This window comes from Nonomuraea sp. KM88, assembly GCF_052245635.1.
Classification (GTDB): domain Bacteria; phylum Actinomycetota; class Actinomycetes; order Streptosporangiales; family Streptosporangiaceae; genus Nonomuraea.
The window spans coordinates 566,025-621,530 of the sequence record NZ_JBQQCC010000003.1; the positions used below are offsets into that span (position 1 = coordinate 566,025).

The 55,506-nt window shown below is 71.1% G+C and carries 55 protein-coding genes and 1 riboswitch (2 of these 56 running past the window's edge); of the genes, 22 read left to right on the plus strand and 33 right to left on the minus strand.

Translation table 11 applies throughout. The features are described 5' to 3' along the window. On the plus strand, positions 1–750 hold the 3' portion of the coding sequence (locus ACTWPV_RS12195; RefSeq protein ID WP_443151819.1) for a bifunctional helix-turn-helix transcriptional regulator/GNAT family N-acetyltransferase. Its footprint begins 111 nt before the window's first position; only the last 750 of its 861 coding nucleotides appear in the window; its start codon lies off the left edge, out of view; the stop codon is at positions 748–750. On the opposite strand, the gene ACTWPV_RS12200 is transcribed toward ACTWPV_RS12195, so the two are convergent. Further along, positions 707–2,881, minus strand: coding sequence for an MMPL family transporter (locus ACTWPV_RS12200; RefSeq protein WP_443151820.1), 2,175 nt, complete (start codon positions 2,879–2,881; stop codon positions 707–709). The genes ACTWPV_RS12195 and ACTWPV_RS12200 overlap by 44 nt on opposite strands. 149 nt (positions 2,882–3,030) lie before the next feature. On the opposite strand from ACTWPV_RS12200, the gene ACTWPV_RS12205 reads away from it, so the two are divergent. Then, positions 3,031–3,624 carry a TetR/AcrR family transcriptional regulator gene (locus ACTWPV_RS12205; protein WP_443151821.1) on the plus strand — a complete coding sequence of 198 codons (594 nt, stop codon included), beginning with the start codon at positions 3,031–3,033 and terminating at the stop codon, positions 3,622–3,624. Between the two features lie 108 nt (positions 3,625–3,732). Here ACTWPV_RS12205 and ACTWPV_RS12210 read toward each other — a convergent pair whose 3' ends face one another. Both ACTWPV_RS12210 and ACTWPV_RS12215 read right to left on the minus strand, forming a co-directional pair. Beyond that, the gene (locus ACTWPV_RS12210; protein WP_347642651.1) at positions 3,733–4,755 is read right to left on the minus strand and encodes an alkaline phosphatase PhoX; all 1,023 of its coding nucleotides are present in this window, start codon (positions 4,753–4,755) and stop codon (positions 3,733–3,735) included. Positions 4,756–5,093: 338 nt separating this feature from the next. Further along, positions 5,094–5,561: a Dps family protein gene (locus tag ACTWPV_RS12215; protein WP_347642650.1), complete on the minus strand. Its 468-nt coding sequence runs from the start codon at positions 5,559–5,561 to the stop codon at positions 5,094–5,096. Positions 5,562–5,677: 116 nt separating this feature from the next. Between ACTWPV_RS12215 and ACTWPV_RS12220 the strand changes: the two genes are divergently transcribed. Then, positions 5,678–6,358 carry a helix-turn-helix domain-containing protein gene (locus tag ACTWPV_RS12220; protein WP_443151822.1) on the plus strand — a complete coding sequence of 227 codons (681 nt, stop codon included), beginning with the start codon at positions 5,678–5,680 and terminating at the stop codon, positions 6,356–6,358. Then, on the plus strand, positions 6,355–8,685 hold the full coding sequence (locus ACTWPV_RS12225; protein ID WP_443151823.1) for a VIT domain-containing protein: 2,331 nt from the start codon (positions 6,355–6,357) through the stop codon (positions 8,683–8,685). The genes ACTWPV_RS12220 and ACTWPV_RS12225 overlap by 4 nt, the downstream gene beginning before the upstream one ends. 21 nt (positions 8,686–8,706) lie before the next feature. Here the strand turns inward: ACTWPV_RS12225 and ACTWPV_RS12230 are convergent, their stop codons facing one another. Next, a complete protein-coding gene (locus ACTWPV_RS12230; RefSeq protein ID WP_347642647.1) occupies positions 8,707–8,970 on the minus strand; it encodes a YciI family protein in 264 nt (87 codons plus the stop codon). Positions 8,971–9,043: 73 nt separating this feature from the next. Here ACTWPV_RS12230 and ACTWPV_RS12235 point away from each other — a divergent pair, with 73 nt between their 5' ends. Together ACTWPV_RS12235 and mmuM are read left to right on the plus strand one after the other, a co-directional pair. Continuing rightward, a complete protein-coding gene (locus ACTWPV_RS12235; protein ID WP_443151824.1) occupies positions 9,044–9,706 on the plus strand; it encodes a Crp/Fnr family transcriptional regulator in 663 nt (220 codons plus the stop codon). Between the two features lie 58 nt (positions 9,707–9,764). Then, entirely contained in the window at positions 9,765–10,631 is an 867-nt protein-coding gene (mmuM, locus tag ACTWPV_RS12240; protein WP_443151825.1) for a homocysteine S-methyltransferase, read from the plus strand. Positions 10,632–10,646: 15 nt separating this feature from the next. On the opposite strand, the gene ACTWPV_RS12245 is transcribed toward mmuM, so the two are convergent. Further along, complete coding sequence (locus ACTWPV_RS12245) at positions 10,647–11,075, minus strand: DoxX family protein (RefSeq protein WP_443151826.1); 429 nt, start codon at positions 11,073–11,075, stop codon at positions 10,647–10,649. Positions 11,076–11,210: 135 nt separating this feature from the next. Between ACTWPV_RS12245 and ACTWPV_RS12250 the strand changes: the two genes are divergently transcribed. Further along, positions 11,211–11,669, plus strand: coding sequence for a MarR family winged helix-turn-helix transcriptional regulator (locus ACTWPV_RS12250; RefSeq protein WP_347643132.1), 459 nt, complete (start codon positions 11,211–11,213; stop codon positions 11,667–11,669). A 131-nt stretch (positions 11,670–11,800) separates the two neighbouring features. Here the strand turns inward: ACTWPV_RS12250 and ACTWPV_RS12255 are convergent, their stop codons facing one another. After that, positions 11,801–12,508, minus strand: coding sequence for a lysophospholipid acyltransferase family protein (locus ACTWPV_RS12255; protein WP_347620874.1), 708 nt, complete (start codon positions 12,506–12,508; stop codon positions 11,801–11,803). 161 nt (positions 12,509–12,669) lie between these two features. Between ACTWPV_RS12255 and ACTWPV_RS12260 the strand changes: the two genes are divergently transcribed. From ACTWPV_RS12260 to ACTWPV_RS12270, 3 genes are read left to right on the plus strand one after another with little or no spacing between them, the layout of a single operon-like run. After that, positions 12,670–13,428, plus strand: a complete 759-nt coding sequence (locus ACTWPV_RS12260; protein ID WP_443151827.1) for an alpha/beta hydrolase — start codon at positions 12,670–12,672, stop codon at positions 13,426–13,428. A gap of 46 nt (positions 13,429–13,474) precedes the next feature. After that, positions 13,475–13,684 carry a hypothetical protein gene (locus tag ACTWPV_RS12265; protein ID WP_443151828.1) on the plus strand — a complete coding sequence of 70 codons (210 nt, stop codon included), beginning with the start codon at positions 13,475–13,477 and terminating at the stop codon, positions 13,682–13,684. A gap of 31 nt (positions 13,685–13,715) precedes the next feature. Next, entirely contained in the window at positions 13,716–13,955 is a 240-nt protein-coding gene (locus tag ACTWPV_RS12270; protein WP_443151829.1) for a hypothetical protein, read from the plus strand. Between the two features lie 10 nt (positions 13,956–13,965). On the opposite strand, the gene ACTWPV_RS12275 is transcribed toward ACTWPV_RS12270, so the two are convergent. The 7 genes from ACTWPV_RS12275 to ACTWPV_RS12305 form a co-directional block, all read right to left on the minus strand. Then, complete coding sequence (locus ACTWPV_RS12275) at positions 13,966–15,024, minus strand: hypothetical protein (RefSeq protein ID WP_443151830.1); 1,059 nt, start codon at positions 15,022–15,024, stop codon at positions 13,966–13,968. A gap of 88 nt (positions 15,025–15,112) precedes the next feature. Further along, positions 15,113–15,808, minus strand: a complete 696-nt coding sequence (locus ACTWPV_RS12280; protein WP_443151831.1) for an endonuclease/exonuclease/phosphatase family protein — start codon at positions 15,806–15,808, stop codon at positions 15,113–15,115. Between the two features lie 10 nt (positions 15,809–15,818). Continuing rightward, complete coding sequence (locus ACTWPV_RS12285; protein ID WP_443151832.1) at positions 15,819–16,751, minus strand: ROK family glucokinase; 933 nt, start codon at positions 16,749–16,751, stop codon at positions 15,819–15,821. Positions 16,752–16,765: 14 nt separating this feature from the next. Continuing rightward, entirely contained in the window at positions 16,766–17,158 is a 393-nt protein-coding gene (locus tag ACTWPV_RS12290) for a hypothetical protein (RefSeq protein WP_443151833.1), read from the minus strand. Positions 17,159–17,251: 93 nt separating this feature from the next. After that, positions 17,252–18,400, minus strand: coding sequence for an ArsA family ATPase (locus ACTWPV_RS12295; protein ID WP_443151834.1), 1,149 nt, complete (start codon positions 18,398–18,400; stop codon positions 17,252–17,254). A 1-nt stretch (position 18,401) separates the two neighbouring features. Then, positions 18,402–18,839, minus strand: a complete 438-nt coding sequence (locus ACTWPV_RS12300; RefSeq protein ID WP_347642636.1) for an SRPBCC family protein — start codon at positions 18,837–18,839, stop codon at positions 18,402–18,404. Positions 18,840–18,897: 58 nt separating this feature from the next. Then, positions 18,898–19,665, minus strand: coding sequence for a metallophosphoesterase family protein (locus ACTWPV_RS12305; protein WP_443151835.1), 768 nt, complete (start codon positions 19,663–19,665; stop codon positions 18,898–18,900). A gap of 118 nt (positions 19,666–19,783) precedes the next feature. Here ACTWPV_RS12305 and ACTWPV_RS12310 point away from each other — a divergent pair, with 118 nt between their 5' ends. Next, positions 19,784–21,532, plus strand: coding sequence for an AMP-dependent synthetase/ligase (locus ACTWPV_RS12310; RefSeq protein ID WP_443151836.1), 1,749 nt, complete (start codon positions 19,784–19,786; stop codon positions 21,530–21,532). 76 nt (positions 21,533–21,608) lie between these two features. Here ACTWPV_RS12310 and ACTWPV_RS12315 read toward each other — a convergent pair whose 3' ends face one another. After that, the gene (locus tag ACTWPV_RS12315; RefSeq protein WP_443151837.1) at positions 21,609–22,739 is read right to left on the minus strand and encodes an FG-GAP repeat protein; all 1,131 of its coding nucleotides are present in this window, start codon (positions 22,737–22,739) and stop codon (positions 21,609–21,611) included. A 287-nt stretch (positions 22,740–23,026) separates the two neighbouring features. On the opposite strand from ACTWPV_RS12315, the gene ACTWPV_RS12320 reads away from it, so the two are divergent. Further along, on the plus strand, positions 23,027–23,368 hold the full coding sequence (locus ACTWPV_RS12320; RefSeq protein WP_443151838.1) for a hypothetical protein: 342 nt from the start codon (positions 23,027–23,029) through the stop codon (positions 23,366–23,368). Positions 23,369–23,374: 6 nt separating this feature from the next. Here the strand turns inward: ACTWPV_RS12320 and ACTWPV_RS12325 are convergent, their stop codons facing one another. Then, a complete protein-coding gene (locus ACTWPV_RS12325) occupies positions 23,375–24,289 on the minus strand; it encodes a DeoR/GlpR family DNA-binding transcription regulator (RefSeq protein ID WP_443151839.1) in 915 nt (304 codons plus the stop codon). A 185-nt stretch (positions 24,290–24,474) separates the two neighbouring features. On the opposite strand from ACTWPV_RS12325, the gene ACTWPV_RS12330 reads away from it, so the two are divergent. From ACTWPV_RS12330 to ACTWPV_RS12340, 3 genes are read left to right on the plus strand one after another with little or no spacing between them, the layout of a single operon-like run. Beyond that, a complete protein-coding gene (locus tag ACTWPV_RS12330; RefSeq protein WP_443151840.1) occupies positions 24,475–25,755 on the plus strand; it encodes an ABC transporter substrate-binding protein in 1,281 nt (426 codons plus the stop codon). Continuing rightward, on the plus strand, positions 25,755–26,627 hold the full coding sequence (locus ACTWPV_RS12335; protein WP_443151841.1) for a carbohydrate ABC transporter permease: 873 nt from the start codon (positions 25,755–25,757) through the stop codon (positions 26,625–26,627). The genes ACTWPV_RS12330 and ACTWPV_RS12335 overlap by 1 nt, the downstream gene beginning before the upstream one ends. Next, positions 26,624–27,541: a carbohydrate ABC transporter permease gene (locus tag ACTWPV_RS12340; protein WP_443151842.1), complete on the plus strand. Its 918-nt coding sequence runs from the start codon at positions 26,624–26,626 to the stop codon at positions 27,539–27,541. Before ACTWPV_RS12335 ends, ACTWPV_RS12340 begins: the two co-directional genes overlap by 4 nt. Before the next feature lie 9 nt (positions 27,542–27,550). Here ACTWPV_RS12340 and ACTWPV_RS12345 read toward each other — a convergent pair whose 3' ends face one another. From ACTWPV_RS12345 to ACTWPV_RS12380, 8 genes are all read right to left on the minus strand, one after another. Further along, positions 27,551–28,684 carry a glycosyltransferase family 4 protein gene (locus tag ACTWPV_RS12345; RefSeq protein WP_443151843.1) on the minus strand — a complete coding sequence of 378 codons (1,134 nt, stop codon included), beginning with the start codon at positions 28,682–28,684 and terminating at the stop codon, positions 27,551–27,553. Continuing rightward, entirely contained in the window at positions 28,651–30,147 is a 1,497-nt protein-coding gene (locus tag ACTWPV_RS12350) for a M48 family metallopeptidase (protein ID WP_443151844.1), read from the minus strand. Before ACTWPV_RS12350 ends, ACTWPV_RS12345 begins: the two co-directional genes overlap by 34 nt. A gap of 12 nt (positions 30,148–30,159) precedes the next feature. Then, positions 30,160–30,975 carry a hypothetical protein gene (locus tag ACTWPV_RS12355; protein ID WP_443151845.1) on the minus strand — a complete coding sequence of 272 codons (816 nt, stop codon included), beginning with the start codon at positions 30,973–30,975 and terminating at the stop codon, positions 30,160–30,162. Between the two features lie 155 nt (positions 30,976–31,130). Next, on the minus strand, positions 31,131–31,652 hold the full coding sequence (locus ACTWPV_RS12360) for a C40 family peptidase (protein ID WP_443151979.1): 522 nt from the start codon (positions 31,650–31,652) through the stop codon (positions 31,131–31,133). Positions 31,653–31,725: 73 nt separating this feature from the next. Beyond that, positions 31,726–31,888, minus strand: a riboswitch (cyclic di-AMP (ydaO/yuaA leader). Positions 31,889–32,283: 395 nt separating this feature from the next. After that, on the minus strand, positions 32,284–33,243 hold the full coding sequence (locus ACTWPV_RS12365; protein WP_443151846.1) for an NlpC/P60 family protein: 960 nt from the start codon (positions 33,241–33,243) through the stop codon (positions 32,284–32,286). Between the two features lie 101 nt (positions 33,244–33,344). Then, a complete protein-coding gene (locus tag ACTWPV_RS12370; RefSeq protein WP_347642624.1) occupies positions 33,345–34,598 on the minus strand; it encodes an NYN domain-containing protein in 1,254 nt (417 codons plus the stop codon). A 441-nt stretch (positions 34,599–35,039) separates the two neighbouring features. Beyond that, complete coding sequence (locus ACTWPV_RS12375) at positions 35,040–35,708, minus strand: response regulator transcription factor (RefSeq protein WP_347642623.1); 669 nt, start codon at positions 35,706–35,708, stop codon at positions 35,040–35,042. Continuing rightward, positions 35,705–36,943, minus strand: a complete 1,239-nt coding sequence (locus tag ACTWPV_RS12380) for a sensor histidine kinase (protein WP_443151847.1) — start codon at positions 36,941–36,943, stop codon at positions 35,705–35,707. The genes ACTWPV_RS12375 and ACTWPV_RS12380 overlap by 4 nt, the downstream gene beginning before the upstream one ends. Before the next feature lie 110 nt (positions 36,944–37,053). Here ACTWPV_RS12380 and ACTWPV_RS12385 point away from each other — a divergent pair, with 110 nt between their 5' ends. The 3 genes from ACTWPV_RS12385 to ACTWPV_RS12395 are packed head-to-tail and all read left to right on the plus strand — an operon-like array spanning position 37,054 to position 39,430. After that, positions 37,054–37,284: a hypothetical protein gene (locus ACTWPV_RS12385; RefSeq protein ID WP_443151848.1), complete on the plus strand. Its 231-nt coding sequence runs from the start codon at positions 37,054–37,056 to the stop codon at positions 37,282–37,284. Next, entirely contained in the window at positions 37,281–37,772 is a 492-nt protein-coding gene (locus ACTWPV_RS12390) for a PH domain-containing protein (RefSeq protein WP_443151849.1), read from the plus strand. Before ACTWPV_RS12385 ends, ACTWPV_RS12390 begins: the two co-directional genes overlap by 4 nt. Continuing rightward, positions 37,769–39,430, plus strand: coding sequence for a PH domain-containing protein (locus ACTWPV_RS12395; RefSeq protein WP_443151850.1), 1,662 nt, complete (start codon positions 37,769–37,771; stop codon positions 39,428–39,430). The genes ACTWPV_RS12390 and ACTWPV_RS12395 overlap by 4 nt, the downstream gene beginning before the upstream one ends. A gap of 208 nt (positions 39,431–39,638) precedes the next feature. On the opposite strand, the gene ACTWPV_RS12400 is transcribed toward ACTWPV_RS12395, so the two are convergent. The 3 genes from ACTWPV_RS12400 to ACTWPV_RS12410 all read right to left on the minus strand — a co-directional run bounded on the left by ACTWPV_RS12400 (position 39,639) and on the right by ACTWPV_RS12410 (position 44,296). After that, a complete protein-coding gene (locus ACTWPV_RS12400) occupies positions 39,639–41,267 on the minus strand; it encodes a hypothetical protein (protein WP_443151851.1) in 1,629 nt (542 codons plus the stop codon). A gap of 73 nt (positions 41,268–41,340) precedes the next feature. Continuing rightward, positions 41,341–42,798 (minus strand): serine/threonine-protein kinase, encoded by a 1,458-nt coding sequence (locus ACTWPV_RS12405; protein ID WP_443151852.1) that lies wholly within the window; start codon positions 42,796–42,798, stop codon positions 41,341–41,343. Then, complete coding sequence (locus ACTWPV_RS12410) at positions 42,788–44,296, minus strand: serine/threonine-protein kinase (RefSeq protein ID WP_443151853.1); 1,509 nt, start codon at positions 44,294–44,296, stop codon at positions 42,788–42,790. The genes ACTWPV_RS12405 and ACTWPV_RS12410 overlap by 11 nt, the downstream gene beginning before the upstream one ends. A gap of 157 nt (positions 44,297–44,453) precedes the next feature. Between ACTWPV_RS12410 and ACTWPV_RS12415 the strand changes: the two genes are divergently transcribed. Together ACTWPV_RS12415 and ACTWPV_RS12420 are read left to right on the plus strand one after the other, a co-directional pair. Beyond that, positions 44,454–46,178: a DEDD exonuclease domain-containing protein gene (locus ACTWPV_RS12415; RefSeq protein WP_443151854.1), complete on the plus strand. Its 1,725-nt coding sequence runs from the start codon at positions 44,454–44,456 to the stop codon at positions 46,176–46,178. Positions 46,179–46,195: 17 nt separating this feature from the next. Then, the gene (locus ACTWPV_RS12420) at positions 46,196–46,483 is read left to right on the plus strand and encodes an Lrp/AsnC family transcriptional regulator (protein WP_132603442.1); all 288 of its coding nucleotides are present in this window, start codon (positions 46,196–46,198) and stop codon (positions 46,481–46,483) included. A 405-nt stretch (positions 46,484–46,888) separates the two neighbouring features. Here the strand turns inward: ACTWPV_RS12420 and qcrB are convergent, their stop codons facing one another. From qcrB to ctaE, 4 genes are read right to left on the minus strand one after another with little or no spacing between them, the layout of a single operon-like run. Beyond that, the gene (gene qcrB, locus ACTWPV_RS12425; RefSeq protein WP_443151855.1) at positions 46,889–48,550 is read right to left on the minus strand and encodes a cytochrome bc1 complex cytochrome b subunit; all 1,662 of its coding nucleotides are present in this window, start codon (positions 48,548–48,550) and stop codon (positions 46,889–46,891) included. After that, positions 48,547–49,659, minus strand: a complete 1,113-nt coding sequence (gene qcrA / locus ACTWPV_RS12430; RefSeq protein WP_347642613.1) for a cytochrome bc1 complex Rieske iron-sulfur subunit — start codon at positions 49,657–49,659, stop codon at positions 48,547–48,549. Before qcrA ends, qcrB begins: the two co-directional genes overlap by 4 nt. Continuing rightward, entirely contained in the window at positions 49,656–50,465 is an 810-nt protein-coding gene (gene qcrC / locus ACTWPV_RS12435) for a cytochrome bc1 complex diheme cytochrome c subunit (RefSeq protein ID WP_347642612.1), read from the minus strand. Before qcrC ends, qcrA begins: the two co-directional genes overlap by 4 nt. A 14-nt stretch (positions 50,466–50,479) precedes the next feature. Next, complete coding sequence (gene ctaE, locus ACTWPV_RS12440; RefSeq protein WP_347620840.1) at positions 50,480–51,118, minus strand: aa3-type cytochrome oxidase subunit III; 639 nt, start codon at positions 51,116–51,118, stop codon at positions 50,480–50,482. Between the two features lie 205 nt (positions 51,119–51,323). Here ctaE and ACTWPV_RS12445 point away from each other — a divergent pair, with 205 nt between their 5' ends. Continuing rightward, positions 51,324–51,749: a hypothetical protein gene (locus ACTWPV_RS12445; protein WP_347642611.1), complete on the plus strand. Its 426-nt coding sequence runs from the start codon at positions 51,324–51,326 to the stop codon at positions 51,747–51,749. Between the two features lie 6 nt (positions 51,750–51,755). After that, on the plus strand, positions 51,756–52,802 hold the full coding sequence (trpD, locus tag ACTWPV_RS12450) for an anthranilate phosphoribosyltransferase (RefSeq protein WP_347642610.1): 1,047 nt from the start codon (positions 51,756–51,758) through the stop codon (positions 52,800–52,802). A gap of 152 nt (positions 52,803–52,954) precedes the next feature. On the opposite strand, the gene ACTWPV_RS12455 is transcribed toward trpD, so the two are convergent. The 3 genes from ACTWPV_RS12455 to ctaD form a co-directional block, all read right to left on the minus strand. Beyond that, the gene (locus ACTWPV_RS12455; RefSeq protein ID WP_443151856.1) at positions 52,955–54,178 is read right to left on the minus strand and encodes a L,D-transpeptidase; all 1,224 of its coding nucleotides are present in this window, start codon (positions 54,176–54,178) and stop codon (positions 52,955–52,957) included. A gap of 210 nt (positions 54,179–54,388) precedes the next feature. After that, entirely contained in the window at positions 54,389–54,802 is a 414-nt protein-coding gene (locus tag ACTWPV_RS12460; RefSeq protein ID WP_347642608.1) for a cytochrome c oxidase subunit 4, read from the minus strand. After that, positions 54,802–55,506, minus strand: the end of a protein-coding gene (ctaD, locus tag ACTWPV_RS12465) for an aa3-type cytochrome oxidase subunit I (protein ID WP_347620835.1). It continues 957 nt past the right edge of the window; only the last 705 of its 1,662 coding nucleotides appear in the window; the start codon falls outside the window, past its right edge; its stop codon occupies positions 54,802–54,804. The genes ACTWPV_RS12460 and ctaD overlap by 1 nt, the downstream gene beginning before the upstream one ends.

Sequence of the window (55,506 nt, forward strand, 5' to 3'; positions counted from 1 at the left end):
GGGCTGCTCGACCTGGACGCGGGCTACCTCAGCAGGATGCTGGCCCGCTTCGAGGGCGACGGGCTGATCGCGCGCGAACGCTCCGCCTCCGACGCGCGCAAGCAGCTCGTACGCCTCACGCCCGCGGGCTCGGAGGTCTTCGCCAAGCTCGACAGGCGCTCGGCCGAGGAGGTCGAGCGCCTGCTGTCCACGCTGCCCGAGCCCGACCAGGAGCGGCTGGTCACCGGCATGGCGACGATCAGGAGGCTGCTGGGCCCGCCCGGGGAGCGGCAGCCGTACGTGATCAGGCCCCCGCGCACCGGTGACCTGGGCTGGGTCGTCCACCGCCACGGCGCCCTCTACAGCGCCGAATACGGCTGGGGCACCGGCTTCGAGCAGCTGGTCGCCAGGATCGTCGGCGAGCTCGACTTCTCCCGCGACGCCGGGTGGATCGCCGAGGTGGGCGGTGAGCGGGCCGGGTGCGTGTTCTTCGTCCGGCAGGACGCTGCCACGGCCAAGCTGCGGATGTTGCTGGTCGAGCCGTCCGCCCGCGGCATGGGCATCGGGCGGCGGCTCGTGGAGGAGTGCCTGCGGCACGCGCGGGCGGAGGGCTGCCGGCGCGTCACGCTGTGGACGCGCGACTGCCTGGTGAGCGCGCGGCACATCTACCGGGCGGCCGGGTTCGAGCTGGAGTCGGAGGAGAAGGGCACGGAGAACGGCGTCGAGGTCACCGACCAGATGTGGTCGTGCGACCTGCGGGCCACCAGTTGAGCGGCCCCGCCAGGCGCATCAGGCTCGGCACCAGCACCGCCCTGATCACCGTCGCGTCCACCAGCACGGCCACCGCCATGCCGACGCCCAGCATCTGCACGAACGACACCTGAGCGGTGGCGTAGGCGGCGAACGTCAGCGCCAGGATCCCGCCGGCCGCCGTGATCAAGGGGGCGCTCCGCTGCAGGCCCGCGGCCACGGCGTGCTCGGTGTCTCCCGTCCTGTCGTACTCCTCCTTGATACGCGACAAGAGGAACACCTCGTAGTCCATGGACAGCCCGTAGGCGACGCAGAGCATGAGGATGGGGATGCTCACCTCGAGCGTGCCGGTGGGGGTGAAGCCGAGCAGGCTCGACAGGTTGCCCTCCTGGAAGATCCAGACCAGGGCTCCGAACATGACGCCGAGGCTGAGCACGTTCATGAGGGTCGCCTTGATGGGAATGATCACACTCCTGGTCATGAGGAACAACACGACGAAGGTCATGCCCAGCATGAGGGCGAGGACGAGCGGCAGCCGGTCCACCACGGAGGACCGGTAGTCGGCCAGCTCGGCGGGATAGCCGCCGAGCAGCACCTCGAACGGCGGCTCGACGGAACGTACGGCCTCGACGACGCGGACGGGGTCGCCGGCCAGCGCCTCCGCCGACGGGACCACGGACAGCCACGTCCCCTGCCCCGCGAACCTGGCGGGGTCGCCGTCGCCCACCCGGCCGCCCGCGGTGTAGGAGCCCGCCGCCGAGTCGACCTGGGCGACGCCGGGGACCCGGGACAAACGCGCGGCATACGCCGAAATGTCGCCCGACGCCGTACCTTTCGAGATGACCTGGATGGCGTCCGTCTCCTCCGCCGGGAAGGACCGGCGGATGACGTCCTGGGTCTGCCGCGATGATGCCTCGGGCGGCAGGATGCGGTCGTCGGCCACGCCGAAGCGCAGCCCGAGGAACGGCGAGGCCAGCACCAGCAGCACCACCATGGCCAGCCCGCCGGCCAGCAGTGGCCGGCGCATCACCCGCAGCGCCGTCGTGTGCCAGAACCCCGCCGCGCGCTCGGGCCCCTCCCGCTCGGGGAGCATCGTGCCGCCGGCCGTGGCGAGCACGGCGGGCAGCACCAGCACCGCCGCGACCAGGCCGCCGATCACGACGGCGACGCCCGCGTACGCGAAGGAGCGCAGGAAGTCGAACGGCAGCGCGAGCAGCACCGCCAGGGACGTGGCCACGGTGAGGCCGCTGAACAGCACCGTCCTGCCGGCGTGCTCCACGGCGCCAGCGACCGCGCTCGCCCGGTCGGCGCCGCGCCGCGCCTCCTCGCGGAACCGCTGCATCACGAACAGGCAGTAGTCGATGCCGAGGCCGAGCCCCATGGCCAGGGTCAGGTTCAGGGCGAACGTCGAGATCTCGGCGAACAGCAGGGCGCCGCCGAGGAGCGCCAGCCCCACCACCATGGCGAACACCCCGGCCAGGATCGGCACCACGGCCGCCACCACGCGCCGCTGGTGGAACCAGAGCAGCACGAACGCCAGCGGGAAGATCACCAGCTCGGCGCGGACGAAGTCCTGCCTGGCCAGGGGCACCGTCTCCCTGAACACCTCCTCCCCTCCCCCGGCCCGCACCTGGAGCAGGCCGCTGCCCTCGGTGATCTCGGGCACGAGCCCGGGCAGGACCCCGGCCCGCACATGGTCGGCGTCACCCGGGATGCGCACCAGGATCAGCGCGTGCCTGCCGTCGCCGCTGCGCAGGGCGGCGGGCCGGTCGCGGGTCCAGTAGGAGGCGGCCTCGGCGACGCCCTCCTCGCGCCCGATCCGGGCGGTCAGCTCCCTGCCCGCCGCGACGACGGCGGGATCGTCCACGGTGCCGCTCCTGGCGGTCACCAGGAAGATCATGTCCGGGCTGCCCGTGCCGAACCGCGCGACCAGCTCGCTCTGGGCGCGGTCGGACTCCGATCCCGGCGCCTCGAACCTGGACAGGGACAGCTGCGACACCGTGCCCGCCGCGAGCACCGCGGCGACGACGGACACGGCCAGGGCGAGCGCGAGCACGAGCCGGCGGCGCCGGACGAGGAGGAACCCGAGCCTGCGCAGCGCCGGGTCCGCGACGCTCGCTCCGGCGGCCCGGGGCCGCGCGTTCACCGCCATGCCGGCACCTCGGCGGGCGTCCTCAGGGGGCCGGGCTCGATGACGAGCACGGTAATCATGGCGTCTCCTCAAAACTCGGTAAACTACTCGTGTTTACGGTTCGCACCAGAAATACAAGCAAAAGCTCGTGTTTGTCAATGAGGAGACGCATGGCTGAACGCACGGTCCGCCGGCAGGCGCGCGGCCTGAAGCGCATGGCGGAGATCCTCGACGCGGCCGAACAGGTCATCGCCGAGGTGGGCTATCCCGAGCTGACCACGAACCAGGTCGCCGCGCGGGCGGGGATGTCACCCGGGTCGCTGTACCAGTTCTTCCGCAACAAGGAGGAGATCCTGGACGGGCTGGTGACCCGCTACACCGACGACCGGCAGGAGTTCTGGGCCGGACGGCTGGCCGCCGTCACGCCCGACGTTCCCCTGGACGTGCTGGTCGGGCAGTTGGTGGACGAGAGCGTGCGGTTCAAGAGCCGCTCGCCGGCGTACTGGTCGTTGTTGTACGGGACGGCGACGGGCGATCGCCTGGCCGAGGCGGCCGGACGGCTGCACGACGACATCGCCCGGCACATCGCCTCCATGCTCCGCCGCCGCTCACCCGGGCTTTCTGAGGAACGCTCCCTGCTCGTGGGCAGCATGGCGCTGGCCATGGTGAAGGCGGTGATGCCGATGATCACTTCGGCGTCGCCCGAGCGCGGCGCCGAGCTGGTGGACGAGCTGAAGTTCGCGCTCGTGCGCTATCTGAGCTGACCGGCAGGGTCATCGGGCAGGCTCGCAGGGAAGCACGGGCCCGGGATGATCGGGCCCGGGACGATCGGCGAGGGAGATCGGGGAGCGCGAAGCTCAGGCCGGAGAAGCTCAGGCGCGGAAGCGGCCCGTCACCTCGAACGTGTGCCCCTCGGCGCGGCCCCGCCGCGCCGAGAAGTAGAGCCGTTCGCCGTCCGGGGAGAACGCCAGCCCTGTCAGCTCGGCGCCGTCGTGCCCCTCCAGCCGCAGGAACGGCGTGACCGCCCGGTCGGGGGCGATGACGTCGATCTGCGTGGTCTCCCTGGCCACGTAGAGGTCGCCCGAGGGCGCCGCCGTGATGGCGCGCACGCCCGAGCACAACCGGTCGAGCGTCGAGGTCTGCGCATCGTAGGCCCACAGGCCCGAGTCGCCCTTGGTGGTGAAGTAGCACACCCCGCCCGCGTAGTGGCAGCCGTCACCGCCGTCGAAGTGGCGGGCGTCCTCCACCTGGTGGCGGGCCTCCTGGAAGAGCGCCGCCGGCGAGGGCACCGCCTGCCAGCGGCCCGAGGCGCAGAGGACCTCCAGCGCGCCCTCCGTCAGGTCACCCCAGTCGCCGGGTATGAACCGGTAGAAGCAGCCGTCCGGCTCGTCCTCGGTCATGTAGACCACGCGCCGCTGCGGGTCGCAGGCGGCGGCCTCATGCTTGAACCGGCCCATGGCCAGGCGGGGACGGGCGGCGCGCGAGCCGTACGGATCGCATTCGAAGACGCGGCCGCGGTGGCCGAGCTCGCACGACAACCAGGTGTGCCACGGTGTGGCACCGCCCGCGCAGTTGAGATCGGTGCCCGACAGGATGCGGTAGGCGTCGGCCACGCTGCCGTCGGCGCGGAAGCGCAGCGCCGACGCGCCGCCGAGCAGCGGCAACTCGGAGTTGGACACGTAGATCCAGCCCGCGCCGTCAGGGAAGCAGGCGCCACCGTCGGGCGCCGCGTGCCAGGTCAGCCCGGCCACCTTGTGCCCGGAGCGGGCCACCTCCCTGCCATGGAACCCAGAGGGCAGGGCGAGGCCGTGCTCGCCCGGCAGGCGGAGCGGGCCGTACGGGCTGGGGCCGCCCGGCACGAGCGGGCCCGTGCGGAGGAGAGTCTTGTGGGACATCGTGGGGCCTCCCTCTAGGTGCCACGCTAGTCGACCGCACGGACATGAATGGCAGAGACTCGGCAGACCAAACTCTGCGCAAACCTCACGGCCCCAGAACTTGATCATGCGGGAGACCCTGAGCGGCCGGCAACCCGCGATGCCCGGCCGCCTTCAGGCTCGAAACGCGCGCCGGCACCCGGCCTCCGCGCGGCGGCCCATCCCGGCGGCCGTCTCGCGGCCGTCTCGCGGCCGTCTCGCGGCCGTCTCGCGGCCGTCTCGCGGGCCGTGTGCGCCGCTCAGGGCAGACGAAGAGCCCGGGTGCTCCGCCCTGCGGATCCCGGACTCCTCGGGGTCGGTCAGCGCTGGGCCTGGAACATCCAGTGTTGCTTGTCGATGTCCTGCGCCACGGCGATGAGCAGGTCCTGGGTGACGGGATCGGGCTCGTCGGTGACCCGGATGCGCTCGTACATCCGCTTGCTGATGCCGTCGAGCGTCTCGGTGATCCTCGCCACGACCTTGCCGTCCTCCAGCCAGCCGCCATCCGGCTGAGGGAGCTTCGTGTTCCTGGCGACCGTGGCGGAACGGCCGTCCGGGTTGACCCCCAGGGCGACGCTGCGCTCGGCGATGAGGTCCATGTGCTTCCTGGCCAGGTCGGTGACCTTGTCGAGCTGCCGGTGGATCGGGCGGAAGTGTGCGCCGACGAGGTTCCAGTGGGCCTGTTTGGCGACCAGCGAAAGGTCGATCAGGTCGACCAGAGCGCCCTGCAGGGCTTCCGCGACGGTGTTCCTGGCATCACCCGAGAGTGGACCGGTGATCGTGGCCATGTCGTCATTCCTCCCTATTCGGTCGGACTGTCCCTTTTATTAACGACTCTCAGGCCCGCGTTCTTCCGGTGCGCCATGGGTTGACAGTGTAATAGTGACAGTGTCACTGTGAAGGTATGAGCGACACCTGGACCATCGGCGAGCTGGCCGACCGCGCGGCGCGAGCGCTGCGCGACGGCGCGGCGCCTTCCGGGAACGGCAGGGTCAACGGCCGGGTCCGCGACGTGCCCGGCGAGCGGCTGATCAGGTGGTATACGACCATCGGCCTCGTGGACCCGCCCCTCACCAGGCGCGGCAGGATCGCCCGGTACGGACGGCGCCACCTGCTCCAGATCGTGGCCGTCAAACGGCTGCAGGCGGCGGGCCGCTCGATCGCCGAGATCCAGGCCGCCCTCGCGGGCGCGACGGACCGGATGCTGGAGACGACCGCCGCGCTCGACACCAGCACCGCGCTCGGGGACACCGCCGCGCTCGGGGACACCCCCGGGCTCGGCGACACCGCCGGGTCCGGAGACGCGCCGGACGACCGGGCGCGCGGACGGTTCTGGGCCGAGCACCCGGGTACGGGAGCCGCACGGGACACGGGGCCGCCGGCGGTCGGCCCCCGGCCCGGTCCTGAGGCGCGTGCGGGGAGGACCGGGCGCCGAGCGGGTGCCCTGGTGGCAGGGGTCGTGCTGGGCGACGGGGTGCGGCTGGTGCTGGACGCCGGCCGGGCGCCGTCCGATGAGGACGTTCAGGCGGTGCTGGCGGCGGCCGGGCCGCTGCTCGCGGTGCTCGAAGAGAGGCAACTGATATGAGGATCACTTCGCTGGAGCCCGCACGGTGCCTGCCGGTGCCGGACGCCGGGTTCGGCGCCCTGCGGACCGAACGCGGCAACCTGCCGCTCGAAAGCGTGGACGTGGCCGCCGGCATCTCGGGGCTCATCGCCGGGGTGGAGGTCACCCAGGGGTTCAGGAACCCGTTCGACGTCACCCTGGAGGCGACGTACGTCTTCCCGCTGCCCGACCGGGCCGCCGTGACGGGGTTCAGGATGGAGGCCGACGACCGGGTCATCGAGGGCGTGCTGAAGGAGCGCGGCCAGGCCAGGGCCGACTACGACCAGGCGCTGCGCGAGGGCAGGCGGGCGGCGATCGCCGAAGAGGACCGGCCGGACGTCTTCACGATCAGGGTGGGCAACATCCTGCCCGGCGAGCGCGTCTCGGTCCGGCTGACCATGAGCCAGCCCCTGCCGTACGAGGACGGCGCGGCCACGTTCAGGTTCCCGCTGGTCGTCGCGCCGCGCTACATCCCGGGCACGCCCATCGACGGGCGGCCCGCCGGCGACGGCGCCGCGCCCGACACCGACGCCGTCCCGGACGCGTCCAGGATCAGCCCTCCCGTCCTGCTGCCCGGCTTCCCCGACCCGGTACGGCTCTCGCTCAGCGCGCGCGTGGACGCCGCGGGCCTGGAGCTGCGCGAGCTGGCCTCCAGCCTGCACGTGGTCGAGGAGGAGGGCCACACGGTTCGCCTGCGCCCTGGAGAGCGGCTCGACCGCGACTTCGTCCTGCGCATGTCGTTCGACGCGTCCACGTCGTTGCAGCTCGACGGCGAGGGCACGTTCGCGCTGACTGTCGTGCCGCCGCCGCTGCAGGCCACGCGCGCGCCCCGCGACGTGGTGCTGCTGCTCGATCGCTCCGGCAGCATGGGCGGCTGGAAGATGGTGTGCGCCCGCCGGGCCGCCGCGCGCATCGTGGACACGCTGACGCCCCAGGACAGGTTCGCGGTGCTGACCTTCGACTCCGTGGTTGAGCAGGCGTTCGAGGGTCTGGTGGAGGCGTCCGACCGCAACCGTTACCGCGCCGTCGAGCATCTCGCGCGGGTCGACGCCCGAGGCGGCACCGAGCTGCTGGAGCCGCTGCTCCGAGCCGTCGCCCTCCTGGGCGCCACGTCCGGGCGCGAACGCGTCGTCGTGCTGGTCACCGACGGCCAGGTGGGCAACGAGGACCAGATTCTGGAGCGGGCCGGCGGGGCGCTGTCGGCCATGCGCGTGCACACCGTCGGCATCGACAGGGCCGTGAACGCCGGGTTCCTCGGCCGGCTGGCCGGGCTGGGCGCGGGGAGGTGCGAGCTGGTCGAGTCGGAGGACCGGCTCGACGCCGCCATGGAGCAGATCCACCGCAGGATCGGCGCCCCCCTGGTCACCGACCTGTCGGTCAAGGGCCTCGACCTGGAGCCGGACACGGTCACCCATCTCGGCTCGATCTTCCCCGGCGTGCCCCTGCGGGTGTTCGGGCGTTATCGCGAGGGCTCCGCGCTGACCGTGCACGGCATGGCGGCCGACGGGCCGTGGGAGCAGCAGGTCCCGGGCGTGACGGTGGACCATCCGGCCATCCGCGCCGTCTGGGCCCGCACGCACCTGCGGGAGCTGGAGGACCGGTACGCCATGGGCGAGCACGACCTTGAGTCCAGGATCGTGCGCACGTCCCTCGACAACGGTGTGCTCTGCCGCTTCACCGCGTACGTGGCGATCGACACCAGGCAGGTCGCCGACGGCGGCCCCGAGCACCGCGTCATCCAGCCGGTCGAGCCGCCCAGCGGATGGGAGATGCCGCGGAGCGCGGCGCCGATGGGCGCCTTCGGGCACACGATGATGGCCGCCGCGCCGGCAGCCGCCGTACACATGCGGCAGCCTCTGGGCTTCGCCCCGGGAGCGGAGCAGGGGCTGCTTGGCGATGCCGGCGCCGCCGGCCCGCTTCCGGCGCCGGGAGCGCCCGCGCGGCCGGGCTCGCCTCGCGGCATTGCCCGCTCCCGGAGGTCCGGCCCTCGGCACGCGGACCCGGTGGCATCGGTACGGCCTCAGCTGGTGGCCGAACTCGGCAGGCTGACGGCGCTTCCCGCCCCCGACCTGCTCTACCTGGCCGACCTGGGCTCGCGGCTGGCCGCGCTCGCCGCCTACCTCGGGGGAAACGAGGAACTGGCGGCGCTGGCCCGCGAGCTGGAGGCGGCCGAGCGGCCGGGCGCGGACGCGCAGGCGCTGCACGACCGCGCCGTCGCCGTCCTCACCGCGCTCGTCGGCCACTCCTCGGGGCCGGGGGCCACGGGTGAGCCTCGCGAGGGTCGCGGCCCGTTCTGGAAGCGCACCTAGTTTCCGGGATCACCGGGGCGGTCACATGATCGGCGTCCACTCCTTCAGCAGGACGACCTCGTAGCCGCCGGCCGCCGTGTACGGGTCCCGGAGGAGGATCTCCCGCAGGTCCTCCTCCCCGGGCACCTCGTAGACGTGCAGCGCCCCGGTGTCGTCCGCCCACGGCCCGGCGGTCACCAGCCGGCCCTCCTCCTTGAGCCCGCGCAGGTGCTCCCGGTGCGCGGGCCGGGCGGCGAGCCGCCGCGGGTCGCCGTCGAAAGCCAGGTTCAGTACGTATCTCGCCATGCCCCGCACGCTAGGCCCGCACTGTCCTTCGGCTCAGCATCGTGGGGCACGGCGATGGTGTATATCGGGATACATGACGTACACGCTGGCCGACCTGCCGATGTTCGCCCGGCTGGGAGAGGAACGGCTGCGCGGTCTGGCGGCGCGGCGCAGGCGCTATCCGGCGGGGCAGGTGCTGTGCTCCGAGGGCGATCCCGCAGACCATCTGATCGTGCTGCTCGACGGGCGGGTCAAGGCCGGGCGGGTGAGCGCGGAGGGCCGGGAGGTGGTTCTCGCCGTGGAGGCGGCGCCGGTCGCGTTCGACAAGACGGCCCTGCTCGTGGACGGGCCGCACCGGGCGACGCGCACGGCCCTGACGGCGGTGGAGGTCGCGTACGTCCCGCGCTCCGCCGTGCTGGAGCTGGTCGCCGGCGAACCGGAGGTCGCGGCGCGGCTGCTGCGCACGCTGGCCGCGACCGTGCGCGATCTCGACGAGCGGCTCACCGACGCGGCGGTGCGCGACGTGCCGGCGCGCGTGGCGGCCTGGCTGGTACGCCGCTGCGCCGACGGCCGGGTGCCGCTCCACGGCGGCCAGGCGGGCTTGGGGGCCGAGATCGGCGCGACCCGGGTGAGCGTCAACCGTGCGCTGCGCGGGTTCGAGCGCCGGGGATGGGTCGAGATCTCCGCCGGCGAGGTGGTCGTGCTGGATCGTCTGGCCCTCTCCCGCCTGGCCGCCGTCCCGATCCCGGCGTCCTGAGTCCCGGCGGAGCGTCCGCGTCGTCCGGAGGCCGTCCGGCTGCTCATACCCTGAAGAGGTGACGACACTTGTCCTGGACGGCGGCCTGTCCACCCAGCTCGAACGGCTCGGCGCGGATCTGCGCGACGCGTTGTGGTCGGCGCGGCTGCTGCTGGAGGAGCCGGAGCTGATCCGGCAGGCGCACGCCGGCTATTTCGCAGCGGGCGCCGACGTGGCCACGACCGCCAGCTACCAGGCCACGATCCCGGGCTTCGCCCGGCGCGGGCTCGACGTGGCGCAGGCCGAGCGGCTGCTCAGGCTGTCGGTCGAGCTGGCGGGACAGGCCCGCGACGAGGCCGGCGGCGGGCTGGTGGCGGCGTCGATCGGCCCCTACGGCGCCTACCTGGCCAACGGGGCGGAATACACCGGCGATTACGACCTCGACGAGGACGGCCTGTTCGCCTGGCACCTGCCGCGCTGGGAGATCCTCGCCGGGGCGGGAGCCGACCTGCTGGCCTGCGAGACGATCCCGTCCCGTCCTGAGGCGCTGGCGCTGGCCCGGCTGCTGAGCCACACGCCGGAGGTCAAGGCGTGGGTGAGCTTCTCCTGCAGCGACAGCGAGCATCTCCACGACGGAACACCGATCAAGGAGGCCGCCGCGCTGTTCGCCGGGCGTTCGCAGGTGGTGGCCGTCGGCGCCAACTGCACCGCGCCGCGCCACATCCCCGGGCTGATCTCGTGCCTGTCGGGCGCGCTGCCCGTGGTGGTCTATCCCAACTCGGGCGAGTCGTGGGACCCGGCCGGTCGCCGCTGGGTGGGCCTGGCCGACCCGATCGAGTACGGCCAGGCCGCCAAGGAGTGGCAGCGGGCGGGTGCGTCGCTGATCGGAGGTTGCTGCCGGACGACTCCCGAGCACGTCCGGCAGATCCGCGCGCACCTGTCCTGAGCGCCCGCCGTGGCGCTAGACGGCGACCGTGGCCGCACCCCCGCGGCGGCCCAGCACGCGGTCGAGCGCGAACGCGCCGCCGCCGCTGAAGCCGATGGCCAGGCTGGCCGCCGCGAGGGCCAGCACGAACTCGTAGCCGCCCTCGCCGGCGGCGAAGCCGTTCGCGCCGTGCACGAAGACGATCGCGCCCACCATGGTGAGCGCCAGCAGCGAGCCCACGATCGGCAGCGCGGCGCCGGCGACGAGCGCGAGCCCGCCCACGACCTCCAGCGTGGCCACCGCGGGGGCGGCCACCCCGGCCAGCGGGATGCCGACGGACTCGAAGAACTGGGTGGTGCCCGCGATGCCCATCGTCGCGAACTTCTGGTAACCGTGGACGATGAAGATCACGCCGACGGCGATCCTCGCGAGCAGCAGGACGATGGGGCGCGCCTGTTCGATCATGCGACCTCCTTGATTGTCGTTCAGTTTTGAACGACAACTCTAACCGTGATGTTCAAAGCCGAACAAGAAGTCAGGCCGCCGAGTCAAGGACCTCTTCGCAGGGGCGGCACGGCCTGCGCCTACACTGAGGCGGTGATGGACCCCCGATGGCTGGACGCGACGGAGATGGCGGCGTGGCATGCCTTCGTGTCCACCTTTCACCTGCTGGAGCGCCGCATCGAGGAGCAGCTCAAGGCCGCGGCGGGGCTGACGCACCCGCAGTATGAGATCCTCGTGCACCTCTCCGCCGCCCCCGACCGCCAGATGCGCATGACGGAGCTGGCCAGAGACGTCGTGGCGTCGAAGAGCGCGCTGACGTATCAGATCACCCAGCTGGAGAAGGCCGGCCTGGTGGAGCGGGCGCACTGCCCCTCGGACGAGCGCGGGGTGCTGGCGGTGCTCACCGACGCGGGCATGCACTGCCTGGAACGGGTGGCGCCCGGCCACGTGGAGGTGGTGCGCGCCTATCTGATCGACCGGCTCAGCCGTGAAGAGCTGCATACGATGACGACCGCCATGCGGAAGACGGAACGGGCCTTACGGTCGTCCCGCTGAGAGGTGACGTGGCTTCGGCGTGCCCGGAGGCACGCGCAGGCCCATGACCGGAGGACGGTCATGCGTGAGCATCACCATCCGACGTCACTCTAAGCTAGCACGCCATCACGCCGAGCGACCATTCTGCCGCCCTAGCTCTTCCCCGCGGCGGCGCGCGCGGCCCGCTCCATCTCGACGCGGGCGCTGGCGGCGTACTTGTCGACGTATTCCTGCTCCGACAGCTCCATCAGCGCGTACATGATCTCGTCGGTCACCGCGCGCAACACCAGCCGATCATCCTCCATCCCGTAATAGCGGGAGAAGTCGAGCGGCTTGCCGAACCTGACGCCCGGCCGGATGCCGAGCTTGGGCAGCGGCCGCCCGGGCGGCATCATCTCGTACGTGTTGATCATGGCCCAGGGGATGACCGGCACCCGGGACTCCAGCGCGAGCCGGGCCACGCCGGTCTTGCCTTTGTAGAGGCGGCCGTCGGGCGAGCGGGTGCCCTCGGGATAGATGCCCAGGATGTGGCCTTCGCGCAGGATGCGCAGCCCGGTGCGCAGCGCGGCCTCGCTGGCCTTGCCGCCGGAGCGGTCGATCGGCACGGTGCCGACGCCGCTGAAGAACAGGCGGGTGAAAAAGCCCTTCACGCCACGCCCGGTGAAGTAGTCGGCCTTGCCCAGGGAGATGACCTTGCGGCGGATCTGCAGCGGCCCGAAGAAGTGGTCGGCGAACGACAGGTGGTTGCCGGCCAGGATCGCCGGCCCCTGCCTGGGCACGTTGTCCGCGCCCTCGGTCCATGGCCTGAAGACAAGGTGGAGGATCGGCCCCAAGATGGCCTTGACCACCCAGTAGAACACCCCGGCACCTCTTCCTCAGCGCGTTGTCGGCGATCAGAGTCATCTTCCCATCCCGCGGGGGATGCTCCTACACCACCTCTCGCACAAACACCCTAGAACGTGCGACGATCGGGCCGTTCCGGGATGAAATTGCTGGAATGAAACAGCACAGAGGAGCTGTTATGCCGCTCATGCCAGGCGCGGAGCCCTACCACCACGAAGCAGGACAGGTCGGGGTGCTGCTGTGCCATGGGTTCACCAGCACGCCCCAGTCGTTGCGACCGTGGGGCGAGTTCCTGGCCGGGCACGGGGTGAGCGTCTCGCTGCCCCGCCAGCCCGGGCACGGCACCCGGTGGCAGGAGATGAACCGTACGCGCTGGGAGGACTGGTACGCCGAGGTGGAGAAGGCGTTCGAGATCCTTCAGGGCCGCTGCACGGAGGTGTTCGTGGCAGGGCTGTCGCTCGGGGGCTGCCTGGCGCTGCGGCTGGCCGAGGTGCACGGCCCGGCGATCAGGGGCGTGATCGTGGTCAACCCGTCGATCGCGAACGACGTGCCCCTGATGAGGCTGGCCCCGCTGCTGAAATGGTTCGTGCCGTCGGTGCCCGGCGTCGCGGGCGACGTCAAGAAGCCCGGCGTGACCGAGCTGGCCTACGCCCGCACCCCGGTGAAGGCGGCCGCCTCGCTGCCGGAACTGTGGTCGCTGGTGCAGGCCGACCTGGCGAAGGTGACACAACCGCTTTTGGTCTTCCGCAGTGCCGATGACCACGTGGTGAAGCCGGCGAGTGTGGCGATCATCCGTGAGAAGGTGCCGCAGGCCACGATCGAGGAGCTTACCGATAGCTACCATGTTGCGACGCTGGACCACGATGCCGACAGGATCTTTGCCGGGAGCCTCGGCTTCATCCGGACACATGCCTCGGTACCCTTGCAGAGGGACTGATCGCACCCAGGGGGAAGTCGCGATCGCTGTGGAGAGGCCCATCTAGGTGACGCCCCAGAGTGACGAGGACGAGGTCTGGCGGCAGATCGTCGCGTCCTTCAACGACACCGCCGAGCGCGACTCGGCCGACCAGCCATGGCCGGACAGCGAGAACGTCCCCGCCGAACCCACCCGCCGGGTGGTCAAGCCCCCCCGAGGAGCCCCCGGCCGAGCCCGGCGGGCCGGACGAGCCCGAAGGCGACCCGGAACCGCGTGACGACGGCGACGAGGAGGACGAGGGTCACTTCGTGCCGCCCCCGCCGCCTCCCCTGCCCAAACTCGACCTGCCGACCAAGCTGGCGTGGGTGGCGCTGTTCGGCGGCCCCGCCTACCTCCTGGTCGCCGCGATGGCCAACTGGCACATGGAGGGGTGGGCGCTGTTCACGGCGGTGGCGGCGTTCATCGGCGGGTTCGTGGCGCTGGTGGTGCGCATGGGCGACGGCCCGCCGTCCAACGACTCGGGCTGGGACGACGGCGCCGTGTTGTGAGGCCCCCGCCCTACGACTTCGACGTGGTGGTCTTCGGCGCGAACGCCTCCACCACGTCGGTGTAGCGGTCGGCGGTGTCGACCGCGTGGCCGACCGCCCAGACCGCGCCCTTGCCCGCGAGATAGGCCACCGCCTGCAGGCGCACGCTGCTCCTGCCGTGCTTGGCGCGGCCACGGATGATCTCGCAGTCGCCCTTCTCGCAGCGCATCATGAACGGCTCCCCCGCCCGCGACGGGTCGTAGCCGGCCATCCAGTGGCGGCCCTTGCCGTCGCCCGTCACGCCGTAGAGACGGGCCTCGGAGCGGGGCAGCCGCTGCTCGCGCCAGCGCTTGCCGTTCCAGGTCAGCACGAGCGGGCTGATGTCGCCGGGACCGTGGTAGACGCCGCCGACGGCCACCGCCCGCTTGGAGCTGTCGACGTGCACGTCACGCAGGTAGCCGCCGCGGATCGAGGGCACCGGCATGGACTTCCACGAGTTGCCTGACCGGTGCACGATCAGCGGCTCGGTGCCGGTGTCGCCGACGGCGAACCCGTCCGCCACCGCGTAGAGCGCGCCCTTCTCCTTGGTCTCGTGGACGGTCCAGGAAGCTCCGTGGCCGGTGAGGATGAGCCCGTTCTTCTCGCGGCTGCCGACCGCGACGATCCGCCCCGACCTGGCGTCGATGCCGCCCAGCCAGTCGCCCGCCCGCAGGCCCTGCGGCCTGACCCGGTCGAACCCCGTCGCGTCGCCGTGCGCCAGATAGGGCAGCCCGTCGTGGCCGTCGCCGACCGTCCACACGTCGGACGCGGACACGGCGGCCAGGCCGCGCAGGTTTCCCGCGGCCGTGGCGTCGCGCACGGGCACCTCCGCCCAGCTCTTGCCGTTCCAGTGGCGGATGGCCCCGCGGTTCTTCCAGACGTCCCAGATCTCCTGCTGGCCCACGGCCCACACGTCGTCGGCCGAGATCGCGAGCACGTCGGAGAGCGAGCCGTCGGCCTGGAGGCGCACGCTGGTCGAGTGCTGCCACGCCTCGATCGTGGCAGGACGGGGATCGGCATGCGCGGCGGGCGAGGCCTGTGTCAAGGCCACGGACGTCGCCAAGATCAAAGAGAGCGCACGCCGCTGAGAGCGACGGGTCATGATTGAATGCTACGGGCTCGCGAGCCCCTCTTGCCCGTTACAGCCCAACTCGCAACTCTGCGATGACCGGCAGATGGTCGGAGGCAGCGCCCAGATCGGCCGGCGGGGCGTCCACTCCCCCGCAGGAGACGACACGCGCGGCGCGCGCGGCGAACACCCCGTCGATGCGCGCGGACGGCCGCCGCGCGGGGAAGGTCAGGCCGTCGCCCTTGGGCGCCACCGCGTAACAGTCGGCCAGCCGCCCGGCGAGATAACGCCAGGCGGGCTGGCGGTCCTGCTCGTTGATGTCGCCGCCGAGCACCACCGTCGCGTCCAGCCGGGTGGCCGCGCGTTCCACCAGCGCCACGGCCTCCGCCGCGTGGTGCACCCTGGCCGGGTCGTTGAGGTCGAGGTGGAGCGAGCCGACGGCCAGCCGGGTCCCCTCCGCCTCCACCACGGCGACCGCCAGCCCGCGCCGCTCCAGCCCGAAGAAGGCGCGCAGCGCGTGGCTCTCGGCGTGCAGCACGCTGACGCGGGGCCCGGTGAACACGGCGACGCCCCCGAGCCTGCCCGGGGTGGCCGCCCGCAGCCCCGACGCGACGGCCAGGGCCCGGCGCCTGGCCCGCCAGCGTACGAACCTGGGCGCCTCCTGCACGCACAGCACGTCGGCGCGCATGGCGGTGATGACCCTGGTCAGCGCGGGAACGTCGTCACGCAACCCGTGCAGGTTGTAGGTCGCTACGCGGATCGTCACGTAGCGGTGACTAGCGGCGCCTGGCCAGGTCGGCGGCGCCCACCACGCCGGCGGAGGCGCCCAGCTCCGCCAGCTTGACCTCGGCCAGCGGCCGGTGCCCGTGCCCGGTGAGCCGCTCGGCGAAGGTCTCGCGCGCCCGGTCGATGAACAGGTCGGCGGCGCGGGACACCCCGCCGCCCACGATGAAGCAGCCGGGGTCGAGCACCGCGGCCAGGTCCGCCATGCCCTGGCCCAGCCAGTCGGCGAGATTGCCGAACGCTTCCAGCGAGGCTTCGTCGCCCAGCCGCGCGGCCTCGGTGACCTCCTCGCCCTCGATCTTGCCGCCGGCCAGCCCCAGCAGGATCCCGGCCCGCTCCGGCTCCGCCTCGGCGATCGTCCTGGCCTCCTTGACGAGGGCCTGACCGCTGGCGTACTGCTCCCAGCAGCCGATGTTGCCGCAGCCGCACGGCCGCCCGCCGGGCAGCACCTGCATGTGGCCCAGCTCGGCGCCCATGCCCCAGCGACCGCGGTAGAGAGCGCCGTCGAAGACCAGACCGCCGCCGATGCCCGTGCCGAGCGTGATGCAGACCACGTGAGACTGGCCCCGCCCGGCGCCGAACCTGGTCTCACCCCAGGCCATGGCGTTGGCGTCGTTCTCGATCACGACCGGCAGGCCGAGCAGGCCGCTGATCTTCTTCTGCAGCGGCTCCTCGCGCCAGGCCAGGTTGGGGGCGAAGCGCACCATCGACCTGGTCTCGTCGACGAACCCGGCCGCGCCGACCCCGACCGCCTCGATCCGCCTGCCCTCCGCCAGCTCGCGAACGACGTCGGCCACCGTCTCGGCCACCACTTCCGGGCGGTCGGCGGCGGTGGGCCTGAGCGTGTGTTCGACGATCTTGCCGTCATCGTCGACCACACCGGCGGCCACCTTGGTTCCGCCGATGTCGACACCGATCGTGAGCATTGCCCCGTGTCTCCCTATCCCAGATCTATGTGTTCCACATTGTCGCGGCGATCCTGATCGTCGCGTTGCCTGCGAGGGGCGGGCGGCCTGCTGAGGACGTCGAGCGCGCCGCGGACGGCGGCGAACAGTTCACCGCCGGCGGCCACCAGGTGCCCGGTCACGTCGGAGCCGGACTCGCGCTGGGCGGCGATCGCCCGGCAGACCGGGCAGGCACGGCAGACGTACTCGTCGTGTGGCTCGGACACCGCCTCTTCCCACACGTCGCGTTCCCTGCGACCGCCGCCGGCGAACGAGTTGAACACGGACTTGCCGACCTGGCGGGTGGCCCGCCCCTGGATCGACTCCAACAACTTGCGCGCCTCGTCGGCGACGGTCCCGATCGGATCTCTGTCGTTGCTCTCGGTCATCTGGCCCTCCCTGCGTATGGGGTCGCTCATCCTCCTCAACTCGTCAGGTTGCGGATTCGCTCCCCGACCTGAACGGTAATGCAGAAATCGCCGTCACGCGGGATCGCCGAACCGCACGCTGAGCACGCCGTCGCGGAGCGCTGCCGCGCTGATCTTACGACGGGCCAGCGCGGCGGGCAGCGCCAGGATCCTGCGGTAGGGGCCGGCGGTGACGATCAGCTCGTCTCCCTTGCGGGCCAGGTCGATGTCGTCGCGGTCGGCCCCGGGCAGGGCGAGGGCCAGCTCGTCGGCGCTCATCCGCAACGGAGGCTCGATCGCGTGCGGGGCGAACGGGTCGGACCCGCCGTACATCGACGCGCCGAGCTCGGCCAGGGCCTTCCTGCCGACGGGCTCGGCGGGCAGATAGGGGACGACGTACACGGGCAGCGGCGCGAAGGACTCCTCCGCCTCGGCCAGCAGCCTGGACTGCGCCTCCACCCACCGCGCACGCCACTCGTCGGCGTCGCCGTCGGGGAAGACCCGGTTGGCCACGACGGCGTCGACGCGGTAGCCGTACAGGTTGAGCGAGGTCATGGTGCGCCTGGCCTCGGCGAGCACCACGGCCTCCGGGGTGAGCACGAGCCGCACCGAGGCGTGGTCGCCGGTGAGCAGCTCGCGCACCTCCATCAGACCGCGGTGGAAACGCTCGGCCGCGCTCATGACCTCCTCGCCCGGCGCGCTGACGTGGGCCACGCTGCGCACGAACGGCGAGACCAGCCGCACGAGCTTGCGGCCGACCGGCATCAGCCTGCTGACGTGCCAGTCGAGCGCCTCGGGCAGGGCCAGCAGCCGCAGCGTCTCAGCCGTCGGCGCGCAGTCGACCACGATCACGTCCCAGCGGCCCTCACGGGCGTGCTCGCGCAGCTCCAGCAGGGCGATGATCTCCTCGGCGCCGGGCAGGACGGTGATCTCCTCGGAGGTGACCTCGTCGAGGCCCAGCTCCTCCAGCACTCCCCTGGCGTATTCGCGCAGCTCGCCCCAGTGGCGCTCCAGCGTCTTCTGGGTGTCGACCTGGTGCAGGTGCAGCCCTGGCGCGATCTCGCCAGGCTCGGCGTCGAGCGCGTCGGCCAGCGAGTGGGCGGTGTCGGTGGAGACGATCAGCGTCTTGAGGCCGCGGGCGGCGGCGAGCGTGGCGGTCGCGGCGGCGGCCGTGGTCTTGCCGACGCCTCCCTTGCCGGTGAAGAGCAGAACCCGGGGGCTCAACTCAGCGGCCCTCGACGCGCTTCTTGAGACCCTTGAGCGCGGTGTCCACGATCACCTTCTCCGCCTTGCGCTTGATCATGCCGATCATGGGCACGCTGAGATCGACCGACAGCTCGTACGTCACCTCGGTGCCACTGCCCGCGTCGGCGAGCCGGTAACTCCCCCTGAGGTCGGAGACCATCTTGCCCGGCTCGACCACCTGCCAGCTCACGCCGTCGTCGTCCTGCCAGGCGTAGCCGAGGGTGTAGGTGTCGCTGATCGGGCCGGCGTCGAGGGCGAACCGCACCTGCTGGGGCCTGCCGTCGGGGCCGGTGGAGAGGACCTCCGCGCTCTTGACCTGCCCGGCCCATTCCGGGTAGGCCGGGAAGTCCGCGATGACCGCCAGGACATCGGCGCGACCGGCGCTGATGGTGGTGCTCGAAGTGGTGCGATCAGCCATGCGACCACCGTAGTGCACAACACGCCGCTCGGGACGGACCGGAGGGCGGCGCCCGCGCTCACCACTCGAGGACGTACGGAACGCCCCTCCCCCGGAAGTGGCCGACGTTCACGCACTCGGTGCGCCCGACGCGGGTGCGGCGGTGAAGGGGGTTGTGCACGTGTCCGAACAGGGCGTAGCGCGGCTGGGTGCGCCTGATCGCCTCCAGCGTGGCCTCGCTGCCGCGCTCGAACCTCCTGGCCACCACGTCATAGAGCAGCTCGGGCAGGGCCGGCGGGATGTGGCAGCACAGCACGTCGACCTCGCCGACCGCCTCGACCTTGGCCGCGTACTCCTCGTCACCGATCTCGTACGGCGTGCGGTAGGGGGTCCTGAGCCCGCCGCCCACGAACCCGAACCGCAGCCCGCCGATCTCCGTGACCTGCCCGTCGAGCACCTCGAGCCCCGGCCTGAGGTAGTCGGCCCACAGCGCGGGGATGTCGACGTTGCCGTAGGTGAGGTAGGCGGGGACCGGCATGGCGGCGAAGAGGGTCTCGTACTGGGCGCGCACGTTGCGTTCGATGTGCTCGCGCCGGTCGCCGCCGAGCGTGGCCCACAGCCGCGCCGACATGGCCCTGGCCTCGTCGAACCGTTTGGCCGTGCGCAGGGCGATGAAGGCGGACGCGTTCTCCGCCCCGAACAGGTCGGCGAAGATGCCCTGCGCGTGGTCGTCGTAGTCGATGAAAAGGATCAGGTCGCCGAGGCAGATCAGCGCGTCGGCGCCGTCGCCGGCCCTGGCCAAGGCGTCCGCCCTGCCGTGGACGTCGCTCACCACATGGACCCTCATGGGGGAAATCCTAAGAGCCCCGCTGCTAGCGTGACATAACGCCTCGGCGACGGAGCTACCAGCGCGTAACTTGGCGCGGTAACGTCCAGGCCAGGTCGTCACGAAGAGGAGTTGATCCGTGCGCGAGTACAGCGTCCCCGTCCTGGTCGACGTGCCCGCCTCCGCCGGCCTGGCCGACACCGTCTTCGCGCGGGCCGAGGAGCGGCCGGGCGCCGTGGTCATGCGCCGCAGAACCGACGCGGGCTGGCCCGTCGTCACCGCGGCCGAGTTCCGCGACCAGGTGGTCGAGGTGGCCAGAGGGCTGATCGCGGCGGGCGTCGAGCACGGCGACCGGGTCGCGCTGATGTCGCGCACCCGCTACGAGTGGACCCTCGTCGACTACGCCATCTGGTCCGTCGGAGCGGTCACCGTGCCGGTCTACGAGACCTCCTCGGCCGATCAGGTGGCGTGGATCCTCGCCGACAGCGAGGCCAAGGCGGCGTTCGTCGAGCTCGACTCGCACGAGGAGACCGTGCGGGAGGCGGCGCCCGGCCTGAAGGCGGTCTGGCGGATCGACGGCACGCTCGACGCCGAGGGTGTCCCGGCCTCCGCCGTCGACGAGCGCAGGAAGCGGGTCGCCTCCTCCGACCTGGCCACGATCGTCTACACCTCGGGCACCACCGGCCGGCCCAAGGGTTGCCGGATCACCCACGACAACCTGCTGTTCACCGCGCTCAACGTGCTGCGCGGGCCGCTGGAGCCGCTGTTCGCCGGCAAGGACCCGGCCGCGCTGCTGTTCCTGCCGCTGGCGCACATCTTCGCGCGGATGATCCAGGTGGTGCTGTTCGAGGCGGGCGCCGTCATGGCGCACACCCCCAACATGAAGAACGTCGCCCCCGACCTGCAGGGCTTCCAGCCGACGTTCCTGCTGGGCGTGCCACGCGTCTTCGAGAAGGTGTACAACTCCGCCGAGCAGAAGGCCATCGCCGGCGGCAAGGGCGCGATCTTCGCCCGCGCGGTGGACGTCGCGGTGGCCTGGAGCCGCGCCGAGAGCTCCGGTGGCGCGCCGCTCGGGCTGCGGCTGCGGCGGGCGGTGTTCGACCGGCTGGTGTACGCCAAGCTGCGCGCCGCCACCGGCGGCAGGCTCTCCGCGGCGGTGTCCGGCGGCTCGGCGCTCGGCGACCGGCTCGGCCACTTCTTCAGGGGCGTGGGCATCGAGGTCTTCGAGGGCTACGGCCTGACCGAGACGTCGGCCCCCTGCTCGGTCAACATGCCGGGCGCCAACAAGGTCGGCACCGTCGGCAAGCCGCTGCCGGGCGTCACGCTGCGCATCGGCGACGACGGCGAGGTCCTCGCCAGGGGCAGGAACGTCTTCGCCGGCTACTGGAAGAACGACGCGGCCACGGACGAGGTGATCGACTCCGAGGGCTGGTTCCACACCGGCGACATCGGCGAGCTGGACGCCGACGGCTACCTGCGGATCACCGGGCGCAAGAAGGAGATCCTGGTGACGGCGGCGGGCAAGAACGTCGCCCCCGGGCCCCTGGAGGACGCGCTGCGCGCCCACCCGCTGATCTCCCAGGCCATGGTCGTCGGAGACGGCCGGCCGTTCGTGGCGGCGCTGATCACCCTCGATCCCGAGGCCATGCCGGCGGGGGCGACGGCCGAGCGGCTGCGCACCGATCCGGAGGTGCTGGCCGCCATCCAGGCGGCCGTCGACCGGGCCAACCTGTCGGTGTCGAAGGCCGAGCAGATCAAGAAGTTCGCGATCCTGGCCGCCGACATCACCGAGGACAGCGGGCACCTCACGCCCACCCTGAAGATCAAGCGCAATCTCGTGTTGCGCGACTTCCAGAAGGAGATCGACGACCTGTACGGCGGGCCCTGACCCACCGCACAGGTGCGAGGGCCGGGGGCGGGCACCGGCCCACCGCACAAGTCCAGGGACGTGGTCCGCGCGCCGGTCAGCCCAGCGCCTCCCCGACGCCCTCCACGTCGCCTCTCCTGCTCATGACCTGCTCGCTCCTGCCGGTGGCCGGATCGAAGACGGTCACCCCCATGGGCGGCGCATCGCGGGGCATGCCGAACACCAGCCGCGTCCCGTAGAAGGCCACCGGCAGGTTGCCGCCCGGCAGGGTCGGGACGACGGAGGCCGGCCCGCCCTCCTGCGCGGGCAGCACCTGCGCGGAGTCGCCCCAGGCCACCGCCACCCGGCCGTCGGGCGCGGCGGCCAGGGCCGCGGTCCCCCCGCCCGTGCTCCCGGCGCAGGCGCCGCACGTCGTGGAGCCGGCGAGTCCGGCGTCGTGGAAGAACTGCACCTTGCCGCATCTCGGCTGGGTCGCCGCCCACCTGCCGCCGGGCACGTAGACGACGGCCTCGCCGAACGCGCAGCCGTCGCCGCCGTCGTGCTTGACGGCCTCGATCCGGCTCGCCCGCACGTCCGGGATCACGGTCACCGCGCCGTCGCGTGATCCCGTCCGGGACTTACGCTGCCTGCCGCCGCCGTCGTCGCGTTCCCCCGGCGCGCCTGCCACGAGCCCCATCCGCCCGTCGTGCAGCGGGCCGACCGCCACCGCGGCGCCGAAGCCGTCGAAAGGCTCGCTGTTGCCCGGCACCCCTTCGGTGTCCTGGGTGATGCGCCGGGGCGGAGTGCCGTCGCCGGTCACGTAGACGGCGCCCGCCGACTGAACGCCGCCGTCCTTCTCCTGCGGCGCGCCGACGGCGATCGTCCGGCCGTACGCCGCCACGGCCGTCCCGAACCGCGCCCCCGCCTGGGGTTGCGGCGAGACGATCTTCTTGACGGGCTCGGCGTTCCCGCCGTACAGGACATAGACGGCGCCCGCGGCGCCCTTGCCGTCGACCTCCGTGTACGGGGCGCCGACGACGAGATCCGCGCAGTTGTCCGCGTTGACCCGGGTCAGCGTCACCGCGGCGCCGATCCCGTCGGCGGCCTTGTCGGGGATGGTCAGGGGAACGAGCCGGTCCGCGCTCAGGATCGACACCTGGCCGCCGATGATCATGCGGTTGCCGACCGCGACGTCGTCCTTGCCGTCCCCGTCGAAATCCCGCGCGGTCGCCTTGGAACAGTCCTTCACCGGAGAGGCCCCAGTGGGACGATTTGACGATTTTTGAGAGGCCGCGGGATTTATGTCCCACTCGCACGCGGAGATAGCGAGAACGAGCGCCAGAACCCATGCAATATGTCGCCGTAACATACACGGATCATTTCGGATTTAAGCTCCCACGTGCCACCTGAACAGGGGAATCTCCATTCGATTCCGGCTTGCGGACGGCAGCCCGCGGAGTATTCTCGTGGCAAAGAAACGGGACCGGAGATCCTGAACATCCCCGGTCCCTCCTCACCACCGTAGGGGAGATCTCCATGAGCATCAAGGACACCTGCATCGAGCTCGGCGACAAGATCCAGGGCGAGCTGGTCAAGATCCGCACAGAACAGCGACTGCTGGGGGAGGACCTCACCCACCGCATCAACGGCGTGGACAACCGCGTCAAGGACCTCGCCCGCACGATGGACGCGGGGTTCGCGAGGGTCGATGAGAGGCTCACCGGCCTCGAAGGGCGCATGAACTCCATGGAGGGCCGCATGGAATCCGTGGAGGGCCGTGTGGAATCCATGCAGGAGGGCCAGAAGACCATGCAGGCCACTCAGACGGAGATGTTGCACATCCTCGTCGGCATCCAGAGCAAGCTCGACGCGGCCTGATCGCCGTCACGAGGGCGGGACCGCGTTCGGTGCGGCCCCGCCCTCGTCACGTCCGCCGCCTGGTCCGTCACGTGCGGGCCAACGCCGGACGGACCTGGGGGGTGCGGGCGTACCCGACCCCCGTCCCGGTGGGTGAACAGGTGGGCGGCGCTGGTCCGCCCCCGCGATGACGAGTTCGCCCACCTGGCCGGCCAGCGCCTCCCTGGCCGGGGCCCCGAGCCCGGCATCGGAGATCACCATGTCGGCCTCGTTGAGCTGGGCGATGGTGCTGATGCCGACGGTGCCCCATTTGGTGTGGTCGGCGAGCACCACGAGCCGGCCGGCCGACTCGATCAGGGCGCGGTCCGTCTCGGCCTCCATCATGTTGGGAGTGGTGAAACCCGCTCTGACGGTCATCCCGTGCACGCCGAGAAACAGCACGTCCACGTTGAGCTCGCGGATCGCCGCCACCGCCACGGGGCCGACGAGGGCGTCGGAGGGCGTGCGCATCCCGCCGGTGAGCACGACGGTCTGGTCGGTCCGGCCGCAGCGCCGGAAGACCTCGGCGACGCGCACCGAGTCGGTCACGACGGTCAGGGCGGGGACGCCGGCCAGATGGTGCGCCAGCGTCCAGGTGGTGGTGCCCGCCGACAGGGCCACGGCGGTGCCGGGCCGGGCGAGGGCGGCGGCGCGGCGGGAGATGGCCTGCTTCTCCGCCTCCTGCCGCACTGACTTGGCGGCGAAGCCGGGCTCGTCCGTGGAGCCGATGACGGTGGCGCCGCCGTGCACCTTGGTCAGCAGGCCGCGCTCCGACAACGACTCCAGGTCGCGTCTGACGGTGATGTCGGAGACCCCGAACACCCGCACCAGCTCGACCACCCGGACGCCGCCGTGCTGCCTGACCAGTTCGAGAATCGCCTGCTGACGCTGCGGAGCGCGCATCGCCTCACCAGATCCCAACAGGTTCCTACACCATCCCGATCGCATCATGACACGGCGGCGGCGGCGCGGCTGCCGGGGATTCGTCATGAAACCGTGCGTTGACAGTCCGAAATGTTGGTCTTTCGATGAAGGAAGATGCGCGAACTCGGGGGAATCTGAAGGGTCCGGCAAGGAGGAAATCCACGATGGCCCACCAGCTACCGATCTCCCGCCGTCATGTCCTGCTGGGAGCCGCCGCCGTGTTCGGCGTCCCGGCCGTGCTCACCGGGTGCGGCTCCGGCGACGCCGGCCCCGCCTCCGGCGGCGGAGGGCAGGGCACCGTCACGATCGGCTCCAACGCCTCCGACGAGATCCCGAAGAAGACCCTCGAAACCGTGGTCGGCGACTTCACGCAGGCCACCACGAAGATCAACACCGTGGACCACAACACGTTCCAGGAGAACATCAACCGCTATCTCCGCGGCACGCCCGAAGACGTGTTCACCTGGTTCGCCGGCTACCGCATGCAGTTCTTCGCCCAGCAGGGGCTGGCCGTGGACATCTCCGACGTGTGGCGGGAGATCGGCGGCGGCTACACCCAGGCGTTCAAGGACCAGTCGACCGGATCCGACGGCAAGCAGTACTTCGTACCGTTCACCTACTATCCGTGGGCGGTGTTCTACCGCAAGAGCCTCTGGCGGGAGAAGGGGTACGAGCCGCCGGCCACGCTCGACGAGCTGACCGCGCTGGCCAGGAAGATGAAGGCCGACGGGCTCGTCCCGATCGCGTTCGCCGACAAGGACGGCTGGCCGGCGATGGGCACGTTCGACATCCTCAACATGCGGACGAACGGCTACGACTTCCACATCTCGCTCATGGCCGGCAAGGAGTCGTGGACGGATCCCCGGGTCAGGCAGGTGTTCGACACGTGGCGGGGGCTGATGGAGTTCCACCAGCCGGCCTCGCTCGGCCGCACGTGGCAGGAGGCCGGCCAGTCTCTGGCGCAGAAGAAGACCGGGATGTACCTGCTGGGGATGTTCGTCGCCCAGCAGTTCCCCGAGGCCGACCGGGACGACCTGGACTTCTTCACCTTCCCGCAGATCAACCCGGCGTACGGCACCGACTCGATCGACGCCCCCATCGACGGCTACATGATCTCCGCCAAGGCGAAGAACGTGGACGGCGCCAAGGCCCTGCTCAAGCACTTCGCCCAGGCCTCCTCGCAGAACGTCGCCACGAAGCTGGACCCCGGCACGCTGGCCGCCAGCTCCAAGGCCGACACCTCCGGCTACAGCGCCCTGCAGAAGCGCGGCGCGGAGCTCGTGTCGAAGGCCACGCACATCGCGCAGTTCCTCGACCGTGACACCCGGCCCGACTTCGCCTCGACCGTGATGATCCCGTCCCTGCAGTCGTTCGTCGGCGAACCGGACGAGATCGACTCCTTACTGGCGAGCATCGAGAAGCAGAAGGCCAACATCTTCCGCTGATGGCCGTCAAGACCCGTCGCTACTCCGCCCGCGACGTGACCATCCTGGTCATCGGGCTGGGGGTGGCCATCGTCGTCAACGTGGGCCTCGTCTGGGGTCCCACGCTGGCCTCCGTAGGGCTGTCCGGCACCGCCTGGAACGGCATCGGCCCCATCGAGTGGGTCGGCGGGCGCAACTATCACGACCTGGCCGCCGAATATCCGCCGTTCTGGTCGGCCGTCCGCAACAACGTGCTGTGGCTGGCCTTCCTCGGCCTGGTCGCGACGCCGTTCGGCCTGTTGTGCGCGGTGCTGCTGGACCGGCGGCTGCGGTTGTCGCGCGTCTACCAGAGCGCCCTCTACATGCCGGTGGTGCTGTCGCTGGCCGTGGTCGGCTTCATCGCGCAGCTCGTCTACTCCTCCGACTACGGCGTGCTGAACGCGGTGGCCGGGCTCGGCGTGGACTGGCTCGGCGACAGCTCGATCAACATCTGGGTCGTCATGGTCGCCGCCGCGTGGCGGCACGTCGGGTACGTGATGATCATCTATCTGGCGGGGTTGAAGGCCGTCGACCCGGCGCTCAAGGAGGCGGCGGCGATCGACGGGGCCAGCGAGCGGCAGGCGTTCTTCCGCGTCGTCTTCCCGACGCTGCGGCCGATCAACGTGATCGTGCTGGTCATCACGGTGATCGAGGCGCTGCGGGCGTTCGACATCGTCTACGCCATCAACAAGGGCAGGAACGGGCTCGAGCTGCTGTCGGTGCTGGTCACGGAGAACATCGTGGGCGAGGCCAGCCGGATCGGGTTCGGCTCGGCGATCGCGGTGATCCTGCTGGTGATCTCGCTGGCGTTCATCGTCACCTACCTGTCGCAGCTGTTCAGGGAGGAACGATGACGCTCACCGCCCCCGCCTCCGCTCCCCCGTCGCAGGCGCGACGGCCCGCCGCGCGGCGCCCGGCGCGGCCGCTGCGGATCCTGCTGCACGCCTTCCTCGCGCTGGTGGCGCTGGGCTGGCTGCTGCCGCTCGCCCTGGCCGTGTACGCGTCGCTGCGGCCGTACGAGGAGACCGCCCGCCTGGGCTACTTCTCGCTGCCGGAGGATCTCACGCTCGACTACTACGCGGAGGCGTGGATCCAGGCCGAGCTGCCCCGCTACTACCTGAACACGCTGATCATCGTCATCCCCGGCGTGCTGATCACGTTGTTGCTGGCGTCGTTCGCGGCGTTCGCCATCGCGCGGTTGCGCATCCCCGGGCGCAAGGCGCTGCTGATCGTCTTCACCGCCGGCAACCTGCTGCCGCCGCAGGTGCTCATCACGCCGCTCTACACCCTCTACACGCTGGTCCCGCTGCCCGCCTGGCTGTCGGACTCGCAGTCGCTCTACGACTCCTACCTGGGGCTGATCCTCATCCACGTGGCGTTCCAGTTCGGCTTCTGCGTCTTCGTCATGGCGAACTTCATGCGCACCATCCCCGAGGAGATCAGCGAGGCGGCGCTGGTGGACGGGGCCGGGGTGTGGAAACGGTACTGGCGGCTGACGCTGCCGCTGTGCCGGCCGGTGCTGGCGGCGCTGTCCACGCTGCAGTTCACGTGGATGTACAACGACTTCCTGTGGGCGCTGGTACTGATGTCGTCGGGCGACAAGCTGCCCGTCACCTCGGCGCTGAACAACCTGCGCGGCCAGTTCTTCACCGACTACAACCTGCTGGCGGCCGGGTCGGTGCTGGTGGCGCTGCCGACGCTGATCGTCTTCCAGCTGCTGCACAAGCAGTTCGTGGCCGGCCTCACGCTGGGGTCGACCAAGGGCTAGGCCGAGGGCCTAGAGGAGTGCCCGGAAGCGGGCCGCCACGTGGTCCCACGCCCATTCGCGGGCCACCCAGTCACGGCCGACCGCGCCCATCTTGCGCGCCTTGCCGGGATCCGTCAGCAGCTCGACGAGGGCCCGGGCGATCTCGCCGACGTCCTCGCCGTCGACGACCAGCCCGGTCTCGCCGGGCCGCACCGCGTCGGTCGTGCCGCCGGACGCGCCCACGACCACCGGCAGCCCGGTCGCCGACGCCTCCAGGAACACGATCCCGAGCCCCTCCACGTCCAGGCCCTTCCACCGGGTGCGGCACGGCATCGCGAACACGTCCCCGGCTGCGTAGTAGCCGGGGAGGCCCGCCGCCGGCACCGCGCCGGCGAACCTGACCGACTCGTGCCCCGCCGCCAGCCGCTCCAGCGTCCTGCGGTGGGGCCCGTCGCCCACCAGCAGCAGGACCGCGTCCGGCGCCACCCGCAGCACCTGGGGCCAGGCCCTGATGAGCTGGTCCTGGCCCTTGCGGGGCACCAGCCGCGACACGCACACCACCACCGGCCTGTCGCCGAGGCCCAGCTCGGCCCTGATGGACCGGCGGGCCGTGCCGGGGCGGTACTGGCCGGTGTCCACGCCGGGAACGAGGCGTACGAGCTTGGCCGGGGGGATGGCGGCGGCCAGGCGGGCTCGCGTGTACTCGCCCAGATACGTCACCACGTCGGCGTGCTCGCCGATCCTGCGCAGCACGGCGCGGAATCCGGGCGTGCTCGCCCACGACGCCTCGTGGCCATGGGTGAGCATCACCACGCGCCGCGCGCCCGCCGCGCGCAGGCGCGGCGCGAGCAGGCCGAGGGGCGCCGCCGCGCCGAACACGACGGTCCGCACGCCGTGCTCGGCCACCAGGCCGGCCGCCCTGCGCGCGACGGCCGGGCCCGGCAGCATGAGCCGCGTGGGATGCCGCACGATCCGGTACGGCTGGCGCCGGTCGAAGTCCGCGCACCCCGGCCAGGCGGGGGCGTAGACGGTCACGCCCGGCGTGCGCAGCGCGAGCCCGTGCACGAATGACTGGATGCCGCCCGGCCTGGGCGGGAAGTCGTTCGTGACGAAGAGCACGTCCGCATGGGTCACGGCACCGGGACGCCGTTCAGCTCGGCCCATGAGCGGGCCAGGGCGATGCGCTCAGGGCTGGAAGGATGGGAGGCATAGAGCACATATTCCACCGGATCCGGCGACAAGTCGGAAATATTGGTAATTGCCAGCCGTTTTTGCATGGCGATGAACGTGGCCGGATCCCGGGTGAGGTCGAGCGCGTGCACGTCGGCCCTGGCCTCGACGTGGCGGCTGATCACGTTCTGGGCAGGGCCCATGATCAGCGAACCCAGCGTCATCAGGCCCATGACCACACCCACCGCCCGCGGATCGGCGATCGAGGTGACTCCGGTGCGCCGGCGTACCGCGCCGAACACCAGGTACAGCAGGACCACGCCGAGCGCCGCCCCCAGGGCGCCGACGAGGGTCCCGAAGAGCACGTCGTCGGCCTCGGCGTGGCCCAGCTCATGGGCGACGACCAGCTCGACCTGGGGCTGCGGCGCCTTGAGCAGCGTGTCGTAGACGACGATCCTGCGGGTGGCGCCGAAGCCCGACACGTACGCGTTGAGCGCCGTCGTGCGCCGCGAGGCGTCGGCGACCAGCACGTCCTGCACCGGCACGCCGTCGCGCTCGGCCATGTCCAGCAGGTTGTCGCGCAGCGAGCCCTGCGGCATGGACGTGAAGTCGTTGAACAGCGGCTCGAACACCACCGGGTAGACGAACGACATCACCACGGTCAGCGCGCACGCCCCCACGGCCGCCGGGATCCACCAGCGCCGCACCCTGCGGGCCAGCCCCACGAGGACGAGCAGCATGAGGCAGAGCAGGAAGGCCTCCACGCCGAGGCCCTTCAGCCGGTCGGCGGTCCAGCCAGCCCAGTCCTGGGTGGACAGCCCGTAGTCGCGCAGCAGCGTCTCGAACCAGACTCCGAGCGGCCACCTGACCGCCTCGACGATCGCGGTGAGCACCAGGACGCCGAGGACCACCCGCACCCACCAGGGGCCTTTCAGCCGGCCCAGCACCCTGGCCCCGAAGGGGGTGGCCACCAGCAGGGCCGCGAAGGCCAGCGTGAGCGCCAGCCCGAGATAGCTCGGCAGGGACGTGGCCGCGTCGAACGCCCGCGCCCTCGCGATCTCGGCGGCGGTGAAGTCGCGCGCCGGGTCGGGCGGCCCCGCGGCCAGGACCGTCCACGGCGTGCTGAAGGCGGCCACGGCCAAGATCACCGCCGCGAGCACCGCCAGGACCACGGCGGCCTGCCGTCTGAACCGGCGCTCGACCGCATCCACCGCCGCGTCCACTACCGGGCCCTCCCCCGGATCCTGCGCCGGGCCGTCCGTCGTCCCGGGCACCCCGTCACCCTGCCCCCGTTCGCGCCGTCTCCACGCCCCCGCCGCGCCGCCGTCCGTCCGCGCGGCGTCCTCCGCGCTGACGGCGCCCACGGGAACACCGTCACCGGGCCCTGTGGCAGCCGCCTCTTCGCCGCCCGCCCCGGCCTCCTCAGAAGGGCCGTCCGCGTCCCGCCGTCCGCTCATCCTTCTCCCCACTCACGCGAGCTGCTCCCGCACGTACGCGCGCCACCGTGCCGTCAGCGTGGCCACGGAGAGCCCGAGCGCGGCGAGCGCCTCGTCGACGCCGGCCGCCTGCGCATCACGGTAGAGCCTCACCAGGCTCCTCTCACCGAAACGGCGGGCGAGGAACCGACACGCCAGCCAGGCCTCCTGGTACGCCAGCGCAAGGCGTCCGAGGTCAGGCCCGCCGACGGCGAACGCCTCGGGCCCCGGCAACGCGGCCGGCACGCGCTCGGCCCGCACCTCGGCGGCCAGTTCGGCGGCGGCCGTGCGCACGGGCAGCCCGGCGTCCCGGTAGGCCACGTAGTCGGCGAAGCCCTCGTAGAGCCAGACGGGCAGCCCGCCGGTGCCCGCGGCGACGTGGGTCAGCTCGTGGGTGAGGACGACGTCCTTGCCGGTGGAGGTGAGCCTGCCGAACGACTCGGGGACGACGATCACCCGCCCGCCGTCGGCCACCGCCGCCAGCCCGTCGAGTCGCTCCACGCCGGCCAGCCGGGCCGCGTCCTGCGCGGAGCCGGGAACGATGACCACGGGCCGCACCGGGCGGCCGAGCACGGCCGTGACCCGCAGCCCCGCCGAGTCGGCGCGGCGGGCGAGTTCGCTGAGCGTGCCGGGTGCGGCGCGGTGGCCGGTGACGAGGGAACGTGTCCCGCGGGCGGTGACCTGGCCGTCCGGCCACAGGTCACGGGCGTGCGCGGGGAAGACGGGCGATCCGGGGGCGGGCGCGTCGGCGGCGAGGCCGAGGAGGAGGAGCGCGGCCAGCGCGGCTCGTCGGCTCACCTGCTCGGACACGCTGCCGATCGTAGTGGGCCCGACTAGGGCCGGCCCCCTACGAGGGGCCGCCGACGAGGGGCCGCCGACGAGGGGCCGCCGACGAGCGTGAGGACGGGCTGCCACGGGAGCCCGCCCGGGCTCCGGAAGGTCTCCCGGGCCCGGGCGGGGCCTCATCAGAGGCCGGGACGGACCGCGCCGACGAACGACGACCTGCGCCATCCGCCCAGCTTGTCGATGCGCACCCGTTCGCCTGTCCGCGGCGAATGGATCATCTTGCCCTTGCCGACGTACATGCCCACGTGGCCGAGCCCGTTGAAGAACATGAGGTCCCCGGGCTTGAGGTTGCGCCAGGAGACCTTGTTCCTGATGCCGGCGAACTGGCTGCTCGCCACGCGCGGGAGTTTCACCCCGGCCTTCTTCCAGGCGTACTGGACGAGGCCGGAGCAGTCGAACGAACCAGGGCCTGTGGCGCCGTAACGGTACGGGTCACCGATCTGGTTCTTGGCCACGGCGATGGCCTTGCCGGCCTTCACCTTCTGCCGAGCGATCTTTGCCCGCTTGCGAGCGGCCTTGGCCGACTTCGCGGTGGTGGCAGCGGTGGCCGCCCTCACCGAGGAGACGCCGGCCGTGTCGCTCCTCGTCGCCGCCTGAGCCGTGGGGGCGTGGAGGACCAGACCTCCGGCCGTCACGGTCATCGTGAGCACGACGCCAGGCAGGGCAAGGCGGGACAGACGGGGGTTGTGCAGGGAGGTAGACAGGATTTCTCCTTGGGTCTTCCACGAACGCCTACCGGGTTAGCTGTCGGATTCGGGCCTGGAAGTCGCCCTACGGCGCGATGGCGCGCCGATTCACCCCTGATCCCTGGGGAACTGGGATCGCTGGGTCCCCGGTTCCGTGCCTCCTGACTGCACGGATTCGGCAGGTCATCGCCCGTGTCATGGGGATATCGCGGCGATGACCAGCGGATCTTCATCTGTCTTCACATCGGGAGGGACCGATGCGGGTTCACGGCGCCATGGCTTGTGCACCGCGACGACGCCAGAAGCTACGCGGAACGGTCAAGGATCAGCAAAAGCCGAGTCAGGCTGTAAAGATCGACTAAGGCCTCAGTAAACTCCCGAACCCCTGTTGGAACAGGGGGCGTCGTTACCAAAAAGTGACCCTGCTCACATTCGCGAAACATCCGTCTTGTCAGGGGTCAGATGTCGCGTTTGTCACATTCCGCCTCGTATGATCTCGACCCAAGGTGATCAAGAGAGTGCGGAACGTGATCGCGGACCGCCCGCACGACGGCAACGATGGTGCGTCGTAGAAGGAGGGACGGAATTACGGGCGGACGGCGCCCACGAGGCTGCGGCCGTAGGCGGAGAGGCTGACGACCTTGACCACGTCGCCCGTCTGCGGCGCATGGACGATCTTCCCGTTGCCCGCATAGATGCTGACGTGCCCCAGACCCTCGCTGAAGATGAGATCACCGGGCTGGAGCGCGTTCAGCGACACCTTGCGGCTGGCGCCCCACGCCCACTGCGCCCACGTCGTCCTCGGCAAGGACACGCCCGCGGCCCGCCATGACGCCTGCGTCAGCCCCGAGCAGTCGTAGCCGCCCGGCCCCGTCCCGCCGAACACGTACGGCTTGCCGACCTGCGCGAACGCGAACCGCAGCACCGCCGCGGCGTTCCCCGACGCCGGTCCCGTGTACGCGATGCCGGTGCTGTTCGGGTCACCGGTCTTGTAGGCGCCCAGCTTCTTCAGGAGCTTCTTCTGCTTGGCGATCAGGCCGAGGATCTCCTTGCGCTCCTTCTCGACCTCGCCGCGGACCTCGTCGGCCGACCGCAGGGCACCCTGCGCCTTGTCACGTTCCTTCTTCAGCCCGCGGTTCTCCCGGTCGAACGCCGCCAGCTTCTCCGAGCGTTCCTTGGCCATCTGCCCGGCCAGCGCCATCCCGGCCAGCCGTCCCTGCGGGTTGTCGGCGCTGACCAGACCCGGCATGGTGGTGGCGTAGCCGCCGGCCCGATAGACGGTGGCGGCCATGTCGGCGATCTGGGTGCGCAGGTCGGCGACCGTACGGAGTTTGCGCTTGTAGCTCTTGTTCAGCTTCGCGTAGGTGCCCTTGGCCTTCTTGTAGCGCTCGGTCGCCGTGTTGTAGCGGTCGACGACCTTGTCGGCCTTGTCGTTGAGCTTGTCGAGCTTGGCCTTGGCCTGCCCGATGGTCGGCTTCGGATCAGCGAGCGCCGCCCCCATGGGGGACACCACAAGCCCGAACGCGAGACCCACGGCCACCGGCACCCGGCCAAACCTCACTGCGTCGCCTCCCAGGGGATCTTTACTGGGGCGAAATAGTACAGAAGTGGCGGGTGAGGTCTCACCCGAACATACCAATTCGTAACTTAAGCCCGGCCCAGGCGGCGCAGCAGCAAGCCAGAGGGAACGGGTCTGGCTCCCATCCGCCTGACGGACTCGGCCACCTCCCGGTCCGACGACACCACGGCTATGGCGCGACCGGGCGGCTCGGCGCGGACGAGCTGGCGGATCAGGTCGTCGGCGATCTCCCCGGGCGCGCTGAACAGCACCCTCACGCCGCGCGGCGCCACGACCTGCACAGGGGCGTTGAGCTCCGCACCGTCGAACACCGCGGTCACCTCGACCCTCGTCTGCGCCACCAGCCCGCCCAGCCCGGTCATCAGCCGGTTGCGCTGGTCGGCGAGGGTGAGCGTGCCGTAGCCGGTCTTGGTGACGTTGTAGCCGTCGATGATCAGGTGGATCTGCGGCAGCGCGAGGAGCTGGTCGAGAAGCTGCGGGTCGTCATCGGCCAGCGCCCGCGCGGGCACGCGCACACCCGGCCGTTCACCGGTGACCGCGGCGACAGAATCGGCCGGCCGGCTGATCGTGGTGGGCAGGGCCAGCTCCCTGCGCAGCCCGGCGGACGCGTCCTGCAGCGCGTCGAGCAGCACCCTGATGCGGGCGTCCTCGATGCTCCTGCCCTCGCGCGCGGCCCGGCGCGAGGCTTCGAGCTGCTTCTCCACGTCGGACAGCCGTTCGCGCAGCCGCCGCAGCTCGGACTCCCCCGCGCTGCCCGCGGCCGAGGCGGCCGTCCTGGCCTCCTCGGCGGCCCGCTCCATCTCCTCGGCCCTGCGCGCCGCGGCCTTGGCCCGCTCGCGGGCGTCGTGAAGCCTGCGGCGCAGGTCGGAGTTCTCCGCGCGGGCGGCCCTGACCTGCTCGCGCAGGCGTTCCGCCTCCTCCTTGGCGCCGCTCTTCTGCGCGGCTAGCTGCTCGCGCAACCGGGCGACGGCCTCCTCGCGCTCGGAGTCCTCGGCGGCCGCGAGCGACTGCTCCAGGTCGGAGCGGGCGGCCTCGATCATCTCCGCCCAGCCGGGCGGGCGGGTGAGATAGGCGGCCGCGGCCACCAGCACGGGGTCGGCGGCGGGCGGCACGTTGCCCTCGGCGAGAGCGGCGACCAGCTCGGGCCAGCCCGCGGTCACCGACTCGGCGACCAGCTCGCGGAACTTCTTGTCGTTCTCCAACTGCGCCGCGATGGGGGCGCCGCCCAGCTTGGCCCGCTTACGCGGGTCGAACTTGGCGATGCCCCGCAGCGGCGGCGGAATGGCGGCACCGGGCATCGTGCCGAGGACTTGAGACGCCAAGTCGACGACATTGAGCCGCACCTGCTCGGGAAGCGGGCGAGACAGGCCTTCACCCGCTGAACTCATCCCACGTGTCCCTTCGTGACATGCCCTTTCAGACAAGGGTACGGCTGCCGCGTACCTGACCGTAACGGCCACTCCGCTTTGGGCAAGCGCTTGGTGGGGACGGATCGGCCACGCCGGTACGGGCGTCCACCAGGGAGGCCGACCATGGCGGAACGGTCTCGCACCGCCGCTCGTGACCTCGGAGGGCCGCGTCGGCCCGGCACCCCGCGGCGCTGCGGCAGGCCCGGCGAGCGCGCACTTGTCCGGGTCGCCGCCACCCGGCGCGAAAAGCTGGGATTCCAGCGCCCCGGCCCGTCCGAGCCCGGCCCTCGGAGCACAGGCCCGGTCCGGCGGCTCGCCGCGCCGTGATCGGGACCTGCCGGCGCGGTGCCCCGGCTACGAGCCCGCGTCGTAGACCAGCAGCGCGACCTGGACCCGGTTGTTGAGGTCGAGCTTGGTCAGGATCCGCGAGACGTGGGCCTTGACCGTGGGCACGCTCATGAACAACTCGCGCCCGATGTCGGCGTTCGACTTGCCCTGGCCGACAGCCGTCGCCACCTCCCGCTCCCGCTCGCTGAGCCGGCCGAGCAGCTTCCTGGCGCGTTCGGTGCGATCGTCCGCCCCGCCGTCGGACACGTGCGTGATGAGCTGCCGGGTGACCGCCGGCGACAGGATCGGCTCGCCCTCGGCCACCTTCCTGATCGCCTGGACCAGGTCGCCCGGCGCGATGTCCTTCAGCAGGAAGCCGGCCGCACCCGCCCGCAGCGCGCGCAGCACCTGCGCGTCGGCGTGGAACGTGGTCAGCACCACCACCTCGGGCGGCGCGGAGGCGCGGCGCAGCGCCTCGGTGGCGGTGAGCCCGTCGACGCCCGGCATGCGGATGTCCATCAGCACCACGTCGGGCCGGTGCTCGGCCACCATGGGCGGCACCTCGGAGCCGTCGCCCGCCTCGCCGACGATCTCGATGTCGCCGGCGCCGCCGAGGATCATCGACAGCCCGGCCCGCACCATCGCGTCGTCGTCGACGATCAGTAGTCTGATCGGCTCGCCGGCCGGAGTGGTCATGCGTCCTCCCGAGTCGTCTTCACCGGCCACGGTAGCCAGGCGCGTACCAGGAACTCGCCCTCCGGCGTCGCGCCGTGCTCCAGCCTGCCGCCCGCCAGCTCGGCGCGTTCCGTCAGCCCGATGAGCCCGGCGCCCGCGCCGGGGATGCGCAGGCCGTGGCGGGCCCGCAGCGGATTGCGCACCTCCACCGACACTCCCTTGCCCCGCCTGCCCGCCACGGTGACGGCCACCGGCGCGCCGCCCGCATGCTTGCGGGCGTTGGTGAGCGCCTCCTGGACGATGCGGTAGAGGTTACGGCCCAGCCCTTCCGGCGCGTCCCCCACCCCGAGGGTCAGCCGCACGTCCATGCCCGCCTGACGGCATTCCTCGGCCAGCTTGGGCAGGTCGGCGAGCGTGGGCTGCGGGCGCTCCGGCACCGGTTCGGCCTCTTCGCCCTCCTCGCCCGGCCTGGCGGCGCGCAGCACGCCGATCACCTCGCGCAGGTCCTGCAGCGCCAGGTGGGCGTTGTTCCTGATGGCGCCGGCCGCCCTGGCGATCTCCTCGGTGGGCGCGTCCGGGCGGAACTCCAGCGCGCCCGCGTGCAGGCTGAGCATCGAGATACGGTGGGCGAGCACGTCGTGCATCTCCCTGGCGATGCGCTCGCGTTCGCTCCGCCTGGCCTCTTCCGCGGCCACCTCTGCCTGCTGCCTGAGCGACCAGATGACCTGCCGCCTGGCCCTGACCACGATGCCCCACGCGAACACGGTCAGCGCGATCGTCACCCCGAGTGCCGCCGTCCAGCCCCGATCGGAGTCGTTCTGCGGCCGCAGCCAGACGTAGGGCGCCAGCGTGAGGAGGGAGAAGAGCGCGAGCGGCCCGGAGATTCTGAACGGCCGGTGCACCGCCACCGTGAACAGCGCCACGACCGAGGGCCCGCCGGGCAGCTCCAGGTAGGACGAGAGCAGCGTCGTCACCACGGCCAGTCCGACCGGCCACCTGCGCCGCAGCCACACCGCCGCGCACGACAACGCCCCTATGACCTGCTCGATCATGAGCAGCGGCGCCGGCTCGTCCTGGATCTCCGTCAGCGCCAGCAACGTCAGGCCGCAGGCCAGCAGGAACATGACGGTGTCGACGATCCAGTCGCGCGTCGAGCGCCGCACGCGCCCGCCTTCCCAGGCGTCTCCGAGCAGCACCGACGGCAGCGCCCACCGATATTCGGGGGCGGGAACGCCGTCCTGCTGGTGTGCCGTCACGTCCACCGAGGTTAGGCCCTGCCAGGGGCGGGGCGACAGCGACCAAAGTCGACGCCGGCCGAGACCTACGGCCGACGCGGGCCGCGCGGCCGCGCGGCGAGGCTGGAGCCATGCAAGCGGTTCTGACGATATCGGGGTGGGTGCTGCTCCTGCAGGGTGTGGGCGGCCTGGTCAACGCCCTGTTCGGATGGTGGCGGTGGGCGCACGACCTGCTCGTGGTCAATCTGCTGCCGGTCCTCGATGGATACGAGGTGTTCGCGGCCATCGTGCTCGGGGTGCTCGGCTTCGTGCTGCTGGCCGCGTCCGACGCGACGAAGAAGACGAAGGAGGAGGAGAGATGAGCACAACCATGCTGAGGCCGCCGCGCAACCTGGCCGATCCGCGGGTGATCCCGTGGTGGACGGTGCAGTGGCTGCTCCTCATGGCGCCGCTCGCCGTCGCGGCCGTGGCGGCGTACTGGATCTTCACCGAGCGGCCGCTCTGGCTGGGTGCGGCGGTCGCCGTGTTCGGGGTGGCGTGCGTGGCGCTGGCGCTGGTGGCGCCGCGGGCGTACTACCGGGTGGAGCGGTGGGAGGTCACCGGCGAGGCCGTCTACACGCGCAAGGGGTGGCTCACGCACACATGGCGGGTGGCGCCGATGTCGCGGATCCAACGGGTCGACACCGCGCGGGGGCCGGTGCAGCGACTGTTCGGTCTGGCCGACGTCACGGTGACCACCGCCTCGTCCGCGGGAGCCGTCAAGATCGAAGGATTGGACCACGAGGTGGCCGCCGAACTGGCCGAACGCCTGACCGCCCGCACGCAGGCGACGCCCGGGGACGCCACATGAACGCGCCAGGGCTGCGCGGGCAGGACAGGAACGCACCGGAGGCGGCACGCCACCGCGACGGGCAGGACGGCTGGCGGCGGCTGTCAGGACGGAGCCTGTGGGTCTCGGGCACCAAGTCGCTGGCACTCGTGGCGGGCGCGGTGGCCGGGCTCACCCGCTTCCTGCTGGGCCTGGACTGGCAACCGGGCTGGATCGTGGCGGCCTGCGTGGGCGCCGCGGTGCTGATCCTGGCCGCCGTGCCGGCCTATGACCTGGCCAGGTTGCGTACGACCCGCTGGCGGCTCACCGCCGAGCGCCTCGAGTTGCGCTCGGGCCTCACCACGCGCCAGCATCGCTCGATCCCGCGCGACCGGGTGCGCAGCGTGGACCTCAGGGCCGACCCGGTCCTCCGGATGTTCGGCCTGACCGTCGTCAAGGTGGGCACCGGCGAGCACGCGGCCGAGCACACCGAGCTGACGCTCGACCCGCTGGCCAGGAACGACGCCGAGACGCTGCGCCGTACCCTGCTGCGCCGGGAGGAGGAGCGGGAGGCGCGGGACGGGCCGCTGGCCGAGCTGCGCTGGTCGTGGATCAGGTACGCGCCGTTGTCGGTGTGGACGTTCACGGCGTCCGCGCTGGTGCTCGGCGCGCTCTACAAGCCGCTCAACGCGCTCGGGTTCAAGTCGGTCACCAGCAGGGCGGCGGGCGACCTGTGGGGCTGGATCGTCGCGCGGCCGCTGACGGCGGTCCCGCTGCTGCTGGCGGTCAACCTGGCCGTCGGCGTGCTCGGCGCGGTGCTGCTGTTCGCCGAGTCGTGGGGCCGCTACCGCCTGGAGCACGAGCCCGGCCGGCTCAGGCTGCGCCGCGGGCTGCTGACCACCCGGTCGCTGACCCTGGAGCTGCGCAGGCTGCGCGGAGTGGAGATCAGCGAGCCGCTGCTGCTCCGGCTGGGCGGCGGCGCCCGCGTCAGGACCGTCGCCACGGGGCTCGGCGAGAAGGCCGCGAACGAGACCGAGGACGCCGCCGCGCTCGCACCGCCCCTCCCCCGTGACCGGGCCTGGCGGCTCGCCGCCGAGGTCGCCGGGGCCGGCGGCGGCCATCCGGCCGGCGTGCCGGGGCCGCGCGTCCCCGCCGCCGAGGTCGCGTCGGCCGGCGTGCCGGTGTCGCGTGTCCTCGACGCAGGTGCCGAGCTGATCCCGCATCCCCTGGCGGCGAGGCGGCGGCGCGTCATACGGGCCCTGCTGGCGACCGCGCTGGCGGCCGCGCTGGCGGCCGTTGCGGCGGGGGCCGCGTCCTGGCCGGCGCCGTGGCCATGGGTGCGTGCCTGGGTGTGGCTGATCCCCGTCGTGGTGCTGGCGGCCGGGATGTGGGGCGCCGTCGAGGGCGCCAGGAACCTCGGGCACGCGCTGGGCGCCCGGCACCTGGTCAGCCGGAGTGGCGCGGTGGTGCGGCGGACCGTCGCGCTCGACCGCAGGGGCATCGCGGGATGGACGATCACCGAGTCGTACTTCCAGCGGCTCTCGGGACTGCTGACGGTCTCGGCCACCACCTCCGCCGGCCGCGGTCACTACGAGGTGGTGGACGTCGGCCGTGGCACCGGCCTGGACCTGGCCTCCAGCGCCGTGCCCGGCCTGCTGGAGCCGTTCCTCGTCAGGGGGAAGACGGTGGCAAAGCAATGAGCCGCGAGATCCCCCGTCGCTTGCCCATGCCCCTGTACTGGACAAACGTGATCGCGCGGCTCAAGTGCTTGCGGTCTTAACCGTATTTGTCACACTTGCAACCGGGTTGCAGGCTCTTTAACCGTTGATGCGAACCGCCGGTCAGGAGAACACGACAACGCCGCCCCTCCCCTCCCTGACGGCGGGGACGAGGCGGCGTCGCGTGAGGTCAGCTGCCCTTGGGCTGCTTGGTCAGCGTGGCCATGTAGGACTTGGCCAGGGTGAGCGCGCCGGCCATGGCCTCCTTCTCCGGCATGAACTCGACCTTGGACGAGTTCGTCGCCTCGCCCTCCGGCCGCTGGTGGCCCGAGTAGTCGACCCTGACGACCATGGCGCCCTTGCGGATGGTCACGGTGGCGCTGGACGCCGAGACCTCTCCCCGCCTCGTCTCCACGTACTGCCGGTAGGCCTGCTCGCCCAGCCCGTCGACCTCGGCCAGCTTGCCCCAGTTGATGCCTTCGAGCGATGAGTCGGCGGTGCTCTTGTCGCCGCCGTACTCGCTGACGTAGTAGGCCTTGGCGGCGGCCGCGTCGACCGCGCCGGCCCGGTTGGTGAAGCGGTGCACGGTGATCAGCGCGCTGCGGATCTTCTTGGTGCCCTCCCCGCCGGGCAGGTCCAGGTTGAGCCAGCGGCACTCGGTCTGGTTGTCACCCCCGGCCGTGGTGCCGCGGGCGCGGGTGGTGGGCTCGGGCACGAGCTTCGTGGCCGCCTCCGTCACGGCGGAGCAGTCGGCGGGGAAGACGGCCAGCACGCTCGGCGAGGGCGTCGGGGTGGCGCTCGGCGACACCGTGGCCTCCGACGACTCCGCCTGGGCCAGCACGCCGGGATGCTTCGCCTGCCAGGCCGCCACCCCCTTCGCGAAGTGGCCGGCCAGCTTGGAGACCTCGCGGATCGCGTTGGCCTCGGTGATCGACTGGGTGGTCTCGTTGGACAGGATCTGGGCGTCCTTGCGCTGCTGGCTCGCCTGGTATTTGACCTCGATGGTCATGTCGCCGACGCGGGCGTAGGCCTTGCCGAACGAGTACCACAGCAGCTTGCCGTCGCGGCGCCAGGTGTACTGGGCGAACGCGCTGTCGCCGACGCCCTGGATGTCCTTCACCGGCGAGGTGTAACTCTTCTCGCCGGGCTTGAGCGACGGGGTGGCGGTCTCGCCGTACTTGCCGCCGCGGTAGTCGACCTCGTAGGAGTTCTGGGCCATCGCCCTGCCGGTCTTGGAGCCCTCGCCCTTGTGCTGATCGATCCGGACGTCGATCTCCCTGCTGCGCCAGAACTCGCCGTACGAGATGCGCTGGTTCTGCCAGTTGCAGGTGAAGCTGACCGTGTAGTGGCTGTCCCGGGACCTCTTGGCGATGGTCGCGTCGGGGACGAGCCGGTCGGCCTCGTCCTTCGGCAGCATGGCGCACACGTCGGGCCTCGTCGCGGCTGCCGCCGTGGAGGTCGCGGCGGAGGTCGCGGGGGCGGTGGCGGCCGGTTGCGCCGGCCCGTCGTCCGTCGTGTCGCCCGGTTGCGCGAACGGCGGCGTGGAGGTGCCCGCGACCTTGCCGTACACGAAGTAGGCTCCGACGCCGCCCGCCGCGACCAGCACGACGAGGGCGGCGGCCAGCGTGGGCAGCAGCCAGGCGGGCCGCCGCGGGCGCTGCGGCGGCGGCGACATCGGCGGCATGGCGGGAGGCAGGTACGGTGGCGTGTTCTGTGGCGTGCCGGGCTGCATGTTGGGCGGCATGTTGGGCGGCCCGAACTGCCTGCCTGGCACCTGGTGAGGGCTGGCAGGCGGCTCGTGCTCGCTACCGGGATTCACAAAGACTCCTGGGGTTGCCTTGACGTGCGGGGGTACATGGTAGTCACACCCCTTGCGAGAGGCTTGCAGGCGTTCACTTCGCCAGCGCCGCCGAGACCAGGCGGGCCGCGGCGACGGCCGGCTCCTTGTCAGCGGGGTCGGAGGACGGCACGTCATCACGATGCCAGACCACCTCGCCCAGCAGGTTGCTCGTCCGGAAGAGGATGACGCTGTCGGACGAGCCCTTCTCCTTGCTGTTGAGATGGAACTTGAACTTGTTCTGCATGATCGCCGCCTCCCCGACGCCCTTGACCTCGCTGATCCCGCCGCGCAGCTCGCGCATGTGCCTGCCCTCGGAGGCGGTGCGGGTGGTCCTCTCGCTGTCGAAGCGGCGCTGGGCGACCTGCGGCCCGCCGAGGTCGGCGCCCGGCTTCTCCGCCCAGGCGCGCACGATGAGCCGGCGTCCGGGCGTCGAGCCGTCACGGACCAGCCACTGGCACTCGTCCGGCCTGCTGCGCATGCGTTCGGGCTTGCCCTTCACCAGCCGGCCGGCCTGGGCGTCGGTGATCAGCGTGCACGGGTCGGGAGCCGTGGCGAACCTGCCGGTCTCCGGCCCGCCGACGAGCGCGCCGGCGGCGTACCAGCCGCCCGCGCCCAGGAGCGCGACGGCCGCGACCGCCACGGGCAGCAGCCAGCGCCGGGACCCCGAGCCCGCCCGCCGGCCGTGGGCGCCCGTGGTGGCGCCGGCCAGGCCGCGCAGCACGTGGCGCACCTGGGCAGCCGTGGGCCTGGCCGCCGGATCCTTCGCGAGCATGGCCATCAGCAGGCCGCCGAGCTCCCGCCCGGCCCTGGCGGGGAACGGCGGCTCGTGCAGCAGCACCGCCGCCGCGACCGCCGCGGACAGCTGCCGCTCGAACGGCGCCCTGCCCTCCACGGCCGTGTAGAGGCTGGCGCCGAGCGACCACAGGTCGGAGGCCGGGCCTGAGGGTTGCTCGTTGAGCCGCTCCGGCGCCATGTAGCCGGGCGAGCCCGCGCTGCCGAACCTGTCGGCGTGCCCGCCCATCGGCGCGGCGATGCCGAAGTCGGTCAGCATGGCCGAGCCGTCGGCGTCGAGCAGGATGTTGGCCGGTTTGACGTCCTGGTGCACCATGCCGTGCGCGTGGGCGACCTCCAGCGCGGACAGGACGCGCAGCCCGATCTCGGCCACGTACGCGGCGGGCAGCGGCCCCCGCTCCTTGATCACCTTGTCGAGCGAGCGGCCGGTGACCAGGTCCATGATGATCCACGGCTGGTCGCCCTCCAGGACGACGTCGTGCACGAGCACGATCGCCGGATCGCGCAGGCGTCCCGCCGATCTGGCCTCGTGGATGGCCAGGTCGGCGAAGTCCGCCCGCTGGGGCGGGCTCAGCCCTTCGGGCACGCGTACCTGCTTGACCGCGACCTGCCGGTCGAGCACCTCGTCGATGGCGCGCCACACCGTGCCCGCGCCGCCCTGTCCGAGCCGCTCGAGCAGCCGGTAGCGGCCCGCCAGCAGGTAGAGGTCACCCGGCATTGCGCAACGCCTGTTCGCTCGCCTGCGCCACCCTCAGCGCCGCCTGCCTGACGTCGTCGTCGGTCGGCCTGTTGGCCAGGGTGGAGTATTCGACGCTCACCACGAGGTTGGCCAGCCGGTAGTAGACGTGAGCGGAGTGTACGCGGCCGGTGGGGCCCTTCAGCTCGAAGGCGAAGGCCTCCTCGCCCACGCTGCCGACCGGCCGTACCGGCGTACGCGTGGCCTTCCTGGAGTCCTTCACGCCGATCTCGGGCCACGACCAGGAGACCTCGTCGTATCTGGCCCAGTAGCGCTTCTGATTCTCGAACAGCCTGTGGGCGGAATCATCGGTCATCGACCAGGGATCGACGGTGTCGGAGTCCTTATGCACCTGCAGGCCCACGCCGCTGCCCGAAAGCGGCCAGCCGCACTTGGGCCCCGCCTCGTCGGCGTCGGGGCTCCCCTTCGGCGGGCTCTGCGTACGCAGCACGCTGCCGATCTCCTGGGAGCTGAGCAGGGTGCACACGTCCATGGGCACCGTGAACGCCGACGGCACGCCGTCGTCCTCCCCCCGCAGGAAGAAGAAGGCCGTGGTGCTCGCGGCGACCACGACCACCGCCGCGGCGGCGACGGCGATCCAGCGGGCCGCGCCGCCGGGCCGCTTCGTTCTGGTCGGCGCGGTCACGGTCTGGGTGACCGGCAACTGCGGCGCCGCCCCGCCCGCGGCGACCTGGCGCAGCGCCTCCCCTGCCGTGCGCGCGTCGGGCCGCGCCGCTGGGTGGTGCGCCATCATGGCGGCCAGCAGCGGCCCCAGCGGGCCCGGCGCGATCGGGACCGGCTCCATCAGCGTGGCCCGTACCCGCTGGGCCGCCGAACCGGAGTAGGCGGGCCCGCCCGTCACCGCGACGTAGAGCGTGGCGCCGAGCGACCACAGGTCGCTGGCGGGGCCGCCGGGCCGGCCCTCGAGGCGCTCGGGCGCGATGAACCCGGGAGAGCCGATCATGAGCCCCTGCTCGGTGAGGGTGGCCTGGCCCTCCTGCCTGGCGATGCCGAAGTCGGTGAGCACGACCCTGCCTCTGTCGGTCAGGAACACGTTGCCCGGCTTGACGTCGCGGTGCTGCACCCCCTGGGCGTGCGCCATGCCCAGGGCCTCCAGCACGTCGGCGCCGATCCGCGCGGCGTAGTCGGGAGGCATGGGCCCGAACTCGCGCACGGTCTCGGCGAGGGTGCGCCCGCGCAGCAGCTCCATGACCAGCCACGGCCGCTCGTTCTCGACGACCACGTCGTGCAGCGCCACGATGCCGGGGTGACGCAGCCGCGCGGTGGCCTGTGCCTCGCGCACGGCCCTGGTGATCGAGTCGGACCGTTCCTTGGGCGACATGCCCTCGGGCAGCGTGAGCTCCTTGACCGCGACCTCGCGGTCAAGCATCTCGTCCCTGGCCTGCCACACTTTCCCCATGCCGCCCGCGCCCAGCGGGCGCAGCAGGGAGTAACGGCCGGCAAGTCTTCCCGCGGACATAAAGGGAAGGGTAACTACTTATGGAGGTTCTGCTGAACAAAATGGTGGTAGGCGGCCTGGCCGCCCGGTGACAACAACGCCCCTCCGGTGACCTGTCACGGTGATCGCGGGTGCCGGTCGTGGTTCCTGTCGGTCGGCCTCTCTATGGTCTTGGTTCGTGGACGCGGTTCAAGGCACTCTCGACGAGCTCGGCACCCCGCTGAGTGACGTCACGTTCGTCGTGTTCGACCTCGAGACGACGGGGGGCGCCCCCGCCGAGGACGCCATCACCGAGATCGGCGCGGTCAAGGTGCGGGCGGGCGAGGTGCTCGGCGAGTTCTCCACGCTGGTCGATCCCGGTGGCCCCATACCTCCGTTCATCTCCGTGCTGACCGGCATCACCGACGCCATGGTCATGGCCGCGCCGCGGATCGACGCGGTGTTGCCGAGCTTTCTCGAGTTCATCCGCGGCGCCACGCTGGTGGCCCACAACGCCGGTTTCGACACCCGCTTCGTCAAGGCCGCCTGCGCCTCGCTCGGCTATCCCCCGCCGGTCAACCCGGTCGTCGACACCGTCGACCTGGCGCGGCGCGTGCTGACCCGCGACGAGACGCCCAACGCCAAGCTGGCCACGCTGGCGAGGTTCTTCCGCAGTTCCACCGAGCCGTGCCACCGCGCCCTGCAGGACGCCAGGGCCACCGTCGACGTGCTGCACGGGCTCATCGAGCGGGCCGGGTCGTTCCAGGTCCACACGCTGGAAGAGCTCAAGTCGTTCGTCCGCGCCCCCACCCCTGAGCAGCAGCGCAAGCGCCACCTGGCCGAGTCCGTCCCGCACGCCCCCGGCGTCTACCTGTTCGAGGACGAGCGCGGCGAGGTCCTCTACATCGGCAAGAGCACCAACCTGCGCAACCGCGTGCGCTCCTATTTCACGGCGAGCGAGACCCGCCCGCGCATCCGCGAGATGATCGGCATCGCCGATCGGGTGCGCCACATCGTCTGCTCGACCGCCCTGGAGGCGGAGGTCAGGGAGCTGCGCCTGATCGGCGGCGCCAAGCCCCGCTACAACCGCCGTTCCCGCTTCCCCGAGAAGGTGGTCTGGCTCAAGCTCACCACCGACCTGTTCCCGCGGCTGTCGATCGTGCGCGAGCTCAAGGACGACGGCGCCACCTATCTGGGCCCGTTCGGCAGCTCCCGCCTGGCCGACGACGCCCGCATCGCCCTGCACGAGGCGGTCCCCCTGCGCCAGTGCACGCAGCCGATCACGCTGCGCACCCGGCGGGCGGCCTGCGTGCTGCACGAGATGGGCCGCTGCGGTGCCCCCTGCGAGGGGAAGACCAGCCAGGAGGAATACGCGGTGCACGCCGAGAGCGCCCGCCGCGCGATGACGCTCGACGCGTCGCCGGTCTTCTCCGCCGTGTCGGCCCGCATGGAGCGCCTGTCGGTGGAACAGCGCTACGAGGAGGCCTCCATCGACCGCGACCGGCTGGCCGCGTTCGTCCGTGCGGCCGCCCGCATGCAGCGGCTGAGCGCCATCACTCGCATCCCCCAGTTAGTGGCCGCCAGCCCCGCCTTCGGCGGTGGCTGGGACATCCACGTGATCCGCTACGGCCGGCTGGCGGCGGCGGGCGTCATGCCGAAGGGCGCCCATCCGACCCCTTTCGTCGCTTCGCTGACGGCCGGCGCCGAGTCCGTCATTCCTGGTCCCGGGCCCGTCCACGCCGCCAGCGCCGAGGAGACCGAGTGCATCCTGCGCTGGCTGGAGTCGCCGGGGGTGCGGCTGGTGGAGGTCGACGGCGAGTGGAGCCTGCCCGCCCGGGGGGCGGCCCGGCACAAGGCGCGCATCGATCTGGCGTACCAGTGGCCTGATCGGCCTCGCCCTCGGGAGGGGCGACCTTTGAGGTGAAACGATAGAGTTGTTACATGGTCACGGCTATTGTCCACATCAAGGCAGAGGTAGACCGCATCCCGGAGGTCGCCCAGACGATCGCCGAGATCCAAGGGGTCAGCGAGGTCTACTCCATCACCGGCGAATACGACCTGCTCGCCATGGTCAGGGTCTCCGCGTACGAAGAGATCGCGGAGGTCGTCCCCGGGCGGATCAACAAGGTCTCAGGCGTCCTGCACACCGAGACGCACATCGCCTTCCGCGCCTATTCCAAGCACGACCTCGAAGCGGCTTTCTCCATCGGCTTTCCCGAAGCCGACTGACCCCCGCACCCGAGCACTTCCTGACGCCCACCCCGGCCCTCACCTGAAGCGTTCACCCACCCCGGCGCCTCCACCGCCTCGGAGCGTTCACCACCCCACCCGGCGCGTCCACCCCTCCGAGCGTTCACCGGCCCCCTGACCCCGTGCGCCGCAGCCCGGCCGCCGGTGACATGCTCCCGGGTGTGCCCCCAGGTTCTCCCGCATCGCCTGCTTCTCCTGGGCCCCTGTGATGGTTGCCCCAGGATCCCCACCCGATCCCGGGTCCCGGCCACGGCAGGGCATCGTCCCCACGTCCTGCCGCGGTATCGGCCCGTCCCGGCGCCCCACCTGAACCACCGCACACGGCCGCGGACGCCGACGGGCCCGGACGAGCGGTGCTCGTCCGGGCCCGTACGGTGTGCGGCGTCAGCGCGTGAGGCTGTGGTCGTCGTCGGCTGAACCGACGGCGGCGTGCTCCTCCTCGTGCCCGTGCCCGTCCCCATGCCCGCCGTCCAGCGGGATCTTCTCCCCGCCGTACGCCTTGGACATGCGCGCACGCAGCTTGCCCAGGGGCCCGCGCATGCCCTTCGGCGGGATGCCCGAGCCGTCGGGCGCGACCGGGAGCATGAGCACCGGCTCCTTGCCGCGCATGTGCGCCTCGATGTCGTCGGCCGGGGTCGTGTGGACCTCGATGAACTCACCGTGCGGCAGCCGCTTGATCACGCCGGACTCCACACCGTGCGAGATGATCGCCTGGTCGGAGCGCTGCAGGCCGAGGCACATGCGATAGGTGATCATGTACGTCAGCGCCGGCGCCACGAAGATCAGCACCCGTCCCGCGTAGGTCGTCCAGTTGAGGCTGATGTGGAAGAACGCCGAGATCTCGTCGTTGGCGCCGAGCAGCCAGAGGACACCGTAGAACGCGATGGCCGACATGCCGATCGAGGTGCGGTGCGGGTTGTTGCGCGGCCGGTCGGCGATGTGGTGCTCGCGGTTGTCGCCCGTCACCCAGCGTTCGAGGAACGGATAGAGCGCCAGACCGGTCATGATGATGCCCATCGGCACCAGCGCCGGGATGATGACGCTCAACGGCAGCGTGCCGGCATGGGATGTGCCGAAAAGGTTGATCTCCCAGGCGGGCATGATGCGCAGCGCGCCTTCGAGGAAGCCCATGTAGAAGTCGGGCTGCGAGCCGGCCGACACGTCGGCGGGCGTGTAGGGGCCGAACAGCCAGATCGGGTTGATCTGGGCGAACGTCGCCAGGCCCGTGACCACGGCCAGCGTGAACAGGAAGTACGCCCCGCCCTTGGCCATGAAGGCCGGGTAGAACGGCGCGCCCAAGACGTTCTTGTTGTCGCGCCCCTTGCCGGGCATCTGGGTGTGCTTCTGCACCCACATGAGCACCAGGTGGGCGGAGATCAACGCCAGCAGGATGCCCGGGATGAGCAGGATGTGCAGCGAGTAGAACCGGGCGACGACATCCTCACCCGGATATTCCCCGCCGAACAAGAAGAACGTGATGTACGTGCCGACCAGCGGCAGCGAGATCGCCACGCCCTCGGTGATCCGCAGACCGGCGCCGGAGAGCAGGTCGTCGGGAAGGGAGTAGCCGGTCAGGCCCTCGGCCAGCGCCAGCGTCAGCAGCAGCACGCCGATGATCCAGTTGAGCTCGCGCGGCTTGCGGTAGGCGCCGGTGAAGAACACCCGGAGCATGTGGACCATCATGCCCGCGACGAACATCAGGGCCGCCCAGTGGTGCATCTGCCGGATCAGCAGACCGCCACGGACGTCGAAGCTGATCTCCAGCGACGACGCGTAGGCCTCGGACATCATGACGCCCTTGAGCGGCGCGTACGAGCCGTCGTAGGCGATCTCCATCATGCTGGGCTTGTACCAGAACGTCAGGAACGTACCGGTCAGCAGCAGGATGATGAACGAGTAGAGGGCGATCTCGCCCAGGAGGAACGACCAGTGGTCGGGGAAGATCTTGCGCAGGTTGCGCTTGAGGAAGTTCGCGCCGCCGAGGCGGTCGTCGAGGAACGTCGAGGGCCCGGAGACGGCCTTCGGAACATTCGTGAGCTCGCTCACGTCTGGCCTCCTTCCCTGACCGCGGCCTCGGCGTCACCGCGCTCCCAGTAGCTGGGGCCGACGGGCACCTCGAAGTCGTGCTGGGCGATGAGATAGCCCTCGGCGTCGACGGTGATCGGCAACTGCGGCAGCGGCCGGGCCGCAGGACCGAAGATGACCTTGGCACCGTCAGCGGCGTCGAACGTCGACTGGTGGCAGGGGCACAGGATGTGGTGGGTGTTCTGCTCGTAGAGGGCAGCGGGGCAGCCCACGTGGGTGCAGATCTTGGAATATGCCACGATGCCGTCGTGCGTCCAGTTCTGGCGGGTGCCGCTCTTGATCTCTTCAGGACGGAACTTGATCAGGATCAGCGTCGCCTTGGCGAGGGCGTTGAGGTCGTGCTCGTAGCCCTCGGGGACGACCGACAGGATGCCGCCGGGCGAGTTGAAGTCGGCGGCGCGGATCGGCTGGCCCGTGCCCTCGACGACGAGCCTGAGCGGCTTGCCCTCCTTGGTCTTCTCTCCCCAGACGGTGTGGCGCAGCGTCTCGTTGAACTTGGCGCCGGGCATCTTGCTGTTGTCGAGGTCGCGCAGCAGCACCAGCGGCACCAGGCCGAGCGGCGCGGCCGCGAGCAGCAGCGTGCGGCGCAGCAGCTTGCGCTTGACGAAGCCGCTCTCGTTGGCGCCCTGGACGAACGTCTCGGCCACGACGTCGCGGTCGGGGGCGGCGGAGGCCATCTCGTGGCGCTCCTGGACCAGGGAGTATTTCGGCATGATCTGGCGGACCCAGACCACGATGCCGATCGCCAGCCCCAGGATCGCCACGGTCAGGGTGCTGCCCAGCGCGAAGTTGGACACCCCGGTCGCCTCGGGCCCGCCGACCTGGAAGACCACGTAGGAGACGATGAACCCGATCGCCGCCAGGAACGTGATCATGAAACACAGGGCGACGATCTTCTCGGCCTTGCGGGCCTTGGCTTCGTCCTGCAGCGTGACGCCGGGGACCTCCTGGCCGGCCTCCTGCGGCTTCTCGGTGGCGCCGAGCATCGAGGTGCCCGGCGCGGGGGTGCCGATGACGCGCTTGGGAACGCGTTCGTCCGGCTGCTCGATCTCGTGCTCGTTGTCTGTCATGACTTCTGTCGCTTCTTCGCGGTGATCCAGATGGCGGCCAGTGCGAGGGCGCTGAGACCCACGATCCACGCTACGAGACCCTCGGTGACCGGACCGATCCGCCCGAGGCCGAAGCCTCCCGGGTCTTTCTGCGCGCGCACCTGCGTGATGTAGGCGATCATGCTGCGCTTCTCTTCGGGCGTGATCGTCGTGTCGTTGAAGACCGGCATCGCCTGCGGGCCGGTGACCATCGCCTCGTAGATCTGCGTGGGGGTCGCCTCGTTGAGGTTGGGAGCGTGCTTGCCCTGCGTCAGGGCGCCGCCGGCACCGGCCCAGTTGTGGCACTGGATGCAGTTGGCGCGGAACAGCTCACCGCCCTTGCCCGCGTCGCCCAGTTTCGGGTCGACCTGCTCGGCGCCCGGCACCTGCGGGCCGCCGCCGAGCGACTGCACGTAGGCGGAGATCTGCGTGATCTTCTCCGGGGTGACCCACTCCGGCTGCGGCTTGCGCGGCGCCTGGGGCCCAGGGTTGGCGGCGGGCATGCGGCCCGTGCTCATCTGGAAGTCGACGGCCGCGGCACCGACCCCGATGAGCGTGGGCGCCGTCTCGGTGCCCTCGGCGTTGGTGCCGTGGCAGCTCGCGCAGTGCGCCACGAACAGGCTCTTGCCCTCGGCCACGTCGTCGACCTTGCCCGCCGCCAATGCCGCGTCGGCAGGCTTACCCGCCTGGACGAAAGCGGTGTATGCCATCCCGACCAGCGCCAACGCCAAAATCAGGACGGCGTATCTCGCTAGGGGATGCCGCCGCCAAGCGGTGATCCTAGTCACAGAAGTCCCGTTCCTTAACGAATGATGTAGATGGTCGCGAAAAGACCGATCCAGACGACGTCGACGAAGTGCCAGTAGTAGGACACGACGATCGCGCTGGTGGCCTGCTCATGCGTGAAGCGCTTCGCGGCGTACGTGCGTCCCAGCATGAACAGGAACGCGATCAGGCCACCGGTCACGTGCAGGCCGTGGAAGCCCGTCGTCAGGTAGAACACCGAGGTATAGGCGTTGGCGGACAGGGTCGCGCCGTCTGACGCCAGCTCGCCGTACTCGTACAGCTGCCCCGCGATGAAGACCGCGCCCATGAGGAAGCTGACGATGTACCAGAAGCGGAGCTTGCCGACCTGCCCCTTCTCCGCGGCCCACACACCGAGCTGGCACGTCACACTCGACAGCACCAGGATGATCGTGTTGACCGTCGCGAACGGGATGTTCAGGTCGTGCTCGGGGTTCGGGACCATGAGCGGATTCCACGCCAGGCCCTTCCCCTCGCTCACCGACCGGATGGTGAAGTACATCGCGAACAGCGCCGCGAAGAACATGAGCTCGGAGGACAGCCAGACGATCGTACCGACGCTGACCAGGTTGGGTCTGCGGTACGGCTGGGCTGCCGTCGTCGAAGTTATTGCGGATGCTGTCGCCACGGGCAGCATTATTGCGGCTCCAGTGGTCGGTCCGGCGCACGACCCCCCGTTAGAGGGCACGAACCGCGCACCAACCTGGGATAATTGGGGCAAACCACACCCAAACCGCCCAGCACGCGCGGCACGCGCTCGGGCGGCCTGGGATTGCACACCGCCGCACCGGTACGATCCCAGGTGACCATACTGCTACGACACGATAGTGAGCGCGACAGCGATGTCCACTGGGAGCACCGACGACACGATGAAGGTCCTCGTCTACAGCGACGACGCCGCCACCAGGGCCGAGGTGAGCGCGGCCATCGGCAGGCGCCCGGCCGCCGACGTGCCTTTCGTCGAGCTCGTGGAGTGCGCCACCGAGCCCAAGGTCCACCAGTGGCTGGGCTCCGGCGAGATCGACGTGGCCGTCCTCGACGGCGAGACCCAGCCGGCGGGCGGCATGGGCATCTCCCGCCAGGCGAAGGACGAGGTCTACGACTGCCCGCCCATCTGCCTGATCATCGCCAGGCGCGACGACCGCTGGCTGGCCGACTGGTCCAAGGCCGACGCCGTCGTGTCGCAGCCCCTGGAGCCGATGGTGCTGGCCGACACGGTCGCCGATCTCATGCGCCGCCGCTCCTCCACCCGACTCAACGCTAAGTAGGTGCCCATGGACTCCCGCACGACCTGGCCCACCCTGCTTTCCGCTCTCCTGTCAGGCGAGCACCTCACCTCTGACGAGACGGCCTGGGCGATGCGGGAGATCATGTCCGGCACCGCGACGTCCGCCCAGATCGCCGGCTTCGCGATCGCGCTGCGCGCCAAGGGCGAGACGGTGGCCGAAGTGGTCGGCCTGGCCCGCACCATGCTGGAGCTGGCCACGCCGCTGAGCGTCGAGGGCCCCGTGGTCGACGTCGTCGGCACGGGCGGCGACCGTGCCCACACCGTCAACGTCTCGACGATGGCCGCCATCGTGGCCGCCGCCGCGGGCGCCAGGGTCGTCAAGCACGGCAACCGCGCCGCCTCGTCCTCGTGCGGCGCCGCCGACGTCCTGGAGCACCTGGGCATCCGGCTCGACCTGACGCCCGAGCAGACGGCGCTGGTCGCGCGCGAGGCGGGCATCGCGTTCTGCTTCGCCCCGGTCTACCACCCCGCGCTTCGCTTCGCCGGGCCCACCCGTAAGGAGATCGGCGTTCCCACGGTCTTCAACTTCCTGGGGCCCCTCACCAACCCGGCCCGCCCCGCCGCCCAGGCCATCGGCGTCTTCGACGCCGCGATGCTGCCCGTGCTGGCGGGCGTCTTCGCCGAGCGCGGGGTCTCCGCCCTGGTGTTCCGCGGCGACGACGGCCTCGACGAGCTGACCATCGCCGGCACCTCCACGGTCTGGGTGGTGAAGGACGGCACCGCGACGCAGACCGGCTTCGACCCGTCGGTGCTCGGCATCCCGCGCGCCGACGTGGGCGCGCTGCGCGGCGGCGACGTGGCGTTCAACGCCCAGGCCGTGCACGACCTGGTGCGCGGCAAGACCGGCCCGGTGCGCGACGCCGTCCTGCTCAACGCGGCCGCGGCCCTGGTGGCCCTCGACGGGCCCGGCGACAACCTCGACTCGGCGATGATCGACGGCTACGCCCGCGCGGTGCAGGCGGTCGACTCGGGTGCGGCCGCGGCCACCCTCGACCGCTGGGTCGAGGTCAGCGGCGCCTGCGGCCCCGCCTGACGTCCTGGTCGCCGGTCCTCCGGGATCGCGCTGCCCGGGCGGCACGTTGTGTGGCGCGCCGAGGCCCGCGGCCGGGCGGGAGGCGGGTCTGGCGGCAGGAACCGCCGGACCGGTGGCGTGACCCGGTCCGGCGGTCGTCGTACGGTGGCCGGCTACGGCAGGGTGACGGTGGGACCCGACTTGATCGAGCTCCACTTGAGCCACTGTTTCCAGCTCTCCTGCCAGTGCCCCCACCCGTTCGTGGGCTCCAGCTGCCGCGGCGAGCCCGTGATGATGATCGGGTCGCCGATCAGCGTGTTCTTGATGAACCACGCGGCGTTCGCCGGGCTGACGTTGACGCATCCGTGGCTGACGTTCGCGTGGCCCTGCGACCCGACCGACCAGGGTGCGCTGTGCACGTACTCGCCGCTGTTGGAGATGCGGACCGTGTTGTAGACCGTCAGCCGGTAGTAGCCCGGGGAGCCGGGCCCGATCCCCGGAGAGGTCATGATCGTCACTGGTTCGCGCGACATGGCCAGGTGGATGCCGGAGGTGGTGTAGTACTTCCACTGCCCGCCCTGGCCGGCGCTCATCGGCATCGTCCGGATCTTCTTGCCGTTGCGCCTGACCGTGAGCACGTGGTTGTTGGTGCTGCCCTTGGTGATCTGCTCGCGGCCGATCTTGAAGTTGAGCCGGACGTCGCGCTTGCCGTACATGCCGGGCCCGCCGCGCACTCCTGCCAGCTTGGCTTCCACCCGCACCTTCGTGTGCGCGGGCCAGTACTTCCGCGGCCGGAAGTCCACGTGGGTGTCGTCGAACCAGTGCCAGGCGCCCTCGACCGGTTTGGACGTGCGGACGATGAGGTTGCGCTCGACGGACACGCGGTCGGCGACCGGCTGGTCGAACTCGATCATGATGGGCATGCCGACGCCGACCGTCAGCCCGGTGTAGTCCTTGTTCGGGGTGATCGTCTTGATGTCGAACGTCTTGTTGCTCTTGACCGTCTTGAACGTGCTCTTCGCCTGGGTCTGCTTGCCCGCGGCGTCCACCGAGAGCGCGGTGACCGTGTAGGTCACGCCCGGCCTCGCCGTGACGGTGCTGCGCCACCGCGTACGGTCGCCGCTCAGGACACCGTCCAGCGAGCCGGACTTGTCGCCCTCCACGCGCACGCTCCTGAGCGTTCCCCCTTGGGCCGACACCACGACGGGCTGGTCCGTGGGCACGTCGGCGGCCTTGTCGGCCGGAGAGAACGTCACAGAGGGCGCTCGCACCCCCGCGCCCGCCATCGCGACTCCGTCGGGCTCGCCCGCCGTGCCGCCCGCCGTGCCGGCTTCCGAGCACGCGGTGAGCAGCGCCAAGGCCAGCAGGCCGGCCGATCCATACGCTACGCGCCCCACGAGTGACTCCCTTGTCCCGCTCCATTGCCTTACCTGATGAGAAATCCGCTCGCTTGGCGCCCCATACCTGGTTAGGGCCATAGAGGCAGTCCACGCAGCAGATTTCTCATTAGTACCCTGAGTGATCGAATGACCACATCCGGACACCGGAAAAGAACACCAAAAAGCGGGCATCCTCCCTCATGGGAGCACGCCCGCCTCAGGTGTGGCTCAGTGCGAGAAGTTACCCCGGTAGTACTGGAACACGAACCCGATCATGGCCATGATGACCAGGAACACGCCGATCAGGAACATCCAGAAACCGATCACGAACCCGGCGAAGGCGAAGGCCGCCGCCAGGCAGAGGAAGAGCGGCCACCAGCTGCTCGGGCTGAAGAAGCCGATCTCCCCCGCGCCGTCGCTGATCTCGGCCTGCTTGCTGTCCTCCGGCTGGGCGCCGATGCGCCGCGCGGTGAACATCAGGTAGTAGCCGACCATGAACGCGAACCCGACCGAGATGGCCATGGCCGTGGTGCCGACCGGCTCGCCTCTGCCCATCGCCGCCTTGGTCCAGAACCAGTAGGCGATGTCGACGGCGGCGAAGAACAGGCCGCACAGCAGGAACAGCCAACCCTGGACCTTCATCAGGCCTCGACCTCCTGGGCGGACTTGGCGGACACGTGCGGATAGTGCAGGTCGAACGCGGGACGCTCGGACCTGATGCGCGGCAGCGACGTGAAGTTGTGCCGCGGCGGCGGGCATGAGGTCGCCCATTCGAGCGAGCCGCAGTAGCCCCAGGGGTCGTCGACGGTGACCTTGGGCGCGCTGCGCCAGGTCTTCCAGACGTTGTAGAAGAACGGCAACGTCGAGGCGCCCAGGATGAACGCGCCCACCGACGAGATCATGTTGAGGTCGGTGAAGCCGTCGGCCGCGCTGTAGTCGGCGTAGCGGCGCGGGAAGCCCACCACGCCCAGCCAGTGCTGGATGAGGAACGTGGTGTGGAAGCCGATGAACAGCAGCCAGAACTGCAGCTTGCCGAGCTTGTCGTCGAGCATCTTGCCGGTGAACTTGGGCCACCAGAAGTAGAACCCGGCGAACATGGCGAACACCACGGTGCCGAACACCACGTAGTGGAAGTGCGCGACGACGAAGTAGGTGTCGCTGATGTGGAAGTCGAGCGGCGGCGAGGCCAGGATGACACCGGTCAGGCCGCCCAGGAGGAACGTCACCAGGAAGCCGACCGAGAACAACATCGGCGACTCGAACGTGAGATGCCCTCGCCACATCGTGCCGACCCAGTTGAAGAACTTCACACCCGTCGGCACCGCGATGAGGAACGTCATGAACGA

Excerpts from the sequence above, each read along its gene's own strand:
- trpD (WP_347642610.1), top strand. The coding sequence starts at position 51,756 with ATGGACTCCCGCACGACCTGGCCCACCCTGCTTTCCGCTCTCCTGTCA.
- ACTWPV_RS12225 (WP_443151823.1), top strand. The coding sequence starts at position 6,355 with ATGAGGATCACTTCGCTGGAGCCCGCACGGTGCCTGCCGGTGCCGGAC.
- ACTWPV_RS12360 (WP_443151979.1), bottom strand. The coding sequence starts at position 31,652 with ATGACCGTGACGGCCGGAGGTCTGGTCCTCCACGCCCCCACGGCTCAG.
- ACTWPV_RS12335 (WP_443151841.1), top strand. The coding sequence starts at position 25,755 with ATGGCCGTCAAGACCCGTCGCTACTCCGCCCGCGACGTGACCATCCTG.
- ACTWPV_RS12405 (WP_443151852.1), bottom strand. The coding sequence starts at position 42,798 with ATGCCGGGTGACCTCTACCTGCTGGCGGGCCGCTACCGGCTGCTCGAG.
- ACTWPV_RS12235 (WP_443151824.1), top strand. The coding sequence starts at position 9,044 with ATGACGTACACGCTGGCCGACCTGCCGATGTTCGCCCGGCTGGGAGAG.
- ACTWPV_RS12210 (WP_347642651.1), bottom strand. The coding sequence starts at position 4,755 with ATGTCCCACAAGACTCTCCTCCGCACGGGCCCGCTCGTGCCGGGCGGC.
- ctaE (WP_347620840.1), bottom strand. The coding sequence starts at position 51,118 with ATGCTGCCCGTGGCGACAGCATCCGCAATAACTTCGACGACGGCAGCC.
- ACTWPV_RS12215 (WP_347642650.1), bottom strand. The coding sequence starts at position 5,561 with ATGGCCACGATCACCGGTCCACTCTCGGGTGATGCCAGGAACACCGTC.
- ACTWPV_RS12230 (WP_347642647.1), bottom strand. The coding sequence starts at position 8,970 with ATGGCGAGATACGTACTGAACCTGGCTTTCGACGGCGACCCGCGGCGG.
- ACTWPV_RS12305 (WP_443151835.1), bottom strand. The coding sequence starts at position 19,665 with ATGAGGGTCCATGTGGTGAGCGACGTCCACGGCAGGGCGGACGCCTTG.
- ACTWPV_RS12385 (WP_443151848.1), top strand. The coding sequence starts at position 37,054 with ATGCAAGCGGTTCTGACGATATCGGGGTGGGTGCTGCTCCTGCAGGGT.
- ACTWPV_RS12260 (WP_443151827.1), top strand. The coding sequence starts at position 12,670 with ATGCCGCTCATGCCAGGCGCGGAGCCCTACCACCACGAAGCAGGACAG.
- ACTWPV_RS12245 (WP_443151826.1), bottom strand. The coding sequence starts at position 11,075 with ATGATCGAACAGGCGCGCCCCATCGTCCTGCTGCTCGCGAGGATCGCC.
- ACTWPV_RS12350 (WP_443151844.1), bottom strand. The coding sequence starts at position 30,147 with ATGAGCGGACGGCGGGACGCGGACGGCCCTTCTGAGGAGGCCGGGGCG.
- ACTWPV_RS12340 (WP_443151842.1), top strand. The coding sequence starts at position 26,624 with ATGACGCTCACCGCCCCCGCCTCCGCTCCCCCGTCGCAGGCGCGACGG.
- ACTWPV_RS12285 (WP_443151832.1), bottom strand. The coding sequence starts at position 16,751 with ATGCTCACGATCGGTGTCGACATCGGCGGAACCAAGGTGGCCGCCGGT.
- ACTWPV_RS12390 (WP_443151849.1), top strand. The coding sequence starts at position 37,281 with ATGAGCACAACCATGCTGAGGCCGCCGCGCAACCTGGCCGATCCGCGG.
- ACTWPV_RS12220 (WP_443151822.1), top strand. The coding sequence starts at position 5,678 with ATGAGCGACACCTGGACCATCGGCGAGCTGGCCGACCGCGCGGCGCGA.
- ACTWPV_RS12395 (WP_443151850.1), top strand. The coding sequence starts at position 37,769 with ATGAACGCGCCAGGGCTGCGCGGGCAGGACAGGAACGCACCGGAGGCG.
- ACTWPV_RS12320 (WP_443151838.1), top strand. The coding sequence starts at position 23,027 with ATGAGCATCAAGGACACCTGCATCGAGCTCGGCGACAAGATCCAGGGC.
- qcrA (WP_347642613.1), bottom strand. The coding sequence starts at position 49,659 with ATGACAGACAACGAGCACGAGATCGAGCAGCCGGACGAACGCGTTCCC.
- ACTWPV_RS12375 (WP_347642623.1), bottom strand. The coding sequence starts at position 35,708 with ATGACCACTCCGGCCGGCGAGCCGATCAGACTACTGATCGTCGACGAC.
- ACTWPV_RS12420 (WP_132603442.1), top strand. The coding sequence starts at position 46,196 with ATGGTCACGGCTATTGTCCACATCAAGGCAGAGGTAGACCGCATCCCG.
- ACTWPV_RS12445 (WP_347642611.1), top strand. The coding sequence starts at position 51,324 with ATGTCCACTGGGAGCACCGACGACACGATGAAGGTCCTCGTCTACAGC.
- ACTWPV_RS12330 (WP_443151840.1), top strand. The coding sequence starts at position 24,475 with ATGGCCCACCAGCTACCGATCTCCCGCCGTCATGTCCTGCTGGGAGCC.
- ACTWPV_RS12250 (WP_347643132.1), top strand. The coding sequence starts at position 11,211 with ATGGACCCCCGATGGCTGGACGCGACGGAGATGGCGGCGTGGCATGCC.
- ACTWPV_RS12200 (WP_443151820.1), bottom strand. The coding sequence starts at position 2,881 with ATGGCGGTGAACGCGCGGCCCCGGGCCGCCGGAGCGAGCGTCGCGGAC.
- ACTWPV_RS12205 (WP_443151821.1), top strand. The coding sequence starts at position 3,031 with ATGGCTGAACGCACGGTCCGCCGGCAGGCGCGCGGCCTGAAGCGCATG.
- ACTWPV_RS12300 (WP_347642636.1), bottom strand. The coding sequence starts at position 18,839 with ATGGCTGATCGCACCACTTCGAGCACCACCATCAGCGCCGGTCGCGCC.
- ACTWPV_RS12410 (WP_443151853.1), bottom strand. The coding sequence starts at position 44,296 with ATGTCCGCGGGAAGACTTGCCGGCCGTTACTCCCTGCTGCGCCCGCTG.
- ACTWPV_RS12290 (WP_443151833.1), bottom strand. The coding sequence starts at position 17,158 with ATGACCGAGAGCAACGACAGAGATCCGATCGGGACCGTCGCCGACGAG.
- ACTWPV_RS12345 (WP_443151843.1), bottom strand. The coding sequence starts at position 28,684 with ATGGGCCGAGCTGAACGGCGTCCCGGTGCCGTGACCCATGCGGACGTG.
- ACTWPV_RS12325 (WP_443151839.1), bottom strand. The coding sequence starts at position 24,289 with ATGCGCGCTCCGCAGCGTCAGCAGGCGATTCTCGAACTGGTCAGGCAG.
- ACTWPV_RS12460 (WP_347642608.1), bottom strand. The coding sequence starts at position 54,802 with ATGAAGGTCCAGGGTTGGCTGTTCCTGCTGTGCGGCCTGTTCTTCGCC.